We start from the raw sequence: 56,223 nt of genomic DNA, 5'->3' as shown, positions 1-56,223 counted from the left end.
GCCTGCGCTACGCCCACGCGGCGGCCCACGTGCGCGAAGCGGCGGAAGCGGCCGGTCTGAACCTATCCCTGTTCGAAGATCGCTCGGCGCGCACCGAGGACAACATCCCGGTACCGGGCCTGGTGGCGGTCGCAGCCAAGGGCTGACCGCCCCATTGTTCGGCCCGTGAAGCAAGCCCGCCGGCGCGGGCTGGACAAACCTGTAAGGATACACCAATCTGGTCCTACCAGATTGGTAGGATCAGATGACGGCACACCTGCAAGCCAGCGAAGGATCGAGGGCGGTCAAGCGGACCATCGAGTTCATTCGCCATCACCGATTGCAGAAGGGCGACCGGCTGCCGTCAGAGCGCGAGCTGTCGGATCGCTTTGGCGTCACCCGCAGCTCGGTGCGGGAAGCGTTGGCGGTTCTTGATGCGCTGCGGCTGACCGAGCGGCGGCCGAAGTCCGGCATTTTCCTGCGCAACGCACTCGAAGACAGCGGGCTCGATTCCCTGGTCATCCAGGCCAATCTGGATCTGCCGTTTGACGAGCGGACGATGCGCGATGTGAGCGAGGCCCGCGTCATATTTGAAACCCATGCGATCCGCCTCGCATGCGCGCGCAGGACAGATGCCGATCTCAACAGGTTGCGGGAACTGGTCGCCAATTATTCCAGCCGGGTGCAGGCCGAACTCAACGTCGCCAATGAAGATGTCGAGTTTCATCTGGCAATGGCCGCGGCCAGCCAGAACGCCATCATCGTCCGAACGCTCACGCCTTTGTTTCTCATGAGCTTTCAGTGGCGGCAGAAATATTTCTCATCTTCCGTCATTCGTCGCCGCTCACTGGCTGATCATCAGGAGTTCGTGATCGCCATTGCCGACAGGGACGATATCCAGGCGACGGCTCTGGTGCGTAAACATGTCCATTCGGCATTCGACGAAGTTCTGGCACTGGTGGAAGGAAATGGGCAGCCGGAATCCCACAACCAGCGGGCAGGCGGAGACGAGTAAGTATTGCCGGAAGTACCGGCTGACGCAGCGCAAGTCGAAGTCAATTCGATCCGCACACTGAATGTCAGATCACTGCATTCAGGTTTCAAACAATAACCAATGAAGAACAACTGTAAGGGAGTAACAGCAATGACAAACAAACAGACACGACGCCAATTCGGTGCCACCGCTCTTGCCGGTCTCGCTGCCGCCGCCATGCCCGCGCCGTTCGTGTGGGCCGCCGAGAAGAAATACGATCCGGGCGCGACCGATACCGAAATCAAGCTGGGCCAGACCGTGCCGCACAGCGGCCCGGGTTCGCTCTATGGCGTGCTCGGCCGGGTCGGCGAAGCCTATTTCCAGATGTTGAACGAAAAGGGCGGCATCAACGGCCGCAAGGTCAAGTTCTTGACCATGGATGACGCCTACAGCGCGCCGAAATGCGTGGAAGCGACGCGGCGCCTGGTGGAGAATGACGAAGTGCTGGCGCTGTTCGGCTCGCTCGGCACCGCGCCGCAGACCGCCGTGCACAAATACCTCAACAATAAGGGCGTGCCGCAGCTGATGCTCAATACCGGCGCGTCGAAATGGAACGATCCGAAGAACTTCAAATGGACCATGGCGGGCCTGCCGCTGTATCCGACCGAGGCGCGCATTCTCGCCAAATACGTCGTGGCGACGAAGCCGAACGCCAAAATCGGCATTCTCTACCAGAACGACGATTTCGGCCGCGATTTCCTGGCGCCGTTCAAGAAGGTTCTGGAAGAAGCCGGCGGTACTGCCAAGGTGATCATGGAGCAGACCTACGATCTGACCGAGCCGACCATCGATTCGCAGTTGATCAATCTCTCCAAGTCGGGCGCGGATGTTTTCTACAACATCTCGACCGGCAAGGCGTCGTCGCAGTCGATCCGCAAGGTGGTCGAGCTCGGCTGGAAGCCGCTGCAATTGCTGTCGGCGGGATCGACCGGACGTTCGATCCTCAGCGCCGCCGGTTTCGAGAATGCCACCGGCATCGTCGCCATCCGCTACGCCAAGGAAGTCGGCGTGCCGCGCTGGGAAAACGATCCCGACGTGATGGGGTTCGAGGCGCTGCGCAAGAAATATCTGCCCAATGTCGATCCCGACAACACCATCGCCTTCGCCGGCTACGGCCAGGTGGCGTCGATGGCGGAAATCCTGCGCCGCTGCGGCGACGATCTCACCCGCGCCAACGTGCTGAAACAGGCGACGACGCTGGCCGGCTTCCACTCGCCGTATTTCCTCGACGGCGTCAATTTCAGCTACACCCCGGAAGACTACACGCCGATGAAGACGCTCTTCATCTCGCAGTTCAACGGCAAGGACTGGGATATTTCCGACAAGCCGGTGACGGAGTAGGTCTCCCTTTCCCGTCTCTCTCAACTCGTCATGCCCGGGCTTGTCCCGGGCATCCACGGCTTTAGTGAACGCAAGGTAAGAAAGACGTGGATGGCCGGGCGTAGGCGAGCGGAAGCGACGCCGTCCTCTGGACGGCTATGCCCGGCCATGACGACGAGGGCAATCCGACCTCTCCCCGCAAGCGGGGCGAGGTTGAAACCCCTCGACGTGGCGGTCCTGACAGCTTAGTTCTTGTTTTGTGCCGCCCCGAATCCTACCAGCCGTATCGGCCGAGCCGGCCGCGCTGCCGCCCGAGCGCTTCCTTCAATGGTTCGCGTCGCGCGGCTGGTCGCCGCGTGAGCATCAGCTGGAACTGCTGGCGAAGGCGCGGGAAGATCGCTCGGCGCTGCTGATCGCGCCGACCGGCGCCGGCAAGACGCTGGCGGGTTTTCTGCCGACGCTGGTGGAACTGTCTGCTCCGCCACCGGTCGCAGTAGAGGGCGCCAAGAAAAATGTCATCTCCACCGGCCGCGGCGTCAAGCGCACCGGCGGTCTGCACACCCTTTACATCTCGCCCTTGAAGGCGCTCGCGGTCGATATCGCGCGCAACCTGGAGACGCCGATCGCCGAGATGGGCCTGCCGATCAAGGTCGAGACCCGCACCGGCGATACCCCGGTGTCGCGCCGGCAGCGGCAGCGGCGCTATCCGCCCGATATATTGCTGACCACGCCCGAGCAACTGGCGCTGCTGTTGTCCTCCGACGACGCGCCGTTCCTGTTTGGCTCGCTGAAGCGCATCGTGCTCGATGAGTTGCATGCGCTGGTCACCTCCAAGCGCGGCGACCTGCTGTCGCTGGGACTGGCGCGGCTGTGGAAGTTGGCGCCTGAGATGCGCGGCATCGGATTGTCGGCGACGGTCGCCGAGCCGGAATCCCTGGCGCGGTTTTTGGTGCCGCAGCGTGACCGCAAAATCGAGTCAGCCGACATTGTCGTTGCCGGCGGTGCCGCGGCGCCCGTGGTCGAGATGCTCGACACCCGCGAGCGGCTGCCGTGGGCGGGCCACAGTGCCCGCCACGCAATGGCCGAAATGTACGAGCTGATCAAGCGCAACAAGACCACGCTGGTGTTCGTCAACACCCGCAGCCAGGCCGAAATGCTGTTCCAGGATTTCTGGCGCATGAACGACGACGGTCTGGCGATTGCGCTGCATCACGGCTCGCTCGACGTCGCGCAGCGCCGCAAGGTCGAGGACGCGATGGCGGCCGGAAAACTCCGCGGCGTGGTCTGCACCTCCTCGCTCGACCTCGGCATCGACTGGGGCGACATCGACCTCGTGATCAATGTCGGCGCGCCGAAGGGGTCCTCGCGGCTGATGCAGCGGATCGGCCGCGCCAACCATCGACTGGACGAACCCTCGCGCGCCGTGCTGGTGCCGGCCAACCGCTTCGAGGTGCTGGAATGCGCCGTTGCAATCGACGCGATCGCGGAGAATGCGCAGGATACCCCGCCGCTGCGGATCGGCGCGCTCGACGTGCTGGCGCAGCACGTGCTGGGATGCGCCTGCGGCGAGCCGTTTCTCTCCGATGAGCTCTATGAGGAGGTGCTGACATCGGCGCCTTACTCTGGTTTGACGCGCACAGATTTCGACGACGTGGTCGATTTCGTCGCCACCGGCGGCTACGCGCTGAAAACCTATGAGCGCTTCGCGCGCATCAAGCAGGACAAGCAAGGCCGCTGGCGCGTCGCCAATCCCCGCGTGCGGCAGAGCTATCGCCTCAATGTCGGCACCATCGTCGAAGAGCCGATGCTGAAAGTCCGCCTGGTGCGCTCGCGTGGGGGCGGTTCGGGATCGACCGGCGCGCTCGGGCGCGGCGGACGGATGCTCGGCGAAGTCGAAGAATATTTCATCGAAGGGCTGGTGGTCGGCGACACCTTTGCCTTTGGCGGCGAAGTGGTGCGCTATGAGGCGTTGGCCGAAGATCAAGTCTACGTGTCCCGCGCCAACGATAAAGATGCAAAAGTGCCGTCCTATGCAGGCGGCAAGTTTCCGCTTTCGACCTATCTCGCCGAGCGCGTGCGTAAACTGCTCGACGACAAGCGCGCCTGGAACGCGCTGCCCGATCAGGTGCGCGACTGGCTGTCGCTGCAACGGCATTTTTCGCGCGTGCCGGCGGTGCGCGAATTGCTGGTCGAAACGTTTCCGCGCGGTAACAAGCATTATTTGATCTGCTATCCCTTCGAGGGGCGGCTGGCGCACCAGACGCTCGGCATGTTGCTGACGCGGCGGATGGAACGGGCGCGGGTGCGGCCGCTCGGCTTTGTCGCCAATGAATATGCGGTCGCGGTGTGGGGGCTCGGCGACATGTCGTTCATGATCCGCCAGGGCAAGCTCGATCTCAACGCGCTGTTCGATCCGGACATGCTGGGCGACGATCTCGAGGCGTGGCTCGCCGAATCCGCGCTGATGAAGCGAACCTTCCGCACCTGCGCGGTGATCTCAGGTCTGATCGCGCGGCGCTTCACCGGCGAGGAAAAGTCCCGCCGCCAGGTGCTGTTCTCGACCGATTTGATCTACGACGTGCTGCGCAAGCACCAGGCCGACCATGTGCTGCTGCGCGCCGCGCGTGCCGATGCCGCCTCCGGACTGCTCGATCTCAAGCGGCTCGGTGATATGCTGTCGCGTATTCAGGGCCGAATCATCCATCGGGAACTCGACCGTGTTTCGCCGCTCGCGGTGCCGGTGATGCTGGAAATCGGCCGCGAGTCAGTCTATGGCGAAGCGGCCGACGAATTGCTGGCGGAAGCCGCAGAGGAATTGGTCAAGGAAGCGACAGGATAGAATGAATTCGTTACGCGCGACTCTATCAACGTCGTCATGCCCGGGCTTGACCCGGGCATCCACGTCTTTCTTTGCGTGGCCATGACGGAGAATACGGTGCGTGCCATTTTCAATCACAGTGCGTTCGAGGTTGCCGGCGTCACGCTAACCGCCGATCTCTCCGGCGCGCTGTTCTGGCAGGAGCAGCGCCTGCTGGTCGTCTCCGACCTGCATCTGGAAAAAGGCTCCAGCTTCGCCGCGCGCGGCGTGCTGCTGCCGCCCTATGACACGGTGGCAACGCTGGGGCGGCTTGCCGCCGTGATCGCGCGGCACGACCCGCGCATGGTGATCGCGCTTGGCGACAGTTTTCATGACCGCGACGCGCATGAGCGGCTGTCGGCGCCCGACCGCGAGGCGCTGTCTGCGATGCAGGCGCGGCGCGACTGGATCTGGATCGCGGGCAATCACGATCCGGCCTTGCCGTCGGATCTCGGCGGTGTCGTCGCCAACGAAGTCGCGATCGGCACCATCACGTTCCGCCATGAGCCCACGGGCGCGTCAGGCGAAATCGCCGGCCATCTGCATCCCAAGGCCCGAATCGCCACCCGCGGCCGCGCGATGGAGCGTCGCTGCTTCGCTTGCGACGGCGAACGCGCGGTAATGCCGGCGTTCGGCGCCTATACCGGCGGCCTCAGCATCCGCGATCCGGCGTTTGCAAAGATCTTCCAGACACCGGGCCTGATGGCGCACGTGCTCGGCGACAACAAACTGCACGCGATCGCCGCGTCGCGGTGTTATTGAGCGAACGACGCTGCTGCCTTCGCTCTATACCGCTTCCTCGTTTCCTGTGAGCTGAACCGCGAGACGCGGCAAATTGTTCGTGCGAATTCACGCGAGCGAATCGTAGCTTACATTTGATATGAGCCAACTTACCTTTTCGTAATACGGTTGACACGTTCGTGATTTCAGCAGTCGCGGATTTGAAATCGTGAGTCAGCGCTAATTCACTATGTGGTGAGCCATTGTTGATTGGCGCAACAGCTCTGCGCCAAACATCGACAGCCGCACATGGATTTGCTGCCTTTCGCCTCCGCTTAACGAGGATTCTGGTGCTGACTCCAAGTGCGTCGGCGAGGTCAATCGACTGCTTCGAAAAACGCATAAGACCTAAGCGGGAGAGCGGGCTTGTCCCGCCGAGACAACAGGTCGATTACAAAATCAAGGCGAGCTGAGACTCGCTTAACCATGGAGCAAATACCATGAACTACAAAACACTCGTTGCCGCATCCTTGATGTCGATCGCTCTGACATCCGCAGCGACGTCCGCGGCATTTGCGCAGTGCACGGACTGCGCAATGTATCCGGAACGCGATTACCTGAACAAAGGCGTCCCAACCCCCGCCAGCAAGATGATGGCGGAGCCGGGCGGCGCAGCAGGTGCGAGCACTGCGAATTTTGAAAACGGTGCGTACAATGCACGCGCCGGAGCCAGGGTGGCTGGAACGCAGCGCCGCCACCCCCACGATGCCAACGCTTCCATTGCCGGGGGTTCTGCCCCGGCCGATACCCCCTCTCACCGGGTGTACCTCAAGAACCTGCACGACTCCGGATACAATCCTGGCAGCGACATCGATGGCGCCGGCAACGTGAAAGTAAACTGATCCCGACGCTCGCAAACAAGCGGGAGTTAGGACCTCGGCTTTTGAGCGCGGCGTCGCGGTCCTATTGAACATAGCCCCGTCATTGCGAGGAGCGACAGCGACGAAGCAATCCATTCTCTCGTTGCTGCGGAGAGGTGGATTGCTTCGCTTCGCTCGCAATGACGGCGTTCGCCGCTAAACTACGCTGCCTTCGCCTGCACCGTATTGCAAAACTCCGCCAGCCGATCGGCGAGCCGCAACGTGGCGGGGCTGGCATCCGGTGCGGCGACCAGCGCGACTTCCGTCCGGTCGATCGGTGCAAAACCGTCTTTCGCTGTCAGCACGCGGTGGTCGGCCTGGATCGCCATTTCGGACAGAATGCTCAGGCCCATGCCGGCGGCAACCGCGGCCTGGATGCCGGAGAGGCTGGAGGATGTGTAGGCCATGTGCCAGGCGCGGCCGGCGCTTTCCAGCGCGTGGATCGCGCGCGAGCGATAGAGGCATCCGGTAGGAAAGCCGATCAGCGGCACCGAGCCCGTGCTGGTGTCGCGCGGCCGGCTCTTGCTCGTGACCCAGTGCACGCGTTCGGGCCACACCGCGATGCCGACTTTCTCGCCGGCGGCGCGCTTGAACAGCGCCAGATCGAGCTCGCCGCGTTCGAGGTCGCGCTTCAGGTAAGTGCTCTGGTCGGAGCGAACGTCCATCCGCAGGCCGGGATGCGAGCGTGAAAACGCCGCCAGCAATTTTGCCAGCCGGTAGGCGGCAAAATCTTCGGGCACGCCGAGCCGGATCGCGCCTTCACTGCCGGGGCGCGTCAACACATCGCGGGCCTCTTCGGCCAGCAACAGCAGCCGCCGCGCATAGGACAGCAGCCGTTCGCCGGCCTCGGTCGGCGTGACGTCCTTGCCGCTCCGGTTCAGCAGCGGCTGGCCGACGTCCTCTTCCAGCCGCTTGATCTGCTGGCTGACGGTCGACTGGGTGCGGTGGACGCGCTCGCCGGCGCGGGTGAAGCCGCCGGAATCCACCACCGAGACGAAGCTGCGCAGCAGTTCCAGATCGAGCATGGCCATGGCGGATCCTCCAAAGCCGACTATTCATAAATCAACTGGATGCCAGTCTATCATTTAATTTCTAAATATCAAGGCGCGGGCCTACATCATGGGCCAAGGAGACTCCCCATGTCGCTCGCACCCTCGATTGCCGTTCCCCGCGCCGGTTTCAACTGGCTGCCGCTCACCATCACGCTGTTCTGCCTGCTCTGGAGCTTTGCCTTCGTCGCCGGCAAGATCGGCGTCACCGATTGTCCGCCGCTGATCCTGCTCACGGCGCGGTTTTCGCTTGCGGGCGTCCTGATCCTCGGCATATCCGCATTTCGCAACGAGGGATGGCAGCTCACCTGGCGCGACGTGGCCGTGTTCGCCGTACTCGGCGTCGCCAACAACGCGCTCTATCTCGGGCTGGGGTACACCGGCCTCAAGACCGTATCCGCCGGCCTCGGCGGGCTGATCGTCAGCGCCAATCCGGTGTTCACGGCAGTGGCCGCCGCGGTGTTTCTCGGCGAGGCGTTGACATGGCGCAAGGTAACGGGACTCTTGCTCGGCATATCAGGCGTCGGCTTTATCGTCTGGCATCGCATGTCGGTTGGGTCGGACAGCATGGATGGCATCGTCTTTACGCTGGCCTCATTGGCCTCGATCGTGGTCGGCACCATCCTGTTCAAGGTGCTGGCGCCGAAGGGCAGCCTGTGGGTCGGCAACGGTGTGCAGAACCTCGCCGGCGGACTGGCGCTGCTGCCGTTCGCCTTCGCGTTTTCCAGCGTCAGCGACATCGTGCCGAGCGCGCGGCTGCTCGGCGCATTCGCCTTCCTGGTGCTGGGCGGATCGATCCTGGCCTATTTGCTGTGGTTTCACCTGTTGAAGGTCTGCGGTGCCACCGCTGCCAGCGCCTATCACTTCCTGATGCCGCCGCTCGGCATGTTGTTCGCCTTCCTCGTGCTCGGCGAGCACGTCGAATTCCGCGACCTGCTCGGGATCATTCCGGTGGCGCTCGGGATCTATCTGGTGACGCGGCCCAGCAGAGCCGCTGGTGCTGCGTGAACGCGGCGATGCTAATCAGCCTGTTGGGGAAATGGACCGTAGCCCGGATGAGCGCAGCGATATCCGGGAGCCGCCGCGACACTGCCCAGGATGTCGCTTCGCTCATCCGGGCTACGTCGGGATTCAATCCTTCCGGAACACGATCGACGCCATCCAGCCCGTCATCAGCGCCATGAAGGCTGTCACCAGCCCGTAGGCAAGACCATTGTTGTGGGCGGCGTTGGCGATGAACTGTTCGAAACCGACCTTGACGATCTCGAACGCGGTTTCGGTGCGCGTCACCAGCGCGCCGTCGGCAAACAGCTTGATCTCGACATCGTAGGTGCCGATCGGCACTTCGCCCGGCAGCGGAATGCCGGTGCGGAACAGCGTCGGCGTCAGGAACGTCACCGCCGATTGTTCCTCGCGATAAAGCCCGTGCTGGGTCCGCAGCCGCACGAACGCGCTGCGGAACGGATCGTTGGGCACGACGTCGGCAAAATCGGGACCGACGCGCTGGGTCAGCAGGACATTGTTGAGACCGAGTTGCTGCCGCCGCTGCACTTCGGGGGAAGCAATGGCGTCGAACGGCCGGTTGGAAAACAGCGCGAGATAAGTCGGCACTTTGAGGAATTGCCGGGAGTCGGTGTTGATCCAGATACCGAATTTGCGCTCCTTGCGCCGTGTCACCATGTCGGCGCGCGGGCCGCTGACGGTCACGACCAGATCGTAATTGTTGCGGCCGGCCGGCGTCTGGGCATCCTTTTCGACCGAGCCGAACAGCACCAGCTCCTCGCCGGAATAATTCGGCGTCACCGTGACGCGGTGGTTCGAGACCGACACGATCAGCCGCTCGGCGCAAGCCGGCGAAACGGCGAGCGCGGCGCCCAGCACGAGACTTGCCACGATCAGCGAGGCGCGCGCGCTCATACCCCGCCTCCCGTTTCGCGGATCGTGAACAGATCGGCCGGCCGGATCACCAGTTCGACGGCAAAGCGGATGCCGACGGCGAGCACCAGAAGCCCGAGCAGCAGCCGCAGATGTTCGCCGCGGATCTTCTGGCCGGCGCGGGCGCCGAACTGGGCGCCGGTCACGCCGCCGATCATCAGGATCAGCGCCAGCACGGCATCGACCAGATGATTGGTCACCGCATGCAGCAGGGTGGCGAATATCATCGTCACCAGCGTCAGCACCATCGAGGTGCCGACCACGGTCGAAGTCGGTACCCGCAGCACGTAGATCATCAGCGGCACCAGGATGAAGCCGCCGCCGATGCCCATGACGGCGCCGATGAAGCCGATGATCAGGCCGATCACGACGACGGGGATCACGGAGAGATAGATCTTCGAGCGCTTGAAACGCATCTTCAGCGGCAGGCCGTGAATCCAGCCATGGCTGCCGGGGCGGCGTATCGTCGCCGCACCGCCGCGCCGTGCCCGCAGCAGCGCGCGCAGGCCTTCCCAGAACATCAGCCCGCCGACCGTGGTCAGCAGGATGACGTAGGACGTCGCGATCAACAGATCGAGCTGGCCGAGCGAGCGCAGCAGCGTAAATGTCCAGACCCCGAGCGCCGTCCCGACGGTACCGCCGGTCAACAAGACCAACGCCAGAATGGGATCGATGGATCGTCGCCTCCAATAGGATATCGCGCCCGAGAAGGAGGAAGCCGCGATGTGGCTCGCGACCGAAGCGACCGCGACCGCGGGCGCGATGCCGACGAAGATCAACAGCGGCGTCATCAGGAAGCCGCCGCCGATGCCGAACATGCCGGAGACGAAACCTACCGCCGCGCCCATCGCCAGGATGAGGAAAACATTGACGGGAATGTCGGCGATCGGAAGGTAGAGCTGCACGCGCGTCTGCTTCTCGTTGTCTGCCGCTGACCTGGCCTAACGGCCGCCCAGGGCATGGTTTCGAGCATTTGCCGGCAGTGGAATCCGATTGGCGCGCAGGGTCAGCGCACGCGGACCGGTTGCCGCGTCTTTGCATAACCCAGATCAGTGGCAGGGGGGACTAAAGAATGCCCCGGAAGGCAATTATTTGCCGCACCTGCGCAAGGGCGTGACCGGTGCCTGATATCATTTTTCGTCGTCCCGGCCTTGAGCCCAGATGTGCAATTGCACATCGGGGGACCCATACTCCGCGGCCTGCCTTGCTGAACGAGGAAGATAACGTTTAGCGCGCAAAACAATTGCGGCCGGTGGTTATCGGTCCCGGCTCAAGGCCGGGACGACAGCAATCAGGGCTTCCCCACCGGATCGGTGACGAGGTTCATGGCGAGCGCCTCCTTGGGCGCAAGCCAGCGGATGTCCTTGGTCTCGGACATCGCCTGCACGACCGACGATGAAACCCCCATTTTGGTCATATAGCCCAGCACTGCGCCTGATATCTTCTGGGCTTCGGCGAGCGGATCATCCACTTGCTTTGTCGTGGTAAACCGGTGCACGCCCAGGCCTGAGCCGGACACGCCGATGCGGCTCTTGCCGCCGGCAAAGACCAGCACGCAGGCGCTGGCGCAATAGGAGGGTTTGACGCGGCCCGCGGCATCGGCGGTGCCGACCGCCGTGATCAATCCGCGCGAGCGAATGATCTCGCCCATGATCGCCGCCTGATTCAAATCGCCGCCGGGCGAAGACATCAGGATCACATCGCCTGCGGCAAGCTGGGCCTCGTCCAGCTTCTCGCGGAACCATCTTGCTGCCGCCGGTCCGATCTCTCCCTTGATCACCAGGGCACGCCGGTTGCGCGCGGCGCCATCGAGATCGAGTTTGGCGACCACGGAGGATGTCAGGCTTGGCGAGCTATACTGGTCCTTCCAGTAATCCCAGGCATCGGGCCGTGAGAGGTCGCGATAGGCTTGAATGGCGATGCTGGAGACCAGCAGCACGAAGATGAGAATTGACCCGTTCGGCCATTGGCTGCGCGCCGTTTGCGGTTGCTGCGGAGGAGGCGGCGGCGGAGCAGATCGCCAAGGCGAAGGCGCGGGCTCCTCGGCCAGCTTGCGCGGCGGCGCGACCGAAGGCCCGGTCGGCGACCTCTGGAAACGGCCTTCCCCGTCCTGACCATCTTCGGCAGACAATCGATCCTCACTGCAAAGCCGTGCGAGGCCACGCCGGCCCCGTCAGATCATACGGCCTTATATGGAGGGATTATCGGGTCGATGCCAGCGGCGCCGCCGCCGAGGCTGCGGCGCGCTTGATCGAAGCCTGCTTGGCGGCGGGTTTGGTCGCAGTTGCGGGCGCAGGCGCCGGGTCCCAGCCGCCGGCCGGGGTTGCGACATTGACGGCGGCGTCGGGCTGCGGCTCCGGCGTAAAGGTCTGGATCGCGAGTTTGGCCGCCGCCAGCGACTGAGCGTCGAGGCGCTTGGCGATATCGTCACGCTTGCGGCCGGAATCCGCATCGCCCTGCGCGGCCGCGAGGCTGAACCATTTGAAGGATTCGGCGAGGTTCTGCTCCACCCCGATGCCGCGGGCATAGAGGATGCCGAGGTTGAACTGGCTATCGGCGACGCCGCGATCGGCCGCCTTGCGGAACCATTGCGACGCGACCTTGTAGTTGGCGCCCTTGCCGCCGCCATCGGCGTCGAGCACGGCCAGATTGTGCATCGCCTTGGCGTTGCCGCGTTCGGCCGCCTGCAGATAGTAACGCCGCGCGACATCGGCGTCCTTTTTGACGCTCATGCCCTTCTCGTAGAAGGTGCCGAGCCGGAAGATCGCGGGCACCACGCCGGCTTGCGCCGCGCGGTCATACCATTTCGCGGCTTCGTCGAGATTGGCTGCTACGCCCTTGCCCTCGGCATAGCGCACGCCAACTTCATACGCTGCCGCCGGATCGCCCTTCAGCGCAGCGGCGCGCAGCATCGGCCCGCCGATGCCATCGGGCAGTTGCTCGCCTGTCGGCACCTTCACCGCTCCAGGCTTGCCATTGGCCGGCAGGGCCGGGAGCGCGCCGGTGATGTCGCCGGCGTTGATCGGCGACATCACCGCTTGTGGCGGGATGGACATCGCCGCCTGTGGCGCGATCGCGGTCTGAGGAATAGCGACTTGCGCGCCATCCAGCGTGTTCGGTGCGGAGGAGTTGTTCGATTGCCGTCCGATCGGGGCGGGCGACATCATGGAGGGCCCAGCCGGCGCCGGCATGGCGGGCTTGGCGCTGCTCTCGGCCGGGGCTTTTGAGGCCGGCGCCGGATCGGTGGATTCCATCTGCGGTATTTGCGGCGCGCTGCCGGTGTCGAGCAGCGTCATCGCCAGCTGGAAGGTGCTGAGCACGATCGCGAACACGCTCGCGCCGACCAGCAGCGAGCGGATCTTGGAGGTGATGTTCGACGGCTCCTTGCCGTCGGTCTTGCCCTTGTCGATGGCGGTAACCTTGGCGGCCTTCGAGTTAGCCTTCGCAGCGGCCTTGGCGGCCTTCTCGTTGGCGGGCGCGGCGGCAGCGGCCTGCGCGGCGCGGCGGGCCGCGGCGATGAAGCTCGACGAGCTGACCGGCTCCTTGGCGGCCGCGGAAATTTCGTTGATCACGCTTTCCGACGCGGCGATCCGCTCCGATGGCGACGACGCCCGTGCGGTCGGCCGTGTGCCCGGCTCCAGCGGATGATCGGGCGGCAATTCCGGCGCGATCGCGGTGCGCGGCGGGGCTGCGTGCGGCTCGAGGATTTCGCTGATGGCGCGCGGCGTCATCGGCGGGATGGCCGGCGGCGCTACCGGCGCCGCGGCATGGAAGTCGCGCGGCGCGGCGGTAAAATGCTCCTGGAAGGCTGCGGGATTCGGCAGTTCAGGTTTCGGCTGCGGCGCAAAGGCCTGCGGCTGAGCCGGAGGGACATAGGCCGGCGGTGCAAAGCTGGGCGGCGGCATCGCCGCGCGCGGTGCTTCTGCCGGGGCTTCGAATGCAGCGGGGGTGGGGGCTGTCACGGGCGGCGCGGCGCGAACCGCGCGCAAATCGCCCTCGATCATCGCCAGCCGATCGACCACATGGCCGAGCGTAGAGTGAACCGTCTCCAGCGAATCCTGGGTGCGGCGGTCGGTTTCCGACTGGCTGAAACGGAGGTCCGACAGCTCACGCTTGACGGCTTCGACGATGCCGGAATCCATCGGCTGCGGCGCCGCATAGCTGCTGGTGTTGTCGGCGAGCCTGGCCAAATTCGCGTGCTGGTGTTCGAGATGGCGCAGGATGTCCTGCAGCCCTTCCTCGACGCGCCCGAGATTGCCGCCGCCAGAACCGCCCTGGCCGCCGGAGTTCTCCAGGCGTTCCAGCAGATAGGTCACGCGCTGTTCGAGATGGGTGAACGCCGAAGCATTGTCGTTGCCGGCCGGAATGCGATCCAGGCGTTCGGACAGCGAGCGCAGCGCGCCTTCGATGTATTCGGAATTGTCGCTTGCGACCGGCCGCTCGCGCGTTTCGATCGACGAGGTCAGCGCGGCAATGCGAGCTTCGAGGCTGGCCAGCGACTCGCTGTTGTCGCCGGCGCGGGACAATTGATCGACCTTGACCGACAGCGCATGCAAATCGTCGGAAACCCGTGCCAGCGCATCGTTGGACGCAACGTTGGAGGCGATCGCCCGCATCGCCGAGATCGCGTCTTCGAGCTGACGCACCGTCGACGGATCGTCGTTGGTACGCAGGATCAGGTCGAGCTTGGTGCCGAGATTGCGGATCGCATCGTCATAGCCCGCGAGTTGCTCGGCCGGCTTCAGCGCGCGCAGCGCGTCGTAGATTTCGCCGAGCGCGCGCTCGAGGTTGGCCAGCACGTTGGCGTCGGTGCCGTTCTGGCGGGTCTCGTCGATCCGGCGCGACAGCGAGCGGATTTCGTTCTCGATCGAATCGATCGCCTGGCGCGGCATCGCTTCGGTAATGGCGCGGCGGATATCGGCAAGCTCGGTGCGGAAGGCCGCGATCGACTGCTCGACATTGTCGGGGCGCTGCATCGCCTCGATCTGGCTCGTGATCTTGAGCAGATGCCGTTCCAGCGACGAAAAATCCGGACCGGCTGGCATCGGAGCAGGTGTAGGCGCCGGTGCAGGCGGCTGCATCGGTGGCGCATAAGCCATGGCAGGGGGAGCGCTCGGCGCCATCGGCGGCACACCTGCCGCCATCGGCGGCACACCTGCCGCCATCGGCGGCACACCTGCCGCCATCGGCGGCGCGCTGCGCGGCGGCATCTGCCGGGACGGCACCCCGTCCAGTTCGTTCTGGCGCGCGGCGATTTCGGCGATCGCCGAATCAAACGACGCCGGGCTCAGCGGCGGCGAGGGACGATAGACCTGCGCCGCGGCGCGCTCGACCATCTCGGCCTGGCGCTGCCGCTCCTGCACCGTCGGCTGGCGCGGGGCATGGCTTGAAATCTGCGATAGCCGCGCATCGAGGCGCGAAATGGCGTCGTTCAGCTGCCGGGCGACGGTCGGCTCAGCGCGGGGCGCTTCGGTTCGGGGCGCGTCGTCACGCGTGGGGGGCCGCGAAATCTGGTCGATCTGCCGGGTGATCGAATCGAGCCGCTGGTGAATGTCCGCAACCTCGCGGCTTTCCGCGCTTGGCATCGCCGGCTGCTCGTCATAGGGCGCACGGAAATTCGGAGGGGCGGAATCGCCGATGGTGGAATTGAGCCAGTCGCTCAGCGACATGCCAGCGCGCCGCGCGGCCGCCTCGGCCCGTTCACGGACCGACGGATCGATGCCCTCTACACTCCACGATACGCGCGAATTCATGCTCTCGTCCGGTTCTGACTCCGGCGCTTCCTGCGCCTTCAGCCTCCCCGCGCGTCCCACCTTGGAGACAATCGAATTTCGCGCAGGTCGTCTGCCTCAGAACCTGACTTTTTCGCGTTACGGTAAATAACGGGTTAAGGAATGGGACCGGACGCCCCTAAAGTTAACTTTGAAACCCGACAGCCGGGTTCCGCTGCCACTCAGCCGTTACTTTCGCGGCTGGTGTCTTCGAGCAGCAGGACGGGAGCAGGTTTCGCGACGGCGGCCAGGGTCTCGATCGCCTCTTCGCACCATTCCGCGACGGCTTGTTCGTGGCGCAGACCGATGCGCAGCCCCAGTAGCTTGCCGGTATCGGCGACGGAGGTGGCTTTGCCGTCCGGGAACAGCTTGTTCAGAATGCGCTCGTAGCGCGCGTAGCGGTCGCGGTGATGTTCCAGTCGCGCCATCAGGTCGGCGCGCAAAGGCTCGATGTCGAAGCTGTCGAGCGCGCACAGCCGCACCAGCAGGTCGTCCTTCATCATTGGCGGGCTGCTCGGCCGGGCGCCCCAGTGCCGCAGCGCGGCCCGGCCCTCTTGTGTCAGCGTATAGACCAGCTTGTTGGGCTTGCCGGACTGGACCACCTCGTGGCCCTGGATATGGCCGCGATCCCTGAGTTTCGAGAGTTCGCGATAAATCTGCTGGTGGTCGGCCTTCCAGAAGAACCCGATAGAGGAGTCGAACGTCTTGGCGAGCTCATAGCCCGACATCGGACGTTCCGTCAGACAAGCAAGGATTGCGTCACCGAGCGCCAAACGCCGACCCTTTCAAAAATCGCGAAAACAACCCCATGCAAAGTAGAAGGGCCCCGTCTCACGACCAAATTGCCGCGTTGACTTTATGCATAAAGTTGCATATGCGTCAACGTGCATAAAGATTGGGCTGAACCCGTTTTGAGCCGATCGGAGACGCATCATGACCGCAACTGCCGCCATAACCGCCTTGGACAAATGGTACGGCTACATGAAGTCGCACGACCAGGCGGCACTGTGGGATCTGCTGCACCCCGATGCGGTGTTCGAGAGTCCTGTGGTCCATACCCCGCAGCGCGGGCGTGACATCACCTTCAAATATCTGTCGAGCGCCGAGAAAGTGCTGGGCGGCCCGGGATTCAGATATGTCGGCGAATGGCGCAGCGACAATGGCGCCGTGCTCGAATTCGAAAAAGAAATCGACGGCATCGTGATCAACGGCGTCGACATCATCACCTTCGCGGACGGCAAGATCACGCACTTCAAGGTGATGGTGCGGCCGCTCAAGGCGATGAACCTGCTGCATCAATTGATGGGCGCGCAACTCGCAAAAGGGTGAGGCCGTGTCGTCCGGAACCGGATAAGGTCCACCTTTAAATAAAGCGCCTGCTGGCCTGCCGACTTTCACCTGAAACGTAATCAGCCAATTCATTCTGCCCTGCCGGGAGAACACCATGCCGACCTACAAAGCCCCCGTTGAAGACGTCACGTTTCTGCTCAACGATGTGTTCCAGATCGACCGCTATGACAATCTCCCGGGTTTTACCGACGCCTCAGCCGATGTCCGCGAAGCGATCCTCGGCGAAGCCGCCAAGCTCAGCGAAGAAGTGCTGCAGCCGCTGAACCGGGTCGGCGACCTCGAAGGCTGCGTCCGCCACGACGACGGCCGCGTCACCACGCCGAAAGGTTTCAAGGAAGCCTTCAAGCAGGTCGCCGAAGGCGGTTGGCTCGGGCTGTCGGCTCCATCAGAATATGGCGGGCAGGGGCTGCCGGTCACGCTCAGCCAGGTCGTCACCGAATTCCAGAGCTCGGCCAACATGGCGTTCTCGATGTATGGCGGCCTGACCATGGGCGCGACCGCGGCATTGATGGTGCACGGCAAGCCCGAACAGAAGAAGATGTTCGTGCCGAAGATGGTGGCCGGCGAGTGGACCGGCACCATGAACCTCACCGAGCCGCAATGCGGCACGGATCTCGGTCTGCTCCGCACCAAGGCGGTCAAGCAGGCCGACGGCAGCTACAAGATCACGGGCACCAAGATCTTCATCTCGGCCGGCGAGCATGATCTCGCCGACAACATCATCCATCTGGTGCTGGCGCGCATCGAAGGCGCGCCCGCGGGCATCAAGGGTGTCTCGCTGTTCGTGGTGCCGAAGGTGCTGGTCAATGCCGATGGTTCGCTCGGCGCGCGCAACGGGGTGTCCTGCGGCTCGATCGAGCACAAGATGGGCATCCACGGCAATTCCACCTGCGTGATGAATTACGATGGCGCTACCGGGTGGCTGATCGGCGAAGAGAACAAGGGCATGCAGGGCATGTTCGTGATGATGAACGAGGCCCGCCTCGGCGTCGCGGTGCAGGGCCTCGCGCAATCCGAGGTCGCCTATCAGAACGCGGTCAATTATGCGCGGGAGCGCCTGCAGGGCCGGTCGCTGACCGGCGCCAAAGATCCGGACAAGCCGGCCGATCCGATCATTGTGCATCCCGACGTGCGCCGCGTGCTGCTGACGATCCGCGCCTTCAACGAGGCGGCCCGCGCCATGGTGGTGTGGACCGCGCTGAAGAGCGACGTCGCCCATCGCTCAAGCGACCCGAAGGATCGCCAGGAAGCCGACGACCACATGGGCCTGATGACGCCGGTCATGAAGGGCGTGATGACCGATGTCGGATTCTCCAATTCGGTGCTGGCGCAGCAGATGTATGGCGGCCATGGCTACATCGCCGAACACGGCATGGAGCAGTTCGTGCGCGATGCGCGCATCGCCATGCTGTATGAAGGCGCCAACGGCATCCAGGCGCTCGATCTCGTCGGCCGCAAACTGCCGCGCGACGGCGGCCGCGCCGTGATGGCGTTCTTCGGCGAGGTCGGCGCCTTCGCCAAGGAACACGGCGCTGACGAGGCGATGAAGCCGTTCGTGACGCCGCTCTCGACCGCGCTCGGCCATCTGCAGCAGGCCACCGGCTGGCTGATGCAGAACGCGCTGACCAAGCCCGACAATGCCGGCGCAGCCGCCACCGACTACATGCAATTGTTCGGCCTCGTCACCTTCGCCTATATGTGGGCGCGGATGGCCAAGGTGGCGCAGGACAAGATTGCGTCCGGCGGGGCCACGCCCTATCTGAGCACCAAGCTCGTGACCGGCCGCTTCTTCATGGAGCGGATGCTGCCGGAAACGACGGTGCACCTTGCGCGCATCCAGACCGGCTGCGCGACCACCATGGAATTGGCGGCGGAAGCGTTCTGACCCCTACAAGACTTTTTCGTCTTTGCGAGCGCAGCGAAGCAATCCATAGAGCACCAAAGCAAGTGTGGATTGCTTCGTCGCTTCGCTCCTCGCAATGACGACCTAACGATCTGACTGATCTGCAATTCGTCTCGCTCGATCAGAGCCTGCACCGAAACGGGAGAAAACCATGCCTGAGGCATATATCTACGATCACGTTCGCACCCCGCGTGGCCGCGGCAAGGCCGACGGCTCGCTGCATGAAGTGACCGCGCTGGCGCTCGCCACCGTGCCGCTGCAGGCGCTGAAAGAGCGCAACAATCTCGCCGTCGACGTCGTCGACGACGTCGTGCTCGGCGTGGTCGATCCGGTTGGCGAGGCCGGAAGCGACATCGCGCGCTTTGCGGCGCTCAAGGCCGGCCTCGGCCAGGCCGTCCCCGGCGTGCAGATCAGCCGCTTCTGTGCCTCCGGTCTCGATGCCGTGAATTTTGCTGCCGCCCAGGTCATGGCCGGTCAGCATGAGCTTGTGATCGGCGGCGGCGCCGAATCCATGAGCCGCGTCGGCATCGGTGCCTCCGGCGGCGCCTGGCCGATGGATCCCTCGATGGCGGTGCCGGCCTATTTCATGCCGCAGGGCGTCTCGGCCGATCTGATCGCGACCAAGTACGGTTTTTCACGCGATGACGTCGACGCCTACGCGGTGCAGAGCCAGCAGCGCGCGGCGAAGGCCTGGGAAGAGGGCCGCTTCAAGAACTCCGTGGTGCCGGTGAAGGACATCAACGGCCTCACCATCCTCGCCAAGGATGAGCATATGCGCCCGACCACGACGATGCAGTCGCTCGGCCAGTTGCAGCCGTCCTTCGTGGCGATGGGCCAGATGGGTGGCTTCGATGCGGTCGCGATCCAGTCGCACCCCGAAGTCGAGCGCATCAATTACGTGCACCACGCCGGCAACTCCTCCGGCATCGTCGACGGCGCGGGCGCCGTGCTGCTCGGCAGCAAGGAAGCCGGCGCCAAGCACGGCCTCAAAGCGCGTGCGAAGATCCGCGCCTTTGCCAATATCGGCTCCGAGCCCGCGATGATGCTGACCGGCCCGGTCGACGTCACCGAAAAGCTGTTCGAGCGCTCTGGCATGAAGAAGTCGGACATCGACCTGTTCGAACTCAACGAGGCCTTCGCCTCGGTGGTGTTGCGCTACATGCAGGCCTTCGACATCGACTCTTCCAAGATCAACGTCAATGGCGGCGCGATTGCGCTCGGCCATCCGCTCGGTGCCACCGGCGCGATGATCCTCGGCACCGTGCTCGATGAACTCGAGCGCACCAACAAATCGACCGCGCTGGTGACGCTGTGCATCGGCGGCGGCATGGGTACCGCGACCATCATCGAGCGGGTCTAAGCGACGACGTCATCCTGAGGTGCGAGGGCGAAGCCCGAGCCTCGAAGGATGATTGATAAATTCATCAGGTCATCCTTCGAGGGCCTCGCAAGGGCGAGGCCACCTCAGGACGACGGAAGCAGATCAGGAGCGACCAACATGGCCTTCAAGAATTTCAAGCTGGAAACCGACGCCGACGGCATCGTGCTCGTCACCTGGGACACGCCCGGCCGTTCGATGAACGTGCTCGACGAAACCTCGGCCACCGAACTCGAAGAGATCGTCAAGCAGACCACCGCCGATGCCGCCGTCAAGGGCGTCGTCATCACCTCGGGCAAGGAAGCGCTGTGCGCCGGTGCTGACCTCTCGATGCTCGAAGGCATGGCCCATCAATATGCCGATTTGCTCAAGGCCAAGGGCGAAGAGGCCGCCAACCAGATGCTGTTCGACCAGAGCCGCCGCTTCTCACAGGTGTATCGCAACATCGAAATTTCAGGGAAGCCGTGGGTCGCCGCCATCAATGGTCTCGCGCTCGGCGGCGGTTTTGAACTGACGCTGGCCTGCCACTACCGCGTCGCCGCCGACAACCCGAAGACCCGGCTCGGCCTGCCCGAGGTGAAGGTCGGCCTGTTCCCCGGCGCCGGCGGCACCCAGCGCGTGCCGCGTATCGTGCAGCCCGCCGATGCGATGCAGCTGCTGCTCAAGGGCGAGGCGATCAACCTCGCCAGGGCCAAGGCGCTCAACCTCATTCACGCCATCGTCCCGCCCGCCGACATGATCAAGGCGGCGAAGGACTGGATCAAGGGCGGCGGCAAGGCCGTCGCGCCCTGGGACGAGAAGGGCTTCAAGCTTCCCGGCGGTCCGGTGTTCTCCAAGGCGGGCATGCAGATGTTCCCGGCGGGCAACGCGATCTACCGCCGCGAGACCTACGACAATTACCCGGCGGCGCGCGCCATCATGAGCTGCGTCTATGAAGGCCTGCAGTTGCCGATCGATGCGGCGCTTCGCGTCGAGTCGCGCTACTTCACGCAGATCCTGCGCTCCAACGAAGCCGCGGCGATGATCCGCAGCCTGTTCCTGTCGATGCAGGAACTGAACAAGGGCGCACGCCGCCCGCAGAACGTGCCGCCGACCAAGGTGAAAAAGCTCGCGGTGATCGGCGCCGGCTTCATGGGCGCCAGCGTCGGCTATGTCTCGGCGCGGGCCGGTATCGACGTGGTCTTGATCGACCGCGATCAGGCCAGCGCCGACAAGGGCATGGGCCACGCCCAGACCGTGATCGACGACCTCATCAAGAAGGGCCGCGCCAAGGAAAGCGATCGTGACGCTGTGATGTCGCGCATCAGCGCCACCGCCGACTATGGCGTGCTGAAAGACTGCGACCTCGTCATCGAGGCCGTGTTCGAGGATCGGAAAGTAAAGGCCGAAACCTACGCCAAGGCGCAGCCGCTCCTGAAGGATGGCGCGATCTTCGCCTCCAACACCTCGACGCTGCCGATCAACTCGCTGGCCGAGGAATTCAAGGACCAGGGCAAGTTCATCGGCATCCACTTCTTCTCGCCGGTCGAGAAGATGATGCTGGTCGAGATCATCGTCGGCAAGAACACCGGCGATGCCGCGCTTGCCACTGCGCTCGATTACACGCGGTTGATCGGCAAGACGCCGATTGTCGTCAATGACTCCAGAGGCTTCTACGCCAACCGCTGCGTCGGCCGTTACATCGCCGAAGGCAACGAGATGTTCCTCGAAGGCGTGCCGCCGGCGATGATCGAGAACTGCGCCAAGATGGCCGGCATGCCGGTCGGACCGCTGTCGCTGTCCGATGAAGTGGCGCTCGACCTCGGGCTCAAGGTGATGAAGGCGACCGAGGCCGATCTCGGGCCGAACTCCATCAACCCGGATCAGAAGAAGCTGATGGTGGAACTGGTCGAGAAGCAGGGCCGCCTCGGCCGCAAGAACAGCAAGGGCTTTTACGACTATCCCGAGAAGGGCAAGGGCCAGAAGAGCCTGTGGACCGGACTTGCCGACCTGCAGCCGAAGAAGCTCGACCCCGACACGCTCGACATCGAAGAGCTGAAGCAGCGCTTCTTGGTGGTGCAGGCGGTGGAAGCCGCGCGCACGGTGGAGGATCACGTGATCACCGACATGCGCGAGGCCGACGTCGGCTCGATCCTCGGCTTCGGCTTTGCGCCGTTCACCGGCGGCACGCTGTCCTATATCGACTTCATGGGCACCAGGAAGTTCGTCGAACTCTGCCACAAGCTCGAGGCCAAATACGGCTCCCGCTTCACGCCGCCGAAATTGCTGGAGGACATGGCGGCCAAGGGCGAGACGTTCTATGGCCGCTTCCCGCCGAAGAAGCTGGCGGCGTAAGAGACCAAACTCTCTCAACGTCATGGCCGGGCTTGACCCGGCCATCCACGCCTTGCTTCTCCAACGCGGGGCAAGAACAAAAAGGCCGGATCATCGACCCGGCCCTTATTTTGTGAATAGAGTTTTGAGCGCGCTCACGCAACCCGGCGCGGCTTTGGCGTCCGTCCGCTCGCTGCCGAGCGAGCTGAAAGAGTTAGACCAAGGGCGTGAACGATGCGCATGACGGTGCCGAACTCGGGATTTCCGGTCTCCCCCAGCGCCTTGTAGAGGCTTTCGCGATTCAGGCCGGCCTTCTTCGCAATCCCCGCCATGCCGCGAGCGCGCGCAACAAGGCCAAGCGCGTCACGCACGAAATCCGCGTCACCGGATTCGAGCGCCGCCGCAATGTAGGCAACCTGACGCTCCTCAGTGTCGAGATAGTCGGCGGCATCAAATCGTGTTGTCTTGGTCATTATAATGCCTCCGCCAAACTCAGCGCTTTCTTGATATCCTGTTGCTGGGTGCGCTTGTCGCCGCCACATAGCAGGATCACGATCTCTGCTCCGCGATGCACATAGTAGACCCGGTATCCCGGCCCATAGTCGATGCGCATTTCCAGCACGCCCTGACCAACGCTTCTGCTGTCGCCGGGATTCCCCATCTCCATGCGACGAATGCGGCCGGCAATGCGTGCGACGGCATTGGCATCCCGGAGGCGGCGCAGCCAGCCCGAAAACTCGTCAGTCTGGCGCACCTCGATCATGAGGTTGTTTTGTAGTCCATAGGCTACAAGGCGTCAAGCGCCATTCTGCGCAGGGCATCCGCGCCTTTTCCACTGTCGCGATCTGTTGCAGCTGCTCGTAGATTGGTTGAAGCAGGACTTTGAAGCAGGACTTGGCGACAGGTCGCTGACGCATGCAAAGGTGATCGCAACAATGCGAAGTGTTATCGTTCTCGGCGCCGGAATGGTCGGGGTCGCAACCGCGCTGCAGTTACAGCGCCGCGGCTGGTCGGTCGTGCTGCTCGATCGCAATCAGCCCGGCCGCGAGACCAGCTACGGCAACGCCGGCTTCATCCAGGCCGAAGCGGTGCGGCCCTATCCGATGCCGCGCGATCTTGCGACGCTGGCGGCGATCGCAACAGGGCGCGCCAACGATGTCCATTACCGCGTAAAATGGCTGCCGCGGCATCTTGGTCCTTTGCTGCGGTACTGGTGGCATTCCGCTCCGGATCGGCACCAGCAGATATCGCAGGCCTACGCGCGGATCATCGCACGGGCGACAAGCGAGCATGACGTGCTGATCCGGGAAGCCGGCGCGGACAATCTGGTGCAGCGAAGCGGCTATCATTCCCTGCGCCGCACCCAGGCTGCGCTGGATGAAGTGGCGCTGGTCGCCGAGACGCTGGCGGCTGAATTCGGCGTGCGATCGGAAATTATCAGCCCGGCACAGCTTGCCGCTGCCGAACCCGGGCTAAACGAGACCGGGGCGGGGGCTGTTCACTGGCGCGACCCATGGACGGTCTCGGATCCGGGCGGGCTCGTATCCGCCTATGCCGATCTGTTCACACGCGCAGGCGGCACCTTCGTGGGCGGGGATGCGACCACGTTGGCGCCGAGTCCTGCCGGCTGGACGGTTCAGTCGGATGATGGCCCGATCGACGCCGAGGCGGCCGTGGTGTCGCTGGGTCCGTGGTCTCCCGATCTATTGCAAAAGTTTGACTATCGCTTTCCGATGCTGCGCAAGCGTGGCTACCATCGGCATTTCACCGGCGGCGGCAGGCTCAATCTGCCGCTGCACGACCCGGAATTCGCATACGCCATGGCGCCGATGGCGAAGGGATTGCGGATTACGTCGGGCGCCGAATTGATGGGACCGGAAAGGTCGTCGCAGTCGCGCCAGCTCGAACGGGCTGAGCAGGCGGCGCGGCGGCTTGTCGATCTCGGCACCGCGGTGGAGGCCGAACCCTGGAGCGGGGTCCGCCCCTGCATGCCCGACATGCTGCCGGTCGTGGGAGCTGCACCGAGGCACAAAGGCCTGTGGATGCATTTCGGGCATGGTCATCACGGCCACACCCTTGGCCCCACCACAGGCCGCCTGCTCGCCGAGATGATGAGCGGCGAGGCGACATTTACCGACGCATCGGCGTTCAGTCCGGCGCGATACTGATTGCTTCGCGCGCTGTAGGAGCGGCTGCGGCAAAAGCCCCGTCATTGCGAGGAGCGTTTGCGACGAAGCAATCCATGCTTCCGCAAGGGGATAGATGGATTGCTTCGCTTCGCTCGCAATGACGAACGAACAAAAATGGGCCGGATCGTCGATCCGGCCCTCTTCTTATTTCCGATATAAAAACCGCTTACGCCGCCTTCAGCAGGCCTTCCTTGGTCAGTGCCTCCTGTACCTTCGGGCGAGCGCCGACGCGGGCCTTGTAGGCCATCAGGTTGGACAGATCAGCGAGATCCCATTTCATCCGTTCGGCCCATGAAAGCATCGTGAACATGTAACCGTCGGCGACTGAAAACTGCTTGCCCATCAGGTAGTCTTTCCCGGCGAGCTCGCCGTCGACATACCTGAACTTGCCCATCACACGGTCCTTGAAGAATGCCTTGGCATCGTCTGACAGCGCCGGGGCGAACTGCGGGCCGAGGTTCTTGTGCAGTTCACTGTTGATGTAGGTGAGCCAGGCCTGCAGCTTGTAGCGATCGGCATGGTCGCGGGTGGGGGCGAGATTCTTGTCGGCGGCTTTGTCGGCGATCATCTGGACGATGACCGGGCCTTCGGTGACCAGTTCGCCGGAGTCGAGCGCCAGAGCGGGCACCTGGCCCTTCGGATTGACCGTCAGATAGTCGTCGCCGTTTTCCAGCTTCTTGGCGCGCAGGTCGACCTTGACCAGATCGTAGGGGAGGCCGGCCTCCAGAAGCGCGATATGGGGAGACAGCGAGCAGGCGCCTGGCGAATAGTACAATTTCATTGGATTTTCTCCCTTTGGAAGATCTTGCTTTGGAAATCTTGGCTTATGGCCGCGGAACGACTAAATGCATCTGCATCTAATAGTCAAGATTGATGCAGCTGCATTTAGTGCGGTACACTCACCTGTGACAGACACGGCCCTGTGACGGATACGGACCAGACCATGAAACGCAAACCATCGACCGAGGCGACCAACGCCTGGATCCGCCTGATGCGGGTGCAGAGCCGGGTGCTCGACGCCGTCGAACAGGATTTGAAGAAGGCAGGCTTTCCGCCGCTCGCCTGGTATGACGCGCTGCTGGAACTGTCGCGCGCGCCGTCGGGCGAGATGCGTCCCGTGGAGCTGGAGAAGCAGATGCTGATCCCGCAATACTCGACCTCGCGCCTGATTGACCGTCTGGTCGACGAGGGGCTGGCGGCGCGGCGCGAATGCAAGATCGACAAGCGCGGCCAGTTCGTCGAAATCACCGAGACGGGACGCGAACTGCAGAAGAAAATGTGGAGCGCCTATTCCGCGGCGATCGAAAAACACGTCGGTTCCAAACTGTCCGACACCGATGCCATCAAGCTCTGCGGTCTGCTCGACCGGCTGGGCTGCTCCTGCAGCGAGGTCAGGGCGACCGCTGTGCGAGACGGCGTTCCCGCCCGATGATACGCCTTCATCTTATCGTTTTTGCGGACAACGCTGTCCGCAATGCTCCCTGCCACACGGCGCGTTCGGTCGAATCGCCAAAGATCCGGGTTTTTTATGGCGCGTGACCAAATCGATATGACGCCGTTGCAATCGCGCGACGAACTCGTGGCGTGGCTGGCGGCCGGCGTGAAGCCGCCGTCGGAGTTCCGCATCGGCACCGAGCACGAGAAGACCCCGTTCACGCTCGAGGGCTATCACCCCGTGCCATATGAAGGCGCGCGCGGCATCGGCGCGCTGCTGGAGGGCATGCAGCTTCTGCTCGGCTGGGAGCCGATCATGGAGCGCGGCAACATCATCGGGCTGTACGACGTCACCGGCGGCGGCGCGATTTCGCTGGAGCCCGGCGGGCAGTTCGAATTGTCGGGCGCGCCGGTCGAGACCGTGCACCAGACCCAGGCGGAATTGATGGCGCATCTGGCGCAGGTGCGCGAGATCGCGACGCCGCTCGGCATCGGCTTTCTCGGCCTCGGCATGACGCCGTCATGGTCGCGGTCGCAAATCCCCGTGATGCCCAAGGGCCGCTACGGGATCATGACCAATTACATGCCGAAGGTCGGCCAATACGGCCTCGATATGATGTACCGGACCTGTACCGTGCAGACCAATCTCGACTTCTCTTCCGAAGCCGACATGGTCAAGAAATTGCGGGTATCGGTGGCGCTGCAGCCGATCGCGACCGCCCTGTTCGCCAATTCGCCGTTCACCGAAGGCAAGGCCAACGGCTTCCTGTCGTTCCGTTCCGAAATCTGGCGCGATACCGATAACGCGCGTTCCGGCATGATCCCGTGGGCATTCGAGGACGGCATGGGTTTTGAGCGCTGGGTCGACTATGCGCTCGACGTTCCCATGTATTTCGTCAAGCGCGGCGACAGCTATATCGACGTGTCAGGCTCGTCGTTCCGCGCCTTCTTCGACGGCAGGAACAATTCCTTGCCCGGCGAGCGGCCGACGCTGTCGGATTGGGCCAATCATCTCTCGACGATTTTCCCGGAAGTACGGTTGAAACGTTATCTGGAAATGCGCGGCGCCGATGGCGTGCCGTGGGGACGGCTGCCGGCGCTGCCGGCGTTCTGGGTCGGCCTGTTGTACGACGACGCCACGCTGGACGCGGCATGGGATCTCGTGAAGTACTGGACGGCGGCGGAGCGCCAGGCGCTGCGCGACGACGTGCCGCGCTTCGGCTTCAAGGCCCGGATCCGCGACCGCTACCTGTTCGAAATCGCGCGGGAATGCGTGAAGCTGTCGCATGCCGGCTTGCGGCGGCGCGGCCGCATCGATCACCTCGGCCGTGACGAAAGCCGTCACCTCGAGCCCTTGGAGCGGATCCTCGAATCCGGCCGCACGCCGGCCGAAGAGATGGTGGAGAAATTCAACGGCGCCTGGGGCGGCTCCGTGGAACCGGCCTACAAGGAATACGCCTTCTAGCGCATGATCCGGAAAAGCATGCCCCGCGCTTGATGCGGGGTGGGTACCGGTTTTCCGGTAAAGATCATGCGCAAACAAAAGGATAGAGCGTGATGAGATCATCACGCTCGGTTCGTTGCCGCGTCTCCGGGCCGTTCATCCGCCGTACAGGTTGATGCCGCTCCAATGGCAATCTTCGGAACGCGCGCATTCGAAAGCAATCACATGGGGATAGGCCGCCTGCTCAGGGCGTGTTTGGTGACGCTCGCCTTTTTGGCGGCGGCAGCACCCGCGCGCCAGGCTGCGGCGCAGGCCAATTTCGACCGCCCCGGCGGCGATTATCTGAGCTCGCCGGTGATCTCAGGCGATCCGGCCGACTGCGCGCTAGTGTGCGAACGCGACAAGCGTTGCCGGTCGTGGAGCTTCAACTATCCGACCGACCTGACCAGCGGCGCGGTGTGCTGGCTCAAGAGCAACGTCCCGGCGCGCGTCCAGGACAGCTGCTGCGTCTCCGGAGTGCGCGGCGCCGGCGTGGTCGAGCCGAGGAACAGCGCGATCGAAACCTCGATCGACCGCTTCGGCGGCGACTACAAGAATTTCGACGTCAAGAGCAAGGACGGCGACGACGCCTGCAAGGCCGCCTGCACCGCCGACAACAAATGCCGGGCCTGGACCTATGCGCGGCCGGGCTATGCCGGCACGGAAGGCCATTGCTTCCTGAAAAAAGACATCAAGCCGCCGCGGCGCAAGGCCGGGTTTACGTCCGGCGTGGTGCGGTAGCTCTATCCTCCGTCGTCCCGGACAAGCGACCGCAGGGAGCGCCGTTCGCAGATGCGCAATTGCGCATCGGGGGACCCATAGCCACAGGGCGTCGTGAGTTAAGGAAGTCGTCGACTACTACCCGGAATCAGGACGGCCGCGGCGTATGGGCCCCGGCTCAAGGCCGGGGCGACGGCTGAAGTTTTACTCCACCGCCAGCACCGTCACCTCCGGCCACAGCTTCTTCCATCGCGCCGCCTTCACCGCATAACTCTCGGGCGAAAAATTCGGGCCCGGATTGGGCCGCACGACCAGGCCGGCGGCATCGTCGAACCCATCGGGCGCATAGACGTCGTAGCCATCAGGCGTGCGGCGGATCCCGATCTGAGTATTCTTCGTCAGGAAGCGATCGATGCCCTCGGTCGAGCAACGCAGCGGCGGGTAAGGCAGGCCATGCTTTTCGCCGTACCAGAGATGGACGCGCGCCTGGTTGCGCGCCTCGACCCTGGCGTCGAGATGGCCGGGCGCGCCGTGCAGACGGCGGATCACGGCGTCCTCGGCCGCCCAGGATGTGTCGGGATCGAAATAGAACACGTCGTAATCGTTGATGCCGTAATCGACATCGCGCCCGGTCAGCACGTTCCACACCGTCTGCACCAGGCATCCCGACACGATCCAGGCATCCGGCAGCGCCAGTTCAAACAGTTTTTCAGCGATGATTTGATTGGCGGGATTGCGCAGCGCAAGGTCGAGGAATTCGTCTTGGGTCATGGATGCTCTTTCCACGTCATTGCTTCGCTTCGCTCGCAATGACGGGAATGATCTATGATTCGTCGTACGCCTTCACCGCCTTTTTCGACGCCAGCGTGCGCCAGTGCCGGCGCAGCAGCGGCTCGACGACGGCGCGCCTGGCCTTCGAGAGATGCATCAGCACGATCGGATAATCGCGGTAGTGGTCGGTGAAGTAAAAAATCTTCGGCTGGCTTTCGATCAGCATCTCGCGTTCGTCGAAGGGGACGCCGAACATGACGAGGCTATCATTGTCTTCGCGGAGCCGCGCCAGCAGCTTCTTGCGCACCTTCAGCGCCGGCGTGCCGTAGGATGTGCCGTCCTCGACCTCGTCCCACAGCAGCGCGAACGTCCTGACGTCGTCGTAGGTCACGCTTTCTCAATGCACCGACGTGAAAAACCGCGCCATGCGAAAGCCGGAGAGCCAGGTCCATACCGGCTGGCTGCGGATGCCGAGATCCCAGGAGCCGACCACGGCGTCGGCGCGGCCGATCAGATTGTCGATCGGCAACAGGCCGACACCGCCGTCGCGCACCGCGACGCGGCTGTCGGCGGAATTATCCCGGTTGTCGCCGAGCACGAACAGTTTTCCCGTCGGCACCGTTACCTCTGGCGTGTTGTCGAGCCGGCCGTTGTCGCGCATCTTGAAGATCGCATGCGTGACCCCGTTCGGCAGCGTCTCGACATAGCGATAGGCCTTTTCGCTGCCGCCGCGGTCGTCTTCGGCTTCACCCACGCCATCCGGCTTCAAGGTCGCAGCATGGTCGTTGATGAAGAGCTGTCCCTGCCGCATCTGGATGCGGTCGCCGGGCAACCCGACCACGCGCTTGACCCAGGCCTGCGAGCGGTCGCCGGGCCAGCGGAACACGACGACGTCGCCGCGCTTGGGCGTCTCGCCGAACAGCCGGCCGGTTTCCGGCAGCGTGATCTGGATTGGCAGCGAGGCCGCGCCGTAGCCATAGGGGAATTTTGATGCCAGCAGCGCGTCGCCGATCAGGAGCGTCGGCTCCATCGAGCCTGATGGCACGTAGAACGGCTCGGCCAAGGCGCCCTTGGCGACGAACACCACCATCACGATGGCGGCGAGTTGCGCGACCTGCGCACGCCAGCCTGCAGGTTTTGTCGCGGGTTTTGCGACCGTGGTTTCGTTCTCGCTGGTCACTAGCCGGTTCCTCCGACCGTAATGCGCTCCATCCGCAGCGTCGGCTGGCCGACGCCAACCGGCACGCCTTGGCCGTTCTTGCCGCAGGTGCCGATGCCGGTATCGAGCGAGAGGTCGTTGCCGACCATGGTGATGCGATGCAGGTCGGTCGGGCCGTTACCGATCAGCATTGCGCCCTTCAGGGGCGCGCCGATCTTGCCGTTCTCGATCTTGTAGGCCTCGGTGCACTGGAACACATATTTGCCCGAGGTGATGTCGACCTGGCCGCCGCCGAAATTCGCGGCGTAGATGCCATTCTTTACCGAAGCGAGGATTTCGGCGGGGTCGCGCCCACCCGACAGCATGTAGGTGTTTGTCATGCGCGGCATCGGCACATGGGCGTAGCTCTGGCGCCGTCCGTTGCCGGTCGGCTTCATGTTCATCAGCCGGGCGTTCTGGCGGTCCTGCATGTAGCCGACCAGAATGCCGTCCTCGATCAGCACGGTGCGGTTGGTCGGGGTGCCCTCGTCGTCGATCGACAGCGAGCCACGCCGCGAGGCCATGGTGCCGTCATCGACCACGGTGACGCCCTTGGCGGCGACTTGCTTGCCCATCAGGCCGGCGAAGGCCGAGGTCTGCTTGCGGTTGAAATCGCCCTCGAGCCCGTGGCCAACAGCTTCATGCAGCATGACGCCGGGCCAGCCGGCCCCCAGCACCACGTCCATTTCGCCGGCGGGGGCGGGAACCGATTCCAGATTGACCAGCGCTTCGCGGATCGCGCCGTCGGCGGCATCGCGCCAGGCCTTGGTCTCGATGAAGCGCGCATAGCCCTCGCGGCCGCCATAGCCCTTGCTGCCGCTTTCCTGGCGGTCGCCCTGGCCGGCGACCACGGAAACATTGACCCGCACCAGGGGACGTATGTCGCGGTAGCTCTCGCCGTCGGGCCGCAGGATTTCCACCACCTGCCAGGTGGCGGAAAGGCTGGCCGTCACCTGCCGCACCCGCGGGTCCTTGTCGCGCACATAGGCGTCGATCTCGGCGAGCAGCTTCACCTTGGCTTCAAAACCCGGCGCATCCAGCGGATTGTCGTCGCCATAGAGTCTCACATTGGTGTGAGCGGGGGCGGCAGCAAAATTGCCGGAATAGCCGCCGCGGACCGCTGCGACCGCGTCCGCAGCGCGGATCAGCGCCGGCAGCGAGACGTCGGAGGAATGCGCGTAACCGACCGCGTCGTCCTTGACCGCGCGCAGGCCAAAACCCTGCGAAGTGTCGTAGGTCGCCTGCTTCAGTCTTCCATTGTCGAACATCAGCGCTTCGGTCTGGCCATATTCTAGGAACAGTTCGCCGTCGTCGGCGCCTTCGAGCCCGCGCGCGATCTCCCGGCGGACGGAATCGCGGTCGAGATTGGCGCGGTCGATCAGGGAGGTTGTAGCGGGGGAGTTGGTCATTACATTCAGTCCGTTGTCGGAGGGGTGCAACCAAGATAGTTGTTTCCTCGTAGTTCCGCGAGGGGCTGGATCAACACGTTGCAGGCACGATGGCTACGATCGAAATTGTTCCGATAACGCAAGGCCATATCGACAGCTTCCACCGCACCCTCGATATCGTGGCGCGGGAGCGGCGCTACCTGTCGTTCCTGGAGGCCCCGCCGCTGGAAGCGACGCGGGCGTTCATTCTGGACATTATCGAGCAGGGTTATCCGCAATTTGTCGCGCTGTCGGGCGGTGAAGTCGTCGGCTGGTGCGACGTGACCCCGAAGCCAAGGCCGATTTATGCCCATAACGGCGTTCTCGGCATGGGGCTTTTGCCGCAGTTCCGGGGACGGGGCATCGGCAAGCGCCTGATCGCGCAGGCGCTCGGCGCCGCACGGGCCTTCGGGCTGCAGCGGGTCGAACTGACGGTCCGGGAAAACAACGTGAACGCGATCGCGCTCTACAAGAAGGTCGGCTTCGAGATCGAAGGCGTGCAGCGCGAGGCCATCCTGGTCGATGGCAGCTACGAAAACCTGATTTTGATGGGGCTGCTGTTCTAGCGGCAGGGCCAAGAAAAACCTGATGGCGAAAACCTGATGGCGAAAACCTGACGACGCTCAATCAGATCAGGGTTGGTGCTGGCGGCGCCCGGTTGCCAATCCCGATGCCGCGTCCCGCAGCGACTTCACACCGTGCTCGATGCGCACGATTTCAAACCATTTGCCGCCGGATACGATGTTGAGTTGCTCCCCGGTCAGTTCGCCTTTCGCAGCGTCTGCACGGGCCTCGAACGTATGGTTATTGGTCATGGCGGTTTCCCTCGGCGTTGATGGGGAAGCCTTTTGCAGGATGACCATTGCTCTGGCTGTGAGCGAGATCACTCAGCTCGCAATGACGGGAATCTACTTTGGTTGCGCCTTTTTGTCGGGAGAAGAACCCTTGGGCTGCGCCGCGGTCGGAAGGCCGTGCTCCTGCGACCAGCGAAACAGTTCATCGAACACCGGTTGCGGGGCCCTCGCCGAGGGCGTGATCTCATATTCGACGCGCGGCGGCACCTCGGGATAGACCGTGCGCTTCACCAGTCCATTGGCCTCGAGATCGCGTAGCTGCGTCGTCAGCATGTGCTGGGTGACGCCGGGGATCGATTGGCGCAATTCGCCGAACCGGTGCTTGCGCTGGACCAGTTGCCAGAGAATTTCGCCCTTCCATTTTCCGGCCAGAACGCCCAGCGCGCGATGAAATTGCTCCAGCACTCCGCGCTCGCACGGTTCCGGGGCGGCAATATCTTTGCTTTCTGCAATAGTCATCTTTTTCATACTACCTCACAAAAAGCATCCTACTTGCGCTTTTCATCTTACTCCCGAATTTTGTGTCCCAAAAGCCTTCGAGGGGGTCGGCCACGGCGCTGAACCGCTGGAATATATCGGGAGCGACCAATGTCACTTGCTGCTGTCTTGGCGCCGCCGCGCTGGAAGTCCGCCGGTCTCTGGATCGTCAGGGGATTGCTGGCCCTTGCTTTTGCAGGCGCAGGCGCGGCCAAGCTCTATGGCGTGCCTATGCTGGTTGAGGAATTTCAGCACATCGGACTTGGTCAATGGTTCCGCTATTTGACCGGGGCGCTCGAACTGCTCGGGGCTTTCCTGATCCTCGCGCCGTCGCTGGCGGCCTTTGGCGCCGTGCTGCTGATCTGCATTATGATCGGAGCGACCGTCACGCATCTGTTTGTGATCGGCGGCTCGACTGTGCCTGCTCTGGTGCTGTTGGCACTGAGCGCCATCGTCGCCTACGCGAAGCGCGACCAGATCGCATCGCTTGCCAAGCATTTGTGAACAGCATTTGTGAAGCCGCCGCCATGCGCCTTTCCCGCCGTGAATTGACGATTGCCGCAGGGCTCATCCTGGCCTTCGTGGTGCCGCTGACCGTGACCCTGTTGTTGACAGGATCGGAGGCGGCGAGCCCAAAGCCGCAGGCGAAGGCAGCTTCAGTCGCGATGCATCGGCTGGTGCTGCCGATCAACACCGATGATCCCACCACGATGCGGGCGCTGATCTCGACCTCGCTCAACCTTCCAAAATACTACCAGGAGCGGAACGAGGCGTTCACGATCGAAGTCGTCGCCTACAACGCCGGCGTTCACATGCTGCGGGCCGACACTTCGCCGGTAAAGGACATGCTGCGCATCCTGAGGACGGTCAATTCGAATATCCGCTTCGTGGTGTGCGACGCCACCAAGCTCGGCATGGAGCGCCAGGAGGGGCGTCCTGTCATATTGATCGATGGCGTCGATCTCGTGCCGAGCGGACCCGGGCGCATCATCGAATTGCAGGAAGCCGGCTGGTCCTACATCCGATCGTGATATTTGGATTCAGAATCTGGTTTCAAAACGGCACAGCGGAGTATCCGACATGATGTCGCCTCGTGGCCCGACCCGCCGCACCTTTGTCGTGGGGATCATGGGCACGGCCGCCTCGCTCGCGCTACCGGCCGTGGGTCGCGCCGCGGCCGGCGGGCCGCCGCCATTCGCCACGGCCCGGCATCAGTTCACCCTCGTTCGCGGCGCACGGCCGGTCCCGCCGGTCACGATCCCGCGTCTCGGCGGCGGCGCACTCGATTTGCAGTCCTTCCGCGGCAAGGTGGTGCTCGTCAATTTCTGGGCGACCTGGTGTGCGGCCTGCCGCACGGAACTGCCGATACTGGATCAGCTCGCGGGTGACCGTCGCGCCGACCTCGCCGTCGTCGCCATCACCACCGATCGCGATCGATCCGTGGTCGCGCCGTTCGCCAAGAAGTTGAAGCTTCGCCATCTTACGATCGGCTTCGATCTCGGCGGACTGGTGGGACGCGCCGGCGCAAGCGACGGTGTCGACACGCCCTTCGCGCTTTACGGCATGCCGATCACCTTCCTGCTCGGCGTCACCGGGCAAGTCGAAGGCTACATCACGGGTGAAGCCGACTGGCTCTCGGCTGAGGCGCGCCGGTTGTTCGATTATTATGCAAGTGCCCGTGGCGCGTAACTAAGCGAAGCGGACGTTGAGGCGCGCCGGCGCCTCACGGCAACTTGTCATACCCCTCGCCGATCCCATTCAGGCTCAGCGGAAATCCGATGCCCTCTTCCGGGGTCTCGAAGATAATAAAGGTCGCGGTCTTGGCGGTGCGGAGCTGGCCGAGCAGCTTTTCGTCCATCACGACTTCGGCAACGCAGCCATTGGGCAGGCAGCGGACAAAACCGGCGCGCCCGACGTCCTGATTGTCCAGTTTCAAACCGAGGCCGGAGGGCAGCAGCACGCCCAAGGGGGCCACCACCCGCATCAGTTTGCTCTTCTGGTCGGCGGTCTTCAGCACGATCACCGTGAGGCCGGCGTTGGAGCGGTCCTCGGCTACCACGCTCTGGATCAGGGCGCATTGCTCGCCCTGGGCGCCCGGCGGGGTGTCGCAACGGATCTGCCAGTCGCCATGGACCGAGCGCACCGCGCCCTGGGCGCTGGCAGCCTCCGTCAGGCCGAGAAGGAGTGCGGTGGCGAGCAGTCCGCCCAGCCAGCGGCCTAGCCCTGGCTTGCGTCCTGCCTGATGTTTTGAACGCCTCATCCGGGTCGATCCTCTGAATGATTACTCGGACTGATACGTAATGACGGCGCCTTGAAGGCGGTCTTTCGCTAAATCTCGAAGCAATTCCCAAGCCCGATATCAAGCCTGACGCCAAGCGGGGTAGGGCGCTTCAGCGGCGAATCAGGTCCCCGCGGTGCACCCTGCCTTTGCGTACATCCAGTAATCCGGCTGTCAAGCGGCGCGGCTGGACAAAAAGGCGGATTTTGCTGGATTCACCGGGAAAACCTGACATGCAGAGATTAGCCGGTGACGCATGGCCTTGGTCCCCACTACTGCATTGCGAGAGCCTGCGAATTATGGTTTGAGAGGCTGGATTTCGAAGCGTTCTAGCGATCTGGCCCCGGTACTTTTGAGGTGTGCGTCCAAGCCACCTCCGGCGGGCTGTTTGTAGGGGCGGATCGTGCGGCATTTCCGGCCATCCGGCGGGGATGCTTTGGGGATTTATCAAGGGAGCGCGAGCGGCATGAAGATGTCGAAGGGCCAGATTGGCCGGCGGTTGCTGGGATTTGCGGTGGCGGGCGTGGCCCTTGTCGCCGGCGGTACGGCATCAGCCGAATTGGGGCAGCCAGCGCCGTGGGAATGGACCCTGCAGGAGTCGGCCTCGCCGGTCATGGACTACATCATCTGGTTCCATAACTGGCTGGTCGGCACCATCACCGTGATCACGCTGTTCGTGCTGGTGCTGCTGGTCATGGTTGTCGTGAAATTCAACGCCAAGGCCAATCCGGTTCCCTCCAAGACCACCCACAACACCCTGATCGAAGTGGCCTGGACCCTGATCCCGGTGCTGATTCTGGTCGCGATCGCGGTGCCGTCGTTCCGGCTGCTGTTTCTGCAGCTCGACGTGCCGAAGGCCGATCTCACCATCAAGGCGACCGGCAAGCAGTGGTACTGGAGCTACGCCTATCCCGATCACGGCAAGTTCGAGTTCGATTCGCTGATAGCGGCGGACAAGAAGCCCCGGCTGCTCGGCGTCGACAATGAGATGGTGGTGCCGGTCAACAAGGTGGTCAAGGTTCTGACCACCGGTGCGGACGTCATCCACGCCTTCGCGGTGCCGGCCTTCGGCATCAAGATCGACGCCATCCCCGGCCGTCTGAACGAGACCTGGTTCAAGGCCACCAAGACCGGGATGTTCTACGGCCAGTGCTCCGAACTGTGCGGCAAGGATCACGCCTTCATGCCGATCGCGGTGCGGGTCGTGAGCGATCAGGAATTCGCGGCCTGGGTGGAAACTGCGAAGAAGAAATATGCGACCAACCCGGCGAATTCGTACGCTTCGGCTGGTGGCGCGGTGGCGCAGTAAGCGGGCAGCTTCAAGCGCAACGGGACAAGGGCGACGGACCGCAAGGTCCGAAAAGGGACTGCAAGGCAGGATTTGAACATGGCAACAGGCGCAGCGACACACCACGATCACGCCCATGATGACCACGCGCACGCGCATCCGACCGGATGGCGGCGCTTCGTCTATTCGACGAACCACAAGGACATCGGCACGATGTACCTGGTGTTCGCGGTCATCGCCGGCGTCATTGGCGCGGCAATGTCGATCGCGATCCGCATCGAGCTGATGTATCCCGGCGTCCAGCTGTTCCACGAAGCCCATACCTACAACGTGTTCGTGACCTCGCACGGCCTGATCATGATCTTCTTCATGGTGATGCCGGCGATGATCGGCGGCTTCGGCAACTGGTTCGTGCCGCTGATGATCGGTGCGCCCGACATGGCGTTCCCGCGCATGAACAACATCTCGTTCTGGCTGCTGCCGGCCTCGTTCGCGCTGCTCTTGATGTCCACCTTCGTCGAGGGTGAGCCGGGCGCCAACGGCGTCGGCGCGGGCTGGACCATGTACGCGCCGCTGTCGACCTCGGGCCATCCGGGACCGGCGGTCGATTTCGCGATCCTGTCGCTGCATCTGGCCGGCGCCTCGTCGATCCTCGGCGCCATCAACTTCATCACCACCATCTTCAACATGCGCGCGCCGGGCATGACCCTGCACAAGATGCCGCTGTTCGTGTGGTCGATCCTGGTGACGGTGTTCCTGCTGCTGCTGTCGCTGCCGGTGCTGGCCGGTGCGATCACCATGCTGCTGACCGACCGCAATTTCGGTACCACCTTCTTCTCCGCCGACGGCGGCGGCGACCCGCTGCTGTTCCAGCATCTGTTCTGGTTCTTCGGCCATCCCGAAGTCTACATCCTGATCCTGCCTGGCTTCGGCATGGTCAGCCAGATCGTCTCGACCTTCTCGCGCAAGCCTGTGTTCGGCTATCTCGGTATGGCCTACGCCATGGTCGCGATCGGCGGCATCGGCTTCGTGGTGTGGGCGCACCACATGTACACGGTCGGCATGTCCAGCGCGACGCAGGCCTATTTCGTCGCCGCCACCATGGTGATCGCGGTGCCGACCGGCGTGAAGATCTTCTCGTGGATCGCCACGATGTGGGGCGGCTCGATCGAGTTCAAGACGCCGATGCTGTGGGCGATCGGCTTCATCTTCCTGTTCACGCTCGGTGGCGTCACCGGCGTCGTGCTGGCCAATGCCGGCGTCGACCGCGTGCTGCAGGAAACCTATTACGTCGTCGCGCACTTCCACTACGTGCTGTCGCTCGGCGCCGTGTTCGCGATCTTCGCCGGCTGGTACTACTGGTTCCCGAAGATGTCCGGCTACATGTACTCGGAAACCATCGGCAAGCTGCACTTCTGGGTCACCTTCATCGGCGTCAACCTGGTGTTCTTCCCGCAGCACTTCCTCGGGCTGTCAGGCATGCCGCGCCGCTACATCGACTATCCGGATGCGTTCGCCGGCTGGAACCTGGTGTCCTCGCTCGGCTCCTACATCTCGGGCTTCGGCGTGCTGATCTTCATCTATGGCGTGGTCGATGCCTTCATCAAGAAGGAGCAGGCGGCGGACAATCCGTGGGGCCCCGGCGCCACCACGCTGGAATGGACGCTGTCGTCGCCGCCGCCCTTCCACCAGTTCGAAGTGCTGCCGCGGGTGCAATAAACCTTATCATTCGCGGCGCGCTCTCTCGGGCGCGCCGCGGCCTAGAACTAAGCGAGATCAATCTTGTCGGTCGTCGATCACAACGCCATCGAGTTGCCCCGGATTTCCGAGGCTGAGGTCGGCGACTACCTCGCGCTGCTGAAGCCGCGGGTGATGTCGCTGGTGATCTTCACCGCGCTGGTCGGCCTCGTTATCGCGCCCGGGCATATCCACCCGATCCTGGCGTTCACTTCCATCCTCTGCATCGCGGTCGGCGCCGGCGCCTCCGGTGCGCTGAACATGGCCTATGAGGGCGATATCGACGCGTTGATGTCGCGCACCGCGAACCGGCCGATTCCGCGCGGCCGCATCACGCGCGAGGAAGCCACCGCATTCGGGCTGATCCTGGCGTTCTTCTCGGTGATGACGCTCGGCATCCTCGTCAACTGGCTCGCGGGCGGGCTCCTGGCGTTCACGATCTTCTTCTACGTCGTGATCTACACCATGCTCCTGAAGCGCTGGACCGCGCAGAACATCGTGATCGGCGGCGCCGCCGGCGCGCTGCCGCCTGTGGTGGCGTGGGCCGCGGCGACCGGCTCGCTGTCGATGGAGCCGGTGCTGCTGTTCCTGATCATCTTCTTCTGGACCCCGCCGCATTTCTGGGCGCTGGCGCTGTTCCGCAGCGACGACTACGCCCGCGCCGGCATCCCGATGCTGCCGGTCGTTGCCGGCCCCGACGCGACCCGGCTGCAGATCCTGCTCTATACGGTCGTGCTGGTCGCGATCGCCGTCGCCCCCTGGCCGCTCGGCTATTTCGACGCGATCTATGGCATCACCTCGCTGGTGCTCGGCGCCGGCATGATGGCGCTGGCGATCAACGTCTACCGCCGCCGCGAGGGCACCGAAGCGCTGCGTGCGACGCGGCGGCTGTTTGCTTTCTCGATCCTTTACCTGTTCGCGCTGTTCGCCACGCTGCTGCTCGAGGTTGTCGTGCGCGGCGTCATGGCTTTGATCGGGTAGGGGGCGCATGGGACCGGAATGGACGACAAGCGAATGCCAGATGGAATCGTCCTCACCGAGGCGCAGAAAAGAAGCCGGCGCCAGCGGTCGGTCGCGATTGCGCTCGCGCTCGTCGTGCTCGTCGTGTTGTTTTTCGCCGTCACCATGGTCAAGGGGCCGGCCGTTCTAGTTCGGCCCATGTAATCTGGGAAATGTAGGCAGGTGGAGATGGCAAACCAACCGATCGCGCGAGGGGAAACGGAGGCAAGCCGCAAGGCTTCGCGCCGCGGCCTGACGCGCGATGCGATGGTGGCCTCGATCTGCGGTTTCGTCGTGGTGTTCATGGTCGGCGCAGCCTATGCCGCCGTTCCCTTCTATAACTGGTTCTGCCGCGCCACCGGCTTCAACGGCACCACCCAGGTCGCCACCTCGGCGCCGTCGCAAGGCCCGCTGGCACGCAAGATCTCGGTGCGGTTCGATGCCAATGTCGGCGCCGGCCTGCCCTGGAAGTTCGAGCCGGAGCAGAACGAGATCGAGGTCAGGATCGGCGAGGTCGTCACCGTATTTTATCATGTGACCAACCAGGCGGCGCGGCCCACGGTCGGCCAGGCCGCGTACAACGTGACCCCGCTGACGGTCGGCGCGTATTTCCAGAAGATCAACTGCTTCTGCTTCACCGAACAGACCATGGCGCCGGGCGAGAAGCGCGAGATGCCGGTCGTGTTCTACGTCGATCCGGCGCTGATCGCCGACAGCGAGAATGACGGGCTGAACACCATCACGCTGTCCTACACCTTCTATCCTGTGCGCGATCCGGCGCCGAAGCCGGTGGCTTCGGGCGAGCCGGACAAGCGCAAGGGAAGCCTGTAACTCAGGGAATTTCGGCCTTTCGAAATTCCCGACTTTGAATTTTTGAGACGACGATGTGCCGAAGGATCCGGCACCGCTAACGGAGAGACCGCAATGGCTACGGCGCACGCGAAGCACCACGACTACCACCTCGTCGATCCGAGCCCGTGGCCGGTCGTCGGCTCGATCTCGGCCTTCATCATGGCCGTCGGTGCGATCGGCTGGATGCACCATATGTATGCGGCGGCGCCGATCGTGTTCGGCGCCGGCACCATCGGCGTGCTCTACACCATGGCGAGCTGGTGGGGCGACGTGATCCGCGAAGCCCAGTTCAAGGGCGACCACACCCGCGTGGTGCAGATCAGCCACCGTTACGGCATGATCCTGTTCATCGCCTCCGAGGTGATGTTCTTCGTCGCCTGGTTCTGGGCCTTCTTCAATTCCGCGCTGTTCCCGGCCGATGCCGTCCACGCCACCCGCGACGCGGTGTTCGGCTGTGGCGCCGGCACGGCCGCGGGCGCCTGCAGCGTGCCGGGCACCTGGCCGCCGAAGGGCATCGAGACCTTCGACCCCTGGCATCTGCCGCTCCTGAATACGCTGCTGCTGCTGACCTCGGGCACCACGGTGACCTGGGCGCATCACGCGCTGCTGGAAGGCGATCGCAAGGGCCTGAAATACGGCCTGATCCTCACCGTCGTGCTCGGCGCGTTGTTCACCTGCGTGCAGGCCTATGAATACGCCCACGCCACATTCCACTTCTCCGGCAACATGTATGGCGCGACCTTCTTCATGGCGACCGGCTTCCACGGTTTCCACGTGCTTGTCGGCACCGTGTTCCTGCTGGTCTGCCTGTTCCGCGCCTATGCCGGACACTTCACGCCGACCCAGCATCTCGGCTTCGAATTCGCCGCCTGGTACTGGCACTTCGTCGACGTGGTGTGGCTGTTCCTGTTCATCTGCATCTATGTCTGGTTCCGCGGCGCTGGACCTGTCGCCGGGCATTGATCGCAGACCGTATGGGTTACAAAAGGGCGGCCGCAGGGCCGCCCTTTTTCTTTCGTTTGCCTTTTGGGCCAGCGGTCGAGATGCGTGGATCGCCGGGCGTTAACCATCCTCATGCTGACACGGTCACCGACGGGCGAAGTCTCGGATCGTGACAGCATGGAGATCGGTTCACCGCTAGCCAGAGCGGCTTGCCGGCTTGGGTAATCCTTCTGCGCACTCACGCTTGGCGTCGTCCCCCGAATACTCTGAACAGGCTACCGGGCGGTCGGGGAAGCTCCCGCGCGTGCCGATAGATTGAACGATTAAACGCTGGAAGATATTGAACATCGCGAATTTCGAAAATTGGAGGAGCCGTCTTTTGGCGGCGCCGCTCGTGCCGAAGAGTAGCAAGCGCGATTGGATCGCGGGCGCGCACCCGGACGAGATATCGATCTTTTCCCAGCCCTGGTTCGTGGATATCGCGTACCGGAAGGAGCACCGGGTAGCCAAAGCATTCAACAAAGCCGGCAAGCTGATATGCGTCTTTCCATATTGCCAAACACACGTACTGGGCATTTTTCCAAGGATCACAAGTTTAGATAACTGGAGACGCCTCAGCTCATTCGTCTTTCTCGACAAGCACATAAGTGATGAAGAGAAACGCGGTGCGATTGCCGATATCATAAAGCAGCTTCCTGGATCGATTGGTTACTGCCAATTCATCCTGGATGATGATTCCGGCATCATTCGCGATGCGTTCATCAAAGCCGGGTTTGCATGCATCAAAATACCCAAATACATCCGTCCACCCAGCAAACAAAAATATGAGTGGGGTGACGCGTATGCGCAAGCCAGAGACAAGGTGCTGAAAACCATTTCGAAAGACGGAAGCACTAGATACAGAACAGCATTAGAACAAGCAAAAATAGAAGATATCTCAGCGCCTGACTTTTGCAGGTTTTACCAGAGCAATCTTGCTAGTAATGGTGTGCAGAGCTATGCCCCGCTGAGTATTGCAGAGGCCCTCATCGAGAATGGCGTCCGTCGTCGGAAAGCTTTCGCGCTTGCGGTAAAAGACAAGGACGGCATAGAAGCCGCCGCCGCTTTGAGAGCTCAGTACCTTGCAACGACGGGGCCACCAAACCGGTACGCTATTCCTATCATTCCAATGTGCGTATTGAGTTTCAAATCCGTGGCTACCGTTACAACTGAAACACCGGGGGATACCAGCACCAGCGAATTGCTCCACGTTCCGAAGTCCGAGTAGCGATACTCAGCACGAAGCATCCAGTTTGCGAAGATTTTCGCATCGATGCCGACGCCGGCCGTCCAGCCCGTTCGGGTGGTGCTGTTCGTCGCCGTTGTAAGAAGGGGGATTGGCGTTGGTCCGCAAAGCGGATCGGTAAAGCTGGTTTCGCAGGTTATGGAGTTGGAGAAGTTCTGGAACGCAATACCGCCAGTCCCATAGAGCAGAACATTGGGAGTTACCAGATATCCGAGCCGACCCCGCACATTCGCATCCCATCTGGCTCTTACGCTCGATACGTCGAGGCCGGGGCCCGGGACACCCAAAATGCAAGTGACCGTTTTAAAGCCACGCACATCGCCCCTTTGTGCCGCTTAGGGCCGTCGCCTCGATGGCGCGCGGTGCGTGCGATTTCCCAGTGATGCAGAACGCGTCTGGCGGGCCATGTGTCCCTCAAAATGTCGCGAACATGGGGATCGAGGAATACGGAGCCCGCTGTCGCGCAGCGTAGATAAAATTAGCAACTACAATCACTTAGTAGAGTTGCGTGGGGCTGTATAGAGCGCTATGGAGTGCACTTTCTCCCTTGCGGGAGAAGGTGGATACAAATGACCGAGACGCTTCCCACGCTGACCGAGAGCGCATTGCGCGGTATCGCTTGCCGCTGCCCGCGCTGCGGCAAGGGCAAGCTCTATGCGGGCTTCATCGATTTGCGACCGAACTGCGAGGCCTGCGGGCTCGATTACGCTTTCATTGACGCAGGCGACGGGCCGGCGATCTTCATCATCATGATCGCCGGTGCGATCGTGGTCGGATCGGCCCTGATCGTGGAGATCAAGTACCAGCCGCCGTTCTGGCTGCATGCGGCGTTGTGGCTGCCATTAATTCTGGCAACCACGCTGTTACCGCTGCGCTCGATGAAGTCGCTGCTGATCGCGCTGCAATACCATCACAAGGCTGCACCCGGCCGCCTGATCGACCGCGAGCCGAAATGACCGGCGTTGTTGCGCGGCGGCGTGGTACGCTCGGCTTTGCCATCTTCACGCTCGTGATGATCGTGACCTGCCTCGGCCTCGGGATCTGGCAATTGCAGCGGCGCGTCCAGAAGCACGCGCTGATCGCGGCCCTGAACGAAAGGCTGGCCGATGCGCCCAAGGCGCTGCCGGAACAGGCGCAATGGAGCTCGCTGACATCGGCCAAGGACGAATTCCGCCGCGTCAGTTTCACCGGAACTTACGCGCGGCTTCCCGATGTGATGGTCTATAGCTCCGGCTCTTCGGTCCGTAACGACGTGTCCGGTCCCGGCACCTGGGCGTTTCTGCCGGCGCAAACCGCCGATGGGTCAATCGTCGCGGTCAACACCGGCTTCGTGCAGAACACGATGCAGGATCGTGCGCAGGAAGACCGCGCGGTCGGCCGGCTCGTCACCGGCCAGCCGGTCAAATTCACCGGCTATCTCCGCTTTCCGGAAGCCGCCGGCGCGCTGACGCCGTCAGAGAATATCGCCAAGCGGCTGTGGTTCACCCGCGATCATCTTGCGATGGCGCGCGCGCTCGGCTGGGGCGAGGGCGGCAAGGCGGTCGCGCCGTTCTATGTCGATCTGGAATCACCGCTGCCCGAGAGCGGCATCCCGAAACCGGGGCCGCTCAATGTCCATCTCAAGGACGACCACATGCAATACGCCATCACCTGGTTCAGCCTGGCGGCGGCGGTCGTGATCGCCTTCGGCGTGTGGTGGCGCGCGCAAAGACGAAGCGCAGCTTCGTAGCGTCGTGGTGTCGTAGGGTGGGTCAGCGAAGCGTAACCCACCATCTTCGTCCCCTTAGCTGTATCTCCTGCTGTATTTTTTCCTGAAATAGCTTCATAGGGTGGGTTGGCCTAGCGTAACCCGCCGTCTTCGCCCTTGCTGCGTGGAGCGTGTCGGCAGAGATTCGATGACCATGACCGAGACGTTGAAAGCTTCCCTCGCCGACCTGCCGGTTACCCTTCGCGATATCGAGGCGGCGGCAGGCGTGCTCGCCGGCTTCGTGAAGCGGACGAGCTTCGAGCGCAGCCGTACGTTGTCCGACATCACGGGCGCGAACATATGGCTGAAATTCGAAAACCTGCAGTTTACGGCGACGTTCAAGGAGCGCGGCGCGCTCAATCGGCTGTCTGCGTTATCGGCCGACGAACGGCGGCGCGGTGTGGCAGCGGCCTCGGCGGGCAACCACGCCCAGGGCGTGGCCTATCACGCGGCCCGCCTCTCGATCCCTGCGACCATCTTCATGCCGGTGGGCACACCGATGGTGAAGATCGAGAACACGCGCCGGCACGGTGCGACCGTGATCGAGGGTGGGGCGACGCTGGAGGATACCGCCACCCTCGCCACCGACCATGCTCGCAAACAGGGTTTGACCTATATCCATCCCTATGACGATCCGCTGATCATCGCGGGTCAAGGTACCATCGCGCTCGAGATGCTGGCTTCGGTGCCCGATCTCGATGTCCTGATTGTTCCAATCGGGGGCGGCGGCCTGATATCCGGCATCGCCGTTGCCGCCAAGACCCTCAAGCCGGATATCGAGATCGTCGGCGTCCAGGCCGCGCTTTATCCCTCGATGTACAACCTCATCAAGGGCGAACATCTTGCGATGCGCGGTGATACGCTCGCGGAGGGCATTGCCGTCAAGGCGCCCGGCCAGATCACGTCTGACATCGTGCGCGCGCTCGTCGATGACATCGTGCTCGTCACCGAACAGCAGATTGAGCACGCGTTGAGCCTTTTCATCACCATCGAGAAGTCGGTGACCGAGGGCGCGGGGGCGGCGGGCCTGGCGGCCGTGCTCGCCGATCAGGCCCGCTTCAAGGGCCGTTCGCTCGGCCTGGTGCTGAGCGGAGGCAATATCGACACGCGGCTGCTTTCCGGTGTGCTGACGCGTCAACTCGCGAGGGAAGGCCGGCTTTCGAAGCTGAAGTTCGACATCGTGGATCGGCCCGGACAGCTCGGCACGGTTGTCGCCGTCCTGGCCAAGGCAGGCGCCAATATCGTCGAGGTGTCCCATCAACGCATCTTCACCGACCTGCCAGCCAAGGCGGTGGTCCTCGAGGTCGTCATCGAAACCCGGGACCGGACCCATCTTGAGGCGACCATCGCCTCACTGAAGGCCGCCGGCCTCGAAGTCGATGTTGGTGGCGACTAGGGCCGAAGCGTTGCTGCATGCATGACATGCAAGGGCTGGCTGGACCTCCGATTCCAGATGGTCAATCATCGCCGCGCCATCTCCGCACCTCACGCAACAGGCCATCCATGTCAGACACCGCCGCCGCACGACCCCTGCTATTCCAGCCGTTCAACATTCGCGGCCTGACGCTGAAGAATCGCCTGGTGGTGCCGCCGATGGTGCATTACCGCGCCGATCCCCGTGCGACCTGCGGCATGTTTCATCACGTGCATCTCGGTCGATACGCGCTCGGCGGTTTTGGTCTTGTCTTTGTCGAGGCCACCGGCGTCGAGGAAGTCGGCCTGATCAACGAGTTCGATCTCGGCATCTGGAACGACGCGCAGGTCGAAAGTTTCAAGCCGCTGATCGCTTTCATGAAGCGGGAGAATACCGCGATCGGGCTTCAGCTCGCCCATGGCGGCCGCAAATCGTCTTCGCAAAAGGCGATGAACGGCATGGGGCCGCTCACACCAGAAGAGATCAAGGCGGGCGCCAAGCTGTGGCGGCCGGTCGGTCCGACCAGCGAACCGGTGGCGCCGGGATGGCTGACGCCGCGCCAGCTCACCGCCGAAGACTGCCGCGCCATGGTGAAGACCTGGGCGCACGCCGCGAAAAACGCGGTCAAGGCGGGCTTCGACGTGATCGAGGTTCATATGGCTCATGGCTATCTCTTGGCCTCGTTCCTCTCGCCGATTTCAAACACCCGCAACGACGAGTATGGCGGCGACCGCAACGGGCGGATGCGGCTGCCGCTCGACATCGTCGAGGCTGTCAGGCGCGAAATGCCTGATACGATGCCGCTGTTCGTGCGCGTATCCTCGGTCGACGGCGCGCAGAACGGCTGGAACATGGACGACACGGTGGCGCTGGCGCACGAATTGAAAGCGCGCGGCGTCGACGTGGTCGACTGCTCCTCCGGCGGCATTTCCGGTTCGGCAACGGCAGCCCAAGTGCCGCGCGGCCTCGGTTTCCAGGTGCCGTATGCCGAGCGTGTTCGCAAGGAAGTCGATATCGCGACCATGGCGGTCGGCATCATCCTCGAAGCCGAGCAGGCCGAAGCGGTGCTGGATAAAGGCCAGGCCGATCTGATTGCGGTCGGCCGGCAATCGCAGTACAACCCCAACATCGCCCATCACTGGGCCCATGATCTCGGCATCAATCGCAAATTCGAGGACTGGGCGCCGGAATATGGCTGGTGGCTCGAAAAGCGCATCCGGACCATGGAAGGATTTGCCAGCCCGACCGGCGCGGTGAAGCGGTGAGGGGGACGACACCCTCTTTCCGTCATTGCCGGGCTTGACCCGGCAATCCATCACCTTCGCAAGACTCTTCCGAAGAGGATGGATGGCCGGGTCAAGCCCGGCCATGACAAGATCGTGAGAGCACGCTTAACCCGTAATCGGCAATTCCGTTTCCGGATCGAAGAAATGCAGCCGGCCGGGCTGGGCCGAGACGCGGACCCGATCGCCGCGCGCGATCACCGTTTCCGCGGGCACGCGGGCCACCGTGATGCCGTGGCTGCCCACTTTCGTCTCGAGCAGGATCTCGGAGCCGAGCTGCTCGACGACTTCGACATGGGCGTCAAAGCTGGCGCCCGGCGCGCCCTCGCCAAGCGCGAGATGTTCGGGCCGCGCGCCCATGATCACGGGCTTGCCATGATAGGCCGCGAGCGCGCGCGCATCGGCGCCGCTAACCGTCAGCTTGAGGCCATCAGCCTCGACCGTCGTAGCAACACCATCGCTGCGCACGGTGACGTTGACAAAGTTCATCGCGGGCGCGCCGATAAAACCCGCGACGAATTTATTGGCGGGCTTGCCGTAGACCTGCAGCGGCGTGCCGACCTGCTGCACCCGGCCGTCGCGCATGATCACGACGCGGTCGCCCAGCGTCATGGCCTCGACCTGGTCGTGGGTCACGAAAACAGACGTGGTCGGAATGGCGGCGTGCAGGCGCTTGATCTCGATCCGCATCTGCGCGCGCAGCTTGGCGTCGAGATTCGACAGCGGTTCGTCGAACAAAAACACTTCCGGATTGCGCACGATGCAGCGGCCGAGCGCGACGCGCTGCTGCTGGCCGCCGGATAATTGCTTGGGCTTGCGCGCCAGCAATTCGTGCAGGCCGAGCATGCCGGCCGCGCGGTCGATCGCGGCCTTGATCTCGGCTTCGGAAGTCTTCTTGTTGCGCAGGCCGAAGGCGAGATTGTCGTAGACGCTCATGTGCTGATAGAGTGCGTAGTTCTGGAACACCATCGCGATGTCGCGGTCGCGCGGCGGCAGGTCGTTGACGACCCGGTTGCCGATGCGGATGTCGCCGCTGGTGATGTCCTCCAGCCCTGCGATCATGCGCAGCGTCGTCGACTTGCCGCAGCCGGACGGTCCGACCAGGGCCACGAACTCCTTGTCGGCGATCTCGAGATCGACGTCCTTTACGGCGTGGAACAGCGAGCCATAATGCTTGTTGAGCTTGCTGAGTGAAATCGCTGCCATTTACCCGCCGTTACCAGATTCAAAAGTGACCCAAAATAATCCCGCCGCGATTTCCCGCGGCGGGATTTTGCTCATCGACTATTGCGCCGCCTTGCTGACCAGCGGCGCGCCCTCGGCCAGCACCTTTGCGATATCCTCGCGCTTGCCGGTGACGGCCTTGGTGACGGTGTCGTTGAACGCCTTGTGCACGGCTGGCCATTGCGGGAAGTAGTAGGCGCCGCGCACCTTGTCCGGCGAATCCAGCACCGATTCCTTCAGCAGCTTCATGAACGCGTCTTCCGCCGCGATTTCCGCCCAGAACTCGGTGTTGGGCGGCGGCGCGCCGGTCGCCTTGAACAGCTTCTTCTGGCCTTCCTTGTCCAGCATCATCGCGTTAAGCATTTCCTTGGCCTTCTTCTTGCGCTCCGGCGAGATCGACTTCGGGATCGCCCAGCCCCAGATATCGTCCCACGCGAACGGCTTGGCGCGATCGGGACCGAGCGGGAAGCGCGTGGCAGCGACCTTGCCTGCGATCTTCGACTTGGCGGGATCGTTGAACGTGCCCCACCATAGCGAGTCCGCCACTGTGAACGCGGCGTCGCCGGCCATGAACACGGCGTTGGCTTCGTTGCGGTCATAGGCCGGCATGCCGCGCGGCACGATCTTGTGGGTGTTGATCGCATCCCACCAATATTCGACGTTCTTCTGCATGCAGGGCTCGGTCATGCCCGATTTCCACCCGTTCGCGGCGAGCTTCTTGTTGTCGCGCTCGTAGGGCGGCAGCAGCACGTCGCAATTGTTGCCCCACATCGACCAGAACCAGGTGAACCAGGAGTTGTTCATCGACGCACCGGCGACATAGCCGAACTTCACCTTGCCGTCGGCCTGAAGCTTCTTGCTCACGGTGACGAGTTCGTCCAGCGTCTTCGGCACTTCCTCGGGCTTGACGAGGTCGGAGCGGTAGAAGAACACGCTGAAGGTCTGCCCCATCGGCACGACGGTGTTCTGGCCCTTGTCGTTGCCGAACACGATCGGTGACATGCTCCACTTGGAAGCAAATTTGTTGGCTTCGACGTCATCCATCGGCTCGAGCAGATGCGCCCAGGTCTGGCCCCAATCGTCATTGTGCCAGATAACGTCGTACTGATCGGAGTTCGACGTCAGCGACGCCGTCATCTTCTCGACATAGACGCCGTAGGAATTCGGCACCTTGACGATCTTGACGCCGTTCTTGGCGCCCCAGGCCTCGAACATCGCAATCGAATTGTCCTGGATCGGGCTCGGCTGATAGCCGATCCGCAGTTCGGTCACCTGGGCGCTCGCGCTTCCTGCGGCCGCCCACAGGGCCACCGTCGTTGCGACAGCCAGTTTTGTCAGTTGCTTCATCGCTTCCCTCCCTCGTTTTTGGTGTTGTTTCCTCGTTTTATTCAGCGTCCCCGTCGTTTCTAGATGCGCAGTCCCCGGATCACATATTTCTGCCCGAACAGCGCCACCAGGAACGCCGGCACCAGCGCCATCACGGCGGTCGCGGCCATCAAATTCCAGCGCAATCCCATCTCGGTGACGAACTGCGCCATGACCACCGTGATCATCGGCACACGGTTGCCGGTCAGGATCAGCGCGAACAGGAATTCGTTCCAGGTGAACAGCCAGCACAGCACCGCCAGCGCCGAGATCGCCGGCAGCGCCGACGGTATGGCGACGCGGATGAAGGCGCCCCACCGCGTGCAGCCGTCGATCATCGCGGCGTATTCCATCGACGGGTCGATGCCGTCGAAAAACCCCTTCATCAGCCATGAGAAGAAGCAGATATGCACCGCGACATGCGGCAGCAGCAGCCCGGTATAGGTGTCGTAGAGGCCCCAGCTCTGGGTCACGAAGTACAGCGGCAGCACCCAGGAGATATAGGGGATGCAGCGGAACACATAGATGGTCCCGAACCAGATTCGCGACGCCGGCCCGGTGAAGCGCGACAGCATGTAGCCGCTGGAGACGGTGACCAGCAGCGAGAAGATGGTCGCCAGCGTCGAGATCAGCGCGCTGTTGAGGAAGGCCGACACGATGCGGTCGTCGGTCAACACCTCGGCGAAGCTGGCCAGCGTGAATTCGGTGCCGCGATGGACGTAATAGACGCCGGATTCCGGCCGCAGCGAGGTCAGGATCAGCCACAGCACCGGAAACGCGAACGCAAAGCAGATGCCGAACAGCGCCAGCGCGAACAGCGTCTTGCGGCTCCATTTCGGCAGTCCCGGCAGGAAATCGGGGCGGCTTACGATCGGCATCTGACTATGCCTTTGCGATGCGGTCGACGAGGCGATAGAGCACCACGCCGATCACGAGGATGATGAGCCCGCCGATGATCGCCGCCGCCGAGCCGCGGCCGAGATCGAGGTTCAGGAACGCGTGCACATAGGCATAGAGGCTGAACAGCTCGGTCGAGCGGCCCGGCCCGCCGCCGGTCAGCGTCCACACAATGTCGAAGGTGCGGAAGGCGTCGATGGCGCGGATCACCACGCACACCACGATGACCGGGCGCAGCATCGGCAGGGTCAGGAATCTGAACACGCGCCAGGTCGTGGTGCCGTCGATCGCGGCCGCCTCGAACGGCTCCTTCGGCAGGCTCTGCAATCCGGCGAGCAGCAGCAGCGTGAACCACGGCGTCCACAGCCAGATGTCGGTCAAAAGGATGATGCCGAAGGCACTCCAGCGCTGCACGAGCCAGGGCTGGCCTTCCAGCCCGATCGCCTCCAGCACCGTGTTGACGATGCCGAACTGGTCGTTGAACATCCAGCGGATCATGATTGCGGCGACGACCGGGGCCACCATCAGCGGCACCAGCAGGATTGTCTGCACCAGCTTTTGCCCACGAAACGGGCGGTTGAGCAGCAGCGCCAGCGCCAGTCCCGCCACCAGCGCCCCGGCCACGCTCAGGATCATGAACAGGAAGGTGTTCGGCAGCACCACGTAGAGAAACGCCGGATCCGACAGCACCGCGTAATAGTGACTGAAGCCGACCCAGATCTTCTTCGGATTATAGAGCGCCCAGTCGCGAAAGCTGGCATTGGCGCCGATCACGATCGGCAGCACCTGAAACAGCAGCATCAGGAGTGCCGCCGGCGCAATGAGAAACAGCATGAACCGCTGTTGCTCGCCGAACATTGGACGCCGCGATGCCGACAAGCCCGTTACCCCGCCTTTGCACCAGACTGTCACGACTCTTGTGGTCGGTACGTGCAGAAAGCCCCTTGCATCGGGATTATGGGCGCGGCGTCGGAGGCTAGTCAATCCGCATTGTGGCGTAGGCAGACGCGCGACGCATGCAGTGTGTGGCTGCAAGGTGCAAACGCGCTGTCACGCTTGAATCCGCGTGCTCACCGTTTGCACGGATTGCCGCTACCAGAGATTGATGACTCGCTAGCACGGTTGTCTTGAATCCGCGGATCGGTATCTGCCGCGGCCGCCGCGCGGAAAAGGCGGCACGGCGAGCGTCGGCATGGCGCACATTGACTGCCCCCCGCCTGGAACTTCCGGGGACCCAAACTGTTTTTGGTTCCAACTGAATTGCGGCTAACCGGTCGGTGCAGCCAATGGACATGTCGAACAGCCCAAGGAAATTGCCGAGGATGCTGCCAAGGATATCGCCAACGATATCGATCAGGTGGCTGTTGTCGTCGATTGGCTCGATGCCTGCCGGCGACATGAGCTTGGCCCGCTGCTCGACCTGTACGCGTCAGAGGCAAGCCTCGAATGTGACTGCGACGGCCGAAACAACTATGCGGGCCGGGCTGCGCTTGAATCATATTGGCGGCCCCGGCTCGAGGCGTTCTCGCCCAATGCCTTCGGACTGGAAGAGATCACGCCGTCTGCCGACGGGGTCATGCTCGATTACCTGAATTGCGACGGCAAGCCCGTTCGCATCGTCTTCACGTTCGACGCTTCCGGGAAGATTTTGCAAACCCGCTGCGCCCCATTCGCGCCGGCAACGGCGCTGGATGTCGCTGGTGCGCGGGATCGCGCCTGGTGACGACGCGGTCGCGGTCGCCACTCCAGCTTTCAACCTGATGTTCTTTCGCGCCGCAGCTTTCGCTGAATCCGTGGGCCAGCGGTGCGCCTCACTCGCCAGCCGGCAGACGGCACCGGACATAGGTCCGGCTGTTCTGCCGCTTGAATTCGAATGTCCCGCTCAGGGCCCGGACGCGCTCGTGCATTCCCGTCAGTCCACGGCCAAAGGGCTGGTCCGGTGTAAATCCAACGCCATCGTCGGAAATTTCCACCAATACCTGGTTTCCTTCGATCGTCGCCTCGACGCTTGTCGCGCTCGCATTGGCGTGCCTGAGGACATTGGTCACGCCCTCCTGGATAACCCGGTAGATGGTCTGGGAAAGCAGCCCATCGACGTCGTTCAGAGCGGGATCGATCCGCACATTCAGCTTGAGGCCGGGCGCCTGCGATCGTGCATACTGCAGCAGGGTCTGGACACTTTTCTCCAGCCCCAACTCCTGAATATGAAGCGGCCGCAACCGGTCGAGGATACGGCGGTTCGCAAGTTGCAGCGCCTCGACCGATTTAAGCATCGCCTCGACCGAAGGGCCGAGTTTCCTGTGCTGTGCCGCGCCATCCTGTAGCGCCACCGCGTTGGCCCGGATCCCGAACAACAATGGCCCGAGTTCGTCATGCAGGTCGCGCGCGATGTCGCGGCGCTCATCGTCCTGCAGCGAGACGACCCTCCGCAGCAGGCTGCGATTGTCCTGGCTCAGCTGGTTCAGCGTGCGTGCGAGTTCATTGGCCAGTTCGGAACTCTTGCGTATCTCCGGCGGACCCGTCGCCGCGATCAGGTGCTGGTAGTCCCCCGTCCGCATCCGGGTCAGGCCTTCACCCAGATTCCGCAGCGCGTCGACCACGGTTCCTGCGGTCAAATAGGCGATAATGCCGGTCACCAGCATCAGGGCGATGACGGATGAAACGAGGGCGAGAAAGCCGACCCATTTCTCGTAGATGTCGGCTGAAAGGTCGGGTGAAGACAGGATGTCGCCGACCTGCTTTCCATTGATCCTCACAGGAAACGAGGCGCCGATCTCCGGCAGGCCGAGAAGATCGACGAACCACTGCGGCACGCGTCCAAGGGGGGTGCGAATCTCCGCCAGCAATGGCGTGGTCGTCTCTGTACCGGTACGGCGGAAGCGGATGGCTTCCGATGTGCCCAGCGCATGCACAAATGCGTCAAGCGTTTGCTGCGGGTTGGCGGTCGTCAGCAGCGCGTTGTTGAGCGCCTCGGCAACCACCTTTGCCGATCGTGATGCCGGTTCGCTTTCATCCACCAGTTGAGCCGGCGCGAAAAGCTGCAGCGAGACGGCCCCGAGCAGCAGCGCGGCCACGAACATGGTGCCGAGCGGGAGAATTAGCCGCATGCGAAGGGAAAGATTCTGCCACATTCGGACTATTCTAACTCCCGTAGCGCAGGTTTCTCTTTTCAATTATCGCGAAATGCCTATTTATCCCAAAAGGGGCTGCAAGGATGCAGAACATCGCCAAATCGGCAACCAGGATCCTGATCGTCGACGACCATCCCGTGGTCGTTTCCGGCTGCCGTTCGCTGTTCGCTTCGGACGCTACGGTGAAAATTGACGAGGCCGCGGACGCAAAATCCGGTCATAAGGCGTTTATGACGCGGCGACCGGATGTCACAATCATCGATATCAAACTTCCCGACGTTTCGGGGTTTGAGCTGATGCGGCGGATCCGCAAGGAGGATCCGGACGCCAAAATCATCATGTTCAGCATGAATGACGACCCGGCCTTCGTGGTTCGCGCCGTGGAAATGGGCGCGCAGGGTTACGTCGCCAAGGGCGACGATCCGCGGACGCTGGTAAAGGCCGTTCGCAAGGTGGCCTCGGGAGAAAATTTCATCTCGCCGCAACTAGCGGAGGCGGTGACGTTCTCGGGCGCTTCCATCAAGGCCAATCCGGCCTCGCAAATGACCGCGCGCGAACTGGAAATCCTGCGCCTGCTCGGTCGCGGCGACAAAATCGTCGAAGTCGCCGACGCGCTCGATATTTCCTACAAGACCGTGGCCAACACCACCTCGCTGCTGAAGCAGAAACTCGGCGCCAAGAACCATTCCGACTTGATCCGGATCGCCGTCGAGATGGAGCTGGGCTGACCGGCGTCAGAAAACTGAACAGGCCGCGCCTGTCGGCGCGACCGTCCATACCGCCGGTGCCTGCTTTCGTCGGGGCAATGGATCGATGAAAGCAGCACCCGGCGAATTAGCGTTTCAGTAGTGACGACGGTGATGACGCCAGCCGTAATGGTGCCCGCGGCCCCGACCCCAACCGTAATGGTGGCCCCGGCCACCGCGGCCCATGCGATGTCCGTGACCATGCCCACGTCCGTGCTTGACCTGGGTCACACCGTCATCCGACACGCTGAGCGGCGCAATCCCCAGCCTGGCGGAAGCGGATGCGGTCATTGCCAGCAGCAGTGCGCAGCCAATCAGTGCAATGCGTCTCATTCAGTCGTCCTCCATCGCATGATTGCGATCACGTCTACAAGTTCCCGATCATATGTTTGTTCCGCTCGCCGCAAAGACTGAGGGGGATTGAGGTCCATATTGAACGATATTGCCGACTATTCCCGGTCTGTTACCGGACCGCCTCGCCTCGCACAGGCCGGAATTGAATCCGGGAAGTGCGAACCATTCGGGAAAAAGTGGAACATCTGGTTTCTCCGCGGGTTGCTGATGGCATCACTACGAAATCGGAGGAGGATACCTTGAAGAAATTTCTGATGATCGGCGCGCTGGCGTTTGCCGCAACGAGCGTTGCCGGGACCGCGATGGCCGCCGAATACTACGTGGTTCGCGACAGCACCACGAAGAAGTGCACGGTGGTCGAAACCAAGCCGACCAGCACCACCACTACCATCGTCGACAACGGCATCTTCAAGACCAAGACGGAAGCCGAAACCGGCATGAAGACGACCAAGGTCTGCACGGAGTAACGACAGACCCTTCCAAGAGAAAGTCCAAGAGAAAGTCCAAGAGAAAGGGCCGCGGTTTTGCCGCGGCCCTTTTTGCGTTTCGATTTGGCTGTGCGTGCCCGTCAGTTACGGCCGCTCGACGTTGGTAATGCTTTTGGTGCCACCCGCGTCGGTGAGCGTAAACTTGACCCGGTCGCCGGCGTGCAGGACGTTCAACAGATTGCCCTGGATCTTGGTCTTGAGCTCTTCGGCAGGACCGTCTGTTTTAGCATCGGCGGTGTTGGCGCCGACGGTGCCGCTCTGTGTTGGAGTCGGGTGCAACTGGATTGCGATCGTCCCGTCGGTCCGGTCAATTCGCGTGACCGTTCCCGTCATCGCTTGCTGGGCTGAGGCCGCTGAAACGAGGGTGAGGGCGGCCAGTCCAGCCAGCATGATCTTTGCCGTTTTCATGGAAGTCTCCCGGAATTCGAAGCGTTGACGATAATGCCGACAGGACCGGATTGTTCCCGTCGCATTTTCGCTGGTAAGTGCAATCTGTTCTGTTTGTGTGTTCTTAATCTGATGTGTTTGTGTGTTTTTTTCATGTGAGCGGGTGCGAATTGCAGCGCGTAGCCCGCATGAGCGCGGCGAGATGCGGGACTACTCGAAGACTCTCTCCCCGTCATTCCCCGATGCGCAATTGCGCATCTGAGGGCGCGTTTAGCGCGAGCCCGGAATCCATCAGGCCGCATCCTCTGCCGCCCGATGGATTCCGGGCTCGATGCTGCGCATCGCCCCGGAATGACGGAGAGAGGTGCGACAAAACAACCCGACGGGCAAATCAATTCCGATTTACAGAATTCGTGTCAAGCCCAAAATAAAAAATATTTCTGTTTACCCGAATGAAAATCAGGTGCATATGTTTGGCCATCCCGTCCCACTCAGAGGGCGTCGGCCGTCGTCACGGACGTTGGACGGGTTGCGGTGGACGCTGATGTCGCGAAGACGTAACGCGACAAAAGCGTACGGCAAAACCGTGTGGTCCTGGCGCCCGTTGCAGGTGTCAAGTTGCCGGAGAAGCGCAAGCGGAAACGGCAGCGACGGAGTCAACCAAGAACTCGTCTCCGGGGAGATCACGGCATAAGCCGTAAAGCCATTGCGCAGGGGAAGGCCGG

56 protein-coding genes (1 of these 56 only partly in view) are annotated in these 56,223 nt (G+C 62.9%); 32 read left to right on the top strand and 24 right to left on the bottom strand.

The features are described from left to right. The 6 genes from JQ575_RS29600 to JQ575_RS29575 form a co-directional block, all read left to right on the top strand. On the top strand, nt 1–146 hold the 3' end of the coding sequence (locus tag JQ575_RS29600; RefSeq protein ID WP_212036724.1) for a class I SAM-dependent methyltransferase. Its footprint begins 781 nt before the window's first position; the window shows 146 of its 927 coding nt (coding positions 782–927); the start codon falls outside the window, past its left edge; the stop codon is at nt 144–146. A gap of 98 nt (nt 147–244) precedes the next feature. Then, a complete protein-coding gene (locus tag JQ575_RS29595) occupies nt 245–994 on the top strand; it encodes a FadR/GntR family transcriptional regulator (protein ID WP_212036723.1) in 750 nt (249 codons plus the stop codon). A gap of 129 nt (nt 995–1,123) precedes the next feature. After that, a complete protein-coding gene (locus JQ575_RS29590; RefSeq protein ID WP_212036722.1) occupies nt 1,124–2,353 on the top strand; it encodes an ABC transporter substrate-binding protein in 1,230 nt (409 codons plus the stop codon). Between the two features lie 238 nt (nt 2,354–2,591). Continuing rightward, nucleotides 2,592–5,171, top strand: a complete 2,580-nt coding sequence (locus JQ575_RS29585) for a ligase-associated DNA damage response DEXH box helicase (protein ID WP_212036721.1) — start codon at nt 2,592–2,594, stop codon at nt 5,169–5,171. Between the two features lie 81 nt (nt 5,172–5,252). After that, the gene (gene pdeM / locus JQ575_RS29580) at nt 5,253–5,951 is read left to right on the top strand and encodes a ligase-associated DNA damage response endonuclease PdeM (protein WP_212036720.1); all 699 of its coding nucleotides are present in this window, start codon (nt 5,253–5,255) and stop codon (nt 5,949–5,951) included. A gap of 458 nt (nt 5,952–6,409) precedes the next feature. After that, on the top strand, nt 6,410–6,811 hold the full coding sequence (locus tag JQ575_RS29575) for a hypothetical protein (RefSeq protein WP_212036719.1): 402 nt from the start codon (nt 6,410–6,412) through the stop codon (nt 6,809–6,811). Nucleotides 6,812–6,990: 179 nt separating this feature from the next. On the opposite strand, the gene JQ575_RS29570 is transcribed toward JQ575_RS29575, so the two are convergent. Further along, nucleotides 6,991–7,854, bottom strand: a complete 864-nt coding sequence (locus tag JQ575_RS29570) for a LysR substrate-binding domain-containing protein (protein ID WP_212036764.1) — start codon at nt 7,852–7,854, stop codon at nt 6,991–6,993. 114 nt (nt 7,855–7,968) lie between these two features. Here JQ575_RS29570 and JQ575_RS29565 point away from each other — a divergent pair, with 114 nt between their 5' ends. Beyond that, the gene (locus JQ575_RS29565) at nt 7,969–8,886 is read left to right on the top strand and encodes a DMT family transporter (protein ID WP_212036718.1); all 918 of its coding nucleotides are present in this window, start codon (nt 7,969–7,971) and stop codon (nt 8,884–8,886) included. A 123-nt stretch (nt 8,887–9,009) separates the two neighbouring features. Here JQ575_RS29565 and JQ575_RS29560 read toward each other — a convergent pair whose 3' ends face one another. The 5 genes from JQ575_RS29560 to JQ575_RS29540 all read right to left on the bottom strand — a co-directional run bounded on the left by JQ575_RS29560 (nt 9,010) and on the right by JQ575_RS29540 (nt 16,357). Beyond that, complete coding sequence (locus JQ575_RS29560; RefSeq protein WP_212036717.1) at nt 9,010–9,795, bottom strand: TIGR02186 family protein; 786 nt, start codon at nt 9,793–9,795, stop codon at nt 9,010–9,012. After that, nucleotides 9,792–10,718, bottom strand: coding sequence for a sulfite exporter TauE/SafE family protein (locus JQ575_RS29555; protein WP_192735409.1), 927 nt, complete (start codon nt 10,716–10,718; stop codon nt 9,792–9,794). Before JQ575_RS29555 ends, JQ575_RS29560 begins: the two co-directional genes overlap by 4 nt. 386 nt (nt 10,719–11,104) lie before the next feature. Further along, complete coding sequence (locus JQ575_RS29550) at nt 11,105–11,944, bottom strand: hypothetical protein (RefSeq protein ID WP_212036716.1); 840 nt, start codon at nt 11,942–11,944, stop codon at nt 11,105–11,107. A gap of 70 nt (nt 11,945–12,014) precedes the next feature. Continuing rightward, nucleotides 12,015–15,566, bottom strand: coding sequence for a tetratricopeptide repeat protein (locus JQ575_RS29545; RefSeq protein WP_212036715.1), 3,552 nt, complete (start codon nt 15,564–15,566; stop codon nt 12,015–12,017). Between the two features lie 200 nt (nt 15,567–15,766). After that, nucleotides 15,767–16,357, bottom strand: coding sequence for a PadR family transcriptional regulator (locus JQ575_RS29540; protein ID WP_212036714.1), 591 nt, complete (start codon nt 16,355–16,357; stop codon nt 15,767–15,769). A gap of 160 nt (nt 16,358–16,517) precedes the next feature. On the opposite strand from JQ575_RS29540, the gene JQ575_RS29535 reads away from it, so the two are divergent. The 4 genes from JQ575_RS29535 (at nt 16,518) to JQ575_RS29520 (ending at nt 22,549) form a co-directional block, all read left to right on the top strand. Next, nucleotides 16,518–16,913 carry a nuclear transport factor 2 family protein gene (locus JQ575_RS29535; protein ID WP_212036713.1) on the top strand — a complete coding sequence of 132 codons (396 nt, stop codon included), beginning with the start codon at nt 16,518–16,520 and terminating at the stop codon, nt 16,911–16,913. Nucleotides 16,914–17,028: 115 nt separating this feature from the next. Continuing rightward, complete coding sequence (locus tag JQ575_RS29530; protein ID WP_212036712.1) at nt 17,029–18,819, top strand: acyl-CoA dehydrogenase C-terminal domain-containing protein; 1,791 nt, start codon at nt 17,029–17,031, stop codon at nt 18,817–18,819. 169 nt (nt 18,820–18,988) lie between these two features. Next, nucleotides 18,989–20,197, top strand: a complete 1,209-nt coding sequence (locus JQ575_RS29525; RefSeq protein ID WP_212036711.1) for an acetyl-CoA C-acetyltransferase — start codon at nt 18,989–18,991, stop codon at nt 20,195–20,197. Nucleotides 20,198–20,335: 138 nt separating this feature from the next. Beyond that, nucleotides 20,336–22,549: a 3-hydroxyacyl-CoA dehydrogenase NAD-binding domain-containing protein gene (locus tag JQ575_RS29520; protein ID WP_212036710.1), complete on the top strand. Its 2,214-nt coding sequence runs from the start codon at nt 20,336–20,338 to the stop codon at nt 22,547–22,549. Nucleotides 22,550–22,683: 134 nt separating this feature from the next. On the opposite strand, the gene JQ575_RS29515 is transcribed toward JQ575_RS29520, so the two are convergent. Together JQ575_RS29515 and JQ575_RS29510 are read right to left on the bottom strand one after the other, a co-directional pair. Then, nucleotides 22,684–23,001 carry an addiction module antidote protein gene (locus JQ575_RS29515; RefSeq protein ID WP_212036709.1) on the bottom strand — a complete coding sequence of 106 codons (318 nt, stop codon included), beginning with the start codon at nt 22,999–23,001 and terminating at the stop codon, nt 22,684–22,686. Further along, entirely contained in the window at nt 23,001–23,291 is a 291-nt protein-coding gene (locus tag JQ575_RS29510; protein ID WP_212036708.1) for a type II toxin-antitoxin system RelE/ParE family toxin, read from the bottom strand. Before JQ575_RS29510 ends, JQ575_RS29515 begins: the two co-directional genes overlap by 1 nt. A 172-nt stretch (nt 23,292–23,463) precedes the next feature. On the opposite strand from JQ575_RS29510, the gene JQ575_RS29505 reads away from it, so the two are divergent. Beyond that, entirely contained in the window at nt 23,464–24,696 is a 1,233-nt protein-coding gene (locus JQ575_RS29505) for an FAD-binding oxidoreductase (RefSeq protein ID WP_212036707.1), read from the top strand. Between the two features lie 187 nt (nt 24,697–24,883). Here JQ575_RS29505 and gstA read toward each other — a convergent pair whose 3' ends face one another. Continuing rightward, a complete protein-coding gene (gene gstA, locus JQ575_RS29500; protein WP_212036706.1) occupies nt 24,884–25,498 on the bottom strand; it encodes a glutathione transferase GstA in 615 nt (204 codons plus the stop codon). Between the two features lie 162 nt (nt 25,499–25,660). Between gstA and JQ575_RS29495 the strand changes: the two genes are divergently transcribed. The 3 genes from JQ575_RS29495 to JQ575_RS29485 all read left to right on the top strand — a co-directional run bounded on the left by JQ575_RS29495 (nt 25,661) and on the right by JQ575_RS29485 (nt 28,375). Further along, nucleotides 25,661–26,149 carry a MarR family winged helix-turn-helix transcriptional regulator gene (locus tag JQ575_RS29495; protein WP_212036705.1) on the top strand — a complete coding sequence of 163 codons (489 nt, stop codon included), beginning with the start codon at nt 25,661–25,663 and terminating at the stop codon, nt 26,147–26,149. A gap of 96 nt (nt 26,150–26,245) precedes the next feature. Beyond that, a complete protein-coding gene (locus tag JQ575_RS29490) occupies nt 26,246–27,616 on the top strand; it encodes a glutamate--cysteine ligase (protein WP_212036704.1) in 1,371 nt (456 codons plus the stop codon). A gap of 204 nt (nt 27,617–27,820) precedes the next feature. Further along, nucleotides 27,821–28,375, top strand: coding sequence for a PAN domain-containing protein (locus tag JQ575_RS29485; RefSeq protein ID WP_212036763.1), 555 nt, complete (start codon nt 27,821–27,823; stop codon nt 28,373–28,375). A 183-nt stretch (nt 28,376–28,558) separates the two neighbouring features. Here the strand turns inward: JQ575_RS29485 and JQ575_RS29480 are convergent, their stop codons facing one another. The 4 genes from JQ575_RS29480 to tldD are packed head-to-tail and all read right to left on the bottom strand — an operon-like array spanning nt 28,559 to nt 31,732. Next, complete coding sequence (locus tag JQ575_RS29480; protein ID WP_212036703.1) at nt 28,559–29,125, bottom strand: nucleotidyltransferase family protein; 567 nt, start codon at nt 29,123–29,125, stop codon at nt 28,559–28,561. Nucleotides 29,126–29,177: 52 nt separating this feature from the next. Next, nucleotides 29,178–29,516, bottom strand: coding sequence for an MmcQ/YjbR family DNA-binding protein (locus JQ575_RS29475; protein ID WP_212036702.1), 339 nt, complete (start codon nt 29,514–29,516; stop codon nt 29,178–29,180). Nucleotides 29,517–29,522: 6 nt separating this feature from the next. Next, entirely contained in the window at nt 29,523–30,305 is a 783-nt protein-coding gene (gene lepB, locus JQ575_RS29470) for a signal peptidase I (protein WP_312016044.1), read from the bottom strand. Continuing rightward, complete coding sequence (gene tldD / locus JQ575_RS29465; RefSeq protein WP_212036701.1) at nt 30,305–31,732, bottom strand: metalloprotease TldD; 1,428 nt, start codon at nt 31,730–31,732, stop codon at nt 30,305–30,307. Before tldD ends, lepB begins: the two co-directional genes overlap by 1 nt. An 89-nt stretch (nt 31,733–31,821) precedes the next feature. Between tldD and JQ575_RS29460 the strand changes: the two genes are divergently transcribed. Beyond that, the gene (locus JQ575_RS29460) at nt 31,822–32,316 is read left to right on the top strand and encodes a GNAT family N-acetyltransferase (RefSeq protein ID WP_212036700.1); all 495 of its coding nucleotides are present in this window, start codon (nt 31,822–31,824) and stop codon (nt 32,314–32,316) included. A gap of 66 nt (nt 32,317–32,382) precedes the next feature. Here the strand turns inward: JQ575_RS29460 and JQ575_RS29455 are convergent, their stop codons facing one another. Together JQ575_RS29455 and JQ575_RS29450 are read right to left on the bottom strand one after the other, a co-directional pair. Continuing rightward, a complete protein-coding gene (locus JQ575_RS29455; RefSeq protein WP_212036699.1) occupies nt 32,383–32,565 on the bottom strand; it encodes a hypothetical protein in 183 nt (60 codons plus the stop codon). Nucleotides 32,566–32,658: 93 nt separating this feature from the next. Next, complete coding sequence (locus JQ575_RS29450; protein ID WP_212036762.1) at nt 32,659–33,063, bottom strand: helix-turn-helix domain-containing protein; 405 nt, start codon at nt 33,061–33,063, stop codon at nt 32,659–32,661. Between the two features lie 129 nt (nt 33,064–33,192). Here JQ575_RS29450 and JQ575_RS29445 point away from each other — a divergent pair, with 129 nt between their 5' ends. From JQ575_RS29445 to JQ575_RS29435, 3 genes are read left to right on the top strand one after another with little or no spacing between them, the layout of a single operon-like run. Then, complete coding sequence (locus JQ575_RS29445; RefSeq protein ID WP_212036698.1) at nt 33,193–33,585, top strand: DoxX family protein; 393 nt, start codon at nt 33,193–33,195, stop codon at nt 33,583–33,585. A 23-nt stretch (nt 33,586–33,608) separates the two neighbouring features. Beyond that, a complete protein-coding gene (locus tag JQ575_RS29440; RefSeq protein WP_212036697.1) occupies nt 33,609–34,112 on the top strand; it encodes a DsrE family protein in 504 nt (167 codons plus the stop codon). A 49-nt stretch (nt 34,113–34,161) separates the two neighbouring features. Continuing rightward, nucleotides 34,162–34,770 (top strand): TlpA disulfide reductase family protein, encoded by a 609-nt coding sequence (locus JQ575_RS29435; RefSeq protein ID WP_212036696.1) that lies wholly within the window; start codon nt 34,162–34,164, stop codon nt 34,768–34,770. Between the two features lie 34 nt (nt 34,771–34,804). Here the strand turns inward: JQ575_RS29435 and JQ575_RS29430 are convergent, their stop codons facing one another. After that, nucleotides 34,805–35,341 carry an invasion associated locus B family protein gene (locus JQ575_RS29430; protein WP_249166964.1) on the bottom strand — a complete coding sequence of 179 codons (537 nt, stop codon included), beginning with the start codon at nt 35,339–35,341 and terminating at the stop codon, nt 34,805–34,807. Between the two features lie 484 nt (nt 35,342–35,825). Here JQ575_RS29430 and coxB point away from each other — a divergent pair, with 484 nt between their 5' ends. The 6 genes from coxB (at nt 35,826) to JQ575_RS29400 (ending at nt 41,198) form a co-directional block, all read left to right on the top strand. Beyond that, complete coding sequence (coxB, locus tag JQ575_RS29425; RefSeq protein WP_212036695.1) at nt 35,826–36,668, top strand: cytochrome c oxidase subunit II; 843 nt, start codon at nt 35,826–35,828, stop codon at nt 36,666–36,668. Between the two features lie 78 nt (nt 36,669–36,746). Then, nucleotides 36,747–38,366 carry a cytochrome c oxidase subunit I gene (gene ctaD, locus JQ575_RS29420; protein WP_212036694.1) on the top strand — a complete coding sequence of 540 codons (1,620 nt, stop codon included), beginning with the start codon at nt 36,747–36,749 and terminating at the stop codon, nt 38,364–38,366. A 63-nt stretch (nt 38,367–38,429) separates the two neighbouring features. Next, nucleotides 38,430–39,365 (top strand): heme o synthase, encoded by a 936-nt coding sequence (locus JQ575_RS29415; protein ID WP_212036693.1) that lies wholly within the window; start codon nt 38,430–38,432, stop codon nt 39,363–39,365. 18 nt (nt 39,366–39,383) lie between these two features. Next, complete coding sequence (locus JQ575_RS29410; RefSeq protein ID WP_212036692.1) at nt 39,384–39,548, top strand: CoxF protein; 165 nt, start codon at nt 39,384–39,386, stop codon at nt 39,546–39,548. 24 nt (nt 39,549–39,572) lie between these two features. Next, entirely contained in the window at nt 39,573–40,214 is a 642-nt protein-coding gene (locus JQ575_RS29405) for a cytochrome c oxidase assembly protein (protein ID WP_212036691.1), read from the top strand. 93 nt (nt 40,215–40,307) lie between these two features. Continuing rightward, nucleotides 40,308–41,198 (top strand): cytochrome c oxidase subunit 3, encoded by an 891-nt coding sequence (locus tag JQ575_RS29400; RefSeq protein ID WP_212036690.1) that lies wholly within the window; start codon nt 40,308–40,310, stop codon nt 41,196–41,198. Between the two features lie 598 nt (nt 41,199–41,796). Here JQ575_RS29400 and JQ575_RS46605 read toward each other — a convergent pair. Together JQ575_RS46605 and JQ575_RS46600 are read right to left on the bottom strand one after the other, a co-directional pair. After that, nucleotides 41,797–42,027 (bottom strand): hypothetical protein, encoded by a 231-nt coding sequence (locus JQ575_RS46605; RefSeq protein ID WP_212036689.1) that lies wholly within the window; start codon nt 42,025–42,027, stop codon nt 41,797–41,799. A gap of 263 nt (nt 42,028–42,290) precedes the next feature. Next, the gene (locus JQ575_RS46600) at nt 42,291–42,689 is read right to left on the bottom strand and encodes an outer membrane beta-barrel protein (RefSeq protein ID WP_212036688.1); all 399 of its coding nucleotides are present in this window, start codon (nt 42,687–42,689) and stop codon (nt 42,291–42,293) included. Nucleotides 42,690–43,031: 342 nt separating this feature from the next. On the opposite strand from JQ575_RS46600, the gene JQ575_RS29385 reads away from it, so the two are divergent. The 4 genes from JQ575_RS29385 (at nt 43,032) to JQ575_RS29370 (ending at nt 46,888) form a co-directional block, all read left to right on the top strand. Next, nucleotides 43,032–43,418: a DUF983 domain-containing protein gene (locus tag JQ575_RS29385; RefSeq protein ID WP_212036687.1), complete on the top strand. Its 387-nt coding sequence runs from the start codon at nt 43,032–43,034 to the stop codon at nt 43,416–43,418. Further along, a complete protein-coding gene (locus JQ575_RS29380; RefSeq protein ID WP_212036686.1) occupies nt 43,415–44,191 on the top strand; it encodes an SURF1 family protein in 777 nt (258 codons plus the stop codon). Before JQ575_RS29385 ends, JQ575_RS29380 begins: the two co-directional genes overlap by 4 nt. 172 nt (nt 44,192–44,363) lie before the next feature. Beyond that, nucleotides 44,364–45,605: a threonine ammonia-lyase gene (locus tag JQ575_RS29375; RefSeq protein WP_212036761.1), complete on the top strand. Its 1,242-nt coding sequence runs from the start codon at nt 44,364–44,366 to the stop codon at nt 45,603–45,605. 107 nt (nt 45,606–45,712) lie between these two features. Next, entirely contained in the window at nt 45,713–46,888 is a 1,176-nt protein-coding gene (locus JQ575_RS29370) for an NADH:flavin oxidoreductase/NADH oxidase (protein ID WP_212036685.1), read from the top strand. Between the two features lie 126 nt (nt 46,889–47,014). Here the strand turns inward: JQ575_RS29370 and JQ575_RS29365 are convergent, their stop codons facing one another. The 4 genes from JQ575_RS29365 to JQ575_RS29350 form a co-directional block, all read right to left on the bottom strand. Next, nucleotides 47,015–48,112, bottom strand: a complete 1,098-nt coding sequence (locus tag JQ575_RS29365; protein ID WP_212036684.1) for an ABC transporter ATP-binding protein — start codon at nt 48,110–48,112, stop codon at nt 47,015–47,017. Nucleotides 48,113–48,190: 78 nt separating this feature from the next. Then, nucleotides 48,191–49,477 (bottom strand): ABC transporter substrate-binding protein, encoded by a 1,287-nt coding sequence (locus tag JQ575_RS29360; protein WP_212036683.1) that lies wholly within the window; start codon nt 49,475–49,477, stop codon nt 48,191–48,193. Nucleotides 49,478–49,536: 59 nt separating this feature from the next. Then, on the bottom strand, nt 49,537–50,373 hold the full coding sequence (locus tag JQ575_RS29355; RefSeq protein ID WP_211997879.1) for a carbohydrate ABC transporter permease: 837 nt from the start codon (nt 50,371–50,373) through the stop codon (nt 49,537–49,539). A gap of 4 nt (nt 50,374–50,377) precedes the next feature. Beyond that, nucleotides 50,378–51,226 carry a carbohydrate ABC transporter permease gene (locus tag JQ575_RS29350; RefSeq protein ID WP_249150582.1) on the bottom strand — a complete coding sequence of 283 codons (849 nt, stop codon included), beginning with the start codon at nt 51,224–51,226 and terminating at the stop codon, nt 50,378–50,380. Between the two features lie 523 nt (nt 51,227–51,749). Here JQ575_RS29350 and JQ575_RS29345 point away from each other — a divergent pair. Continuing rightward, a complete protein-coding gene (locus JQ575_RS29345; protein ID WP_312016043.1) occupies nt 51,750–52,115 on the top strand; it encodes a nuclear transport factor 2 family protein in 366 nt (121 codons plus the stop codon). An 88-nt stretch (nt 52,116–52,203) separates the two neighbouring features. On the opposite strand, the gene JQ575_RS29340 is transcribed toward JQ575_RS29345, so the two are convergent. Further along, complete coding sequence (locus tag JQ575_RS29340) at nt 52,204–53,523, bottom strand: ATP-binding protein (protein ID WP_212036682.1); 1,320 nt, start codon at nt 53,521–53,523, stop codon at nt 52,204–52,206. 83 nt (nt 53,524–53,606) lie between these two features. Here JQ575_RS29340 and JQ575_RS29335 point away from each other — a divergent pair, with 83 nt between their 5' ends. Further along, the gene (locus JQ575_RS29335) at nt 53,607–54,251 is read left to right on the top strand and encodes a response regulator transcription factor (RefSeq protein WP_212036681.1); all 645 of its coding nucleotides are present in this window, start codon (nt 53,607–53,609) and stop codon (nt 54,249–54,251) included. A gap of 611 nt (nt 54,252–54,862) precedes the next feature. Continuing rightward, the gene (locus JQ575_RS29330; RefSeq protein ID WP_212036680.1) at nt 54,863–55,090 is read left to right on the top strand and encodes a hypothetical protein; all 228 of its coding nucleotides are present in this window, start codon (nt 54,863–54,865) and stop codon (nt 55,088–55,090) included. A 105-nt stretch (nt 55,091–55,195) separates the two neighbouring features. On the opposite strand, the gene JQ575_RS29325 is transcribed toward JQ575_RS29330, so the two are convergent. Beyond that, nucleotides 55,196–55,519, bottom strand: coding sequence for a copper-binding protein (locus tag JQ575_RS29325; RefSeq protein WP_212036679.1), 324 nt, complete (start codon nt 55,517–55,519; stop codon nt 55,196–55,198). Between the last annotated feature and the right edge of the window lie 704 nt (nt 55,520–56,223).

It is taken from the genome of Bradyrhizobium sp. JYMT SZCCT0428, assembly GCF_018131075.1.
In the GTDB taxonomy this organism is placed as follows: Bacteria; Pseudomonadota; Alphaproteobacteria; order Rhizobiales; family Xanthobacteraceae; genus Bradyrhizobium.
Note: the sequence above shows the minus strand (reverse complement) of the source record. Positions and strands in the feature narration are given on the sequence as shown.

Coding starts and splice junctions, on each gene's coding strand:
- JQ575_RS29595 (WP_212036723.1), top strand. CDS start 245: ATGACGGCACACCTGCAAGCCAGCGAAGGATCGAGGGCGGTCAAGCGG.
- JQ575_RS29590 (WP_212036722.1), top strand. CDS start 1,124: ATGACAAACAAACAGACACGACGCCAATTCGGTGCCACCGCTCTTGCC.
- pdeM (WP_212036720.1), top strand. CDS start 5,253: ATGACGGAGAATACGGTGCGTGCCATTTTCAATCACAGTGCGTTCGAG.
- JQ575_RS29575 (WP_212036719.1), top strand. CDS start 6,410: ATGAACTACAAAACACTCGTTGCCGCATCCTTGATGTCGATCGCTCTG.
- JQ575_RS29570 (WP_212036764.1), bottom strand. CDS start 7,854: ATGCTCGATCTGGAACTGCTGCGCAGCTTCGTCTCGGTGGTGGATTCC.
- JQ575_RS29565 (WP_212036718.1), top strand. CDS start 7,969: ATGTCGCTCGCACCCTCGATTGCCGTTCCCCGCGCCGGTTTCAACTGG.
- JQ575_RS29560 (WP_212036717.1), bottom strand. CDS start 9,795: ATGAGCGCGCGCGCCTCGCTGATCGTGGCAAGTCTCGTGCTGGGCGCC.
- JQ575_RS29545 (WP_212036715.1), bottom strand. CDS start 15,566: ATGAATTCGCGCGTATCGTGGAGTGTAGAGGGCATCGATCCGTCGGTC.
- JQ575_RS29535 (WP_212036713.1), top strand. CDS start 16,518: ATGACCGCAACTGCCGCCATAACCGCCTTGGACAAATGGTACGGCTAC.
- JQ575_RS29530 (WP_212036712.1), top strand. CDS start 17,029: ATGCCGACCTACAAAGCCCCCGTTGAAGACGTCACGTTTCTGCTCAAC.
- JQ575_RS29525 (WP_212036711.1), top strand. CDS start 18,989: ATGCCTGAGGCATATATCTACGATCACGTTCGCACCCCGCGTGGCCGC.
- JQ575_RS29520 (WP_212036710.1), top strand. CDS start 20,336: ATGGCCTTCAAGAATTTCAAGCTGGAAACCGACGCCGACGGCATCGTG.
- JQ575_RS29515 (WP_212036709.1), bottom strand. CDS start 23,001: ATGACCAAGACAACACGATTTGATGCCGCCGACTATCTCGACACTGAG.
- JQ575_RS29510 (WP_212036708.1), bottom strand. CDS start 23,291: ATGATCGAGGTGCGCCAGACTGACGAGTTTTCGGGCTGGCTGCGCCGC.
- JQ575_RS29505 (WP_212036707.1), top strand. CDS start 23,464: ATGCGAAGTGTTATCGTTCTCGGCGCCGGAATGGTCGGGGTCGCAACC.
- gstA (WP_212036706.1), bottom strand. CDS start 25,498: ATGAAATTGTACTATTCGCCAGGCGCCTGCTCGCTGTCTCCCCATATC.
- JQ575_RS29495 (WP_212036705.1), top strand. CDS start 25,661: ATGAAACGCAAACCATCGACCGAGGCGACCAACGCCTGGATCCGCCTG.
- JQ575_RS29490 (WP_212036704.1), top strand. CDS start 26,246: ATGGCGCGTGACCAAATCGATATGACGCCGTTGCAATCGCGCGACGAA.
- JQ575_RS29485 (WP_212036763.1), top strand. CDS start 27,821: ATGGGGATAGGCCGCCTGCTCAGGGCGTGTTTGGTGACGCTCGCCTTT.
- JQ575_RS29480 (WP_212036703.1), bottom strand. CDS start 29,125: ATGACCCAAGACGAATTCCTCGACCTTGCGCTGCGCAATCCCGCCAAT.
- tldD (WP_212036701.1), bottom strand. CDS start 31,732: ATGACCAACTCCCCCGCTACAACCTCCCTGATCGACCGCGCCAATCTC.
- JQ575_RS29460 (WP_212036700.1), top strand. CDS start 31,822: ATGGCTACGATCGAAATTGTTCCGATAACGCAAGGCCATATCGACAGC.
- JQ575_RS29455 (WP_212036699.1), bottom strand. CDS start 32,565: ATGACCAATAACCATACGTTCGAGGCCCGTGCAGACGCTGCGAAAGGC.
- JQ575_RS29450 (WP_212036762.1), bottom strand. CDS start 33,063: ATGACTATTGCAGAAAGCAAAGATATTGCCGCCCCGGAACCGTGCGAG.
- JQ575_RS29445 (WP_212036698.1), top strand. CDS start 33,193: ATGTCACTTGCTGCTGTCTTGGCGCCGCCGCGCTGGAAGTCCGCCGGT.
- JQ575_RS29440 (WP_212036697.1), top strand. CDS start 33,609: ATGCGCCTTTCCCGCCGTGAATTGACGATTGCCGCAGGGCTCATCCTG.
- JQ575_RS29435 (WP_212036696.1), top strand. CDS start 34,162: ATGATGTCGCCTCGTGGCCCGACCCGCCGCACCTTTGTCGTGGGGATC.
- JQ575_RS29430 (WP_249166964.1), bottom strand. CDS start 35,341: ATGAGGCGTTCAAAACATCAGGCAGGACGCAAGCCAGGGCTAGGCCGC.
- coxB (WP_212036695.1), top strand. CDS start 35,826: ATGAAGATGTCGAAGGGCCAGATTGGCCGGCGGTTGCTGGGATTTGCG.
- ctaD (WP_212036694.1), top strand. CDS start 36,747: ATGGCAACAGGCGCAGCGACACACCACGATCACGCCCATGATGACCAC.
- JQ575_RS29410 (WP_212036692.1), top strand. CDS start 39,384: ATGGACGACAAGCGAATGCCAGATGGAATCGTCCTCACCGAGGCGCAG.
- JQ575_RS29405 (WP_212036691.1), top strand. CDS start 39,573: ATGGCAAACCAACCGATCGCGCGAGGGGAAACGGAGGCAAGCCGCAAG.
- JQ575_RS29400 (WP_212036690.1), top strand. CDS start 40,308: ATGGCTACGGCGCACGCGAAGCACCACGACTACCACCTCGTCGATCCG.
- JQ575_RS29385 (WP_212036687.1), top strand. CDS start 43,032: ATGACCGAGACGCTTCCCACGCTGACCGAGAGCGCATTGCGCGGTATC.
- JQ575_RS29380 (WP_212036686.1), top strand. CDS start 43,415: ATGACCGGCGTTGTTGCGCGGCGGCGTGGTACGCTCGGCTTTGCCATC.
- JQ575_RS29375 (WP_212036761.1), top strand. CDS start 44,364: ATGACCGAGACGTTGAAAGCTTCCCTCGCCGACCTGCCGGTTACCCTT.
- JQ575_RS29370 (WP_212036685.1), top strand. CDS start 45,713: ATGTCAGACACCGCCGCCGCACGACCCCTGCTATTCCAGCCGTTCAAC.
- JQ575_RS29365 (WP_212036684.1), bottom strand. CDS start 48,112: ATGGCAGCGATTTCACTCAGCAAGCTCAACAAGCATTATGGCTCGCTG.
- JQ575_RS29360 (WP_212036683.1), bottom strand. CDS start 49,477: ATGAAGCAACTGACAAAACTGGCTGTCGCAACGACGGTGGCCCTGTGG.
- JQ575_RS29355 (WP_211997879.1), bottom strand. CDS start 50,373: ATGCCGATCGTAAGCCGCCCCGATTTCCTGCCGGGACTGCCGAAATGG.
- JQ575_RS29350 (WP_249150582.1), bottom strand. CDS start 51,226: ATGCTGTTTCTCATTGCGCCGGCGGCACTCCTGATGCTGCTGTTTCAG.
- JQ575_RS29340 (WP_212036682.1), bottom strand. CDS start 53,523: ATGTGGCAGAATCTTTCCCTTCGCATGCGGCTAATTCTCCCGCTCGGC.
- JQ575_RS29335 (WP_212036681.1), top strand. CDS start 53,607: ATGCAGAACATCGCCAAATCGGCAACCAGGATCCTGATCGTCGACGAC.
- JQ575_RS29325 (WP_212036679.1), bottom strand. CDS start 55,519: ATGAAAACGGCAAAGATCATGCTGGCTGGACTGGCCGCCCTCACCCTC.